Source organism: Streptomyces sp. Pv4-95 (assembly GCF_045782725.1).
Taxonomy (GTDB): Bacteria; Actinomycetota; Actinomycetes; order Streptomycetales; family Streptomycetaceae; genus Streptomyces.
Window position 1 is genome coordinate 5898703 of the sequence record NZ_CP127172.1, and the last position, 56037, is coordinate 5954739.

The 56037-nt window shown below is 73.2% G+C and carries 52 protein-coding genes and 1 other RNA gene (2 of these 53 cut by a window edge); 27 read left to right on the plus strand and 26 right to left on the minus strand.

All coding sequences use genetic code 11. The features are described 5' to 3' along the window. Positions 1–170: the beginning of a class I SAM-dependent methyltransferase gene (locus tag QOM21_RS25840; RefSeq protein WP_407553409.1), read on the minus strand. Its footprint begins 490 nt before the window's first position; the window shows 170 of its 660 coding nt (coding positions 1–170); the start codon lies at positions 168–170; its stop codon lies beyond the left edge, outside the window. A gap of 379 nt (positions 171–549) precedes the next feature. Here QOM21_RS25840 and QOM21_RS25845 point away from each other — a divergent pair, with 379 nt between their 5' ends. Then, positions 550–2733, plus strand: coding sequence for an acyl-CoA dehydrogenase (locus QOM21_RS25845; protein ID WP_407553410.1), 2184 nt, complete (start codon positions 550–552; stop codon positions 2731–2733). A gap of 20 nt (positions 2734–2753) precedes the next feature. Beyond that, positions 2754–3947: a lipid-transfer protein gene (locus tag QOM21_RS25850; RefSeq protein WP_407553411.1), complete on the plus strand. Its 1194-nt coding sequence runs from the start codon at positions 2754–2756 to the stop codon at positions 3945–3947. A gap of 34 nt (positions 3948–3981) precedes the next feature. On the opposite strand, the gene QOM21_RS25855 is transcribed toward QOM21_RS25850, so the two are convergent. Beyond that, positions 3982–4572, minus strand: coding sequence for a cysteine hydrolase family protein (locus tag QOM21_RS25855; protein ID WP_407553412.1), 591 nt, complete (start codon positions 4570–4572; stop codon positions 3982–3984). A gap of 134 nt (positions 4573–4706) precedes the next feature. On the opposite strand from QOM21_RS25855, the gene QOM21_RS25860 reads away from it, so the two are divergent. Next, positions 4707–5702 (plus strand): GlxA family transcriptional regulator, encoded by a 996-nt coding sequence (locus QOM21_RS25860; protein WP_407553413.1) that lies wholly within the window; start codon positions 4707–4709, stop codon positions 5700–5702. A gap of 100 nt (positions 5703–5802) precedes the next feature. Beyond that, positions 5803–7248 (plus strand): MFS transporter, encoded by a 1446-nt coding sequence (locus QOM21_RS25865; protein ID WP_407553414.1) that lies wholly within the window; start codon positions 5803–5805, stop codon positions 7246–7248. A gap of 82 nt (positions 7249–7330) precedes the next feature. Here QOM21_RS25865 and QOM21_RS25870 read toward each other — a convergent pair whose 3' ends face one another. Genes QOM21_RS25870 through QOM21_RS25885 form a run of 4 tightly spaced genes read right to left on the minus strand, consistent with a single transcriptional unit; the run spans position 7331 to position 11090 of the window. Continuing rightward, positions 7331–7936, minus strand: a complete 606-nt coding sequence (locus tag QOM21_RS25870) for a response regulator (protein ID WP_407553415.1) — start codon at positions 7934–7936, stop codon at positions 7331–7333. Further along, positions 7933–9306 carry a sensor histidine kinase gene (locus QOM21_RS25875; RefSeq protein WP_407553416.1) on the minus strand — a complete coding sequence of 458 codons (1374 nt, stop codon included), beginning with the start codon at positions 9304–9306 and terminating at the stop codon, positions 7933–7935. Before QOM21_RS25875 ends, QOM21_RS25870 begins: the two co-directional genes overlap by 4 nt. A 6-nt stretch (positions 9307–9312) precedes the next feature. Next, complete coding sequence (locus tag QOM21_RS25880; RefSeq protein ID WP_407553417.1) at positions 9313–10041, minus strand: ABC transporter permease; 729 nt, start codon at positions 10039–10041, stop codon at positions 9313–9315. After that, on the minus strand, positions 10041–11090 hold the full coding sequence (locus tag QOM21_RS25885) for an ABC transporter ATP-binding protein (protein ID WP_407553418.1): 1050 nt from the start codon (positions 11088–11090) through the stop codon (positions 10041–10043). Before QOM21_RS25885 ends, QOM21_RS25880 begins: the two co-directional genes overlap by 1 nt. A 349-nt stretch (positions 11091–11439) precedes the next feature. Between QOM21_RS25885 and QOM21_RS25890 the strand changes: the two genes are divergently transcribed. From QOM21_RS25890 to QOM21_RS25900, 3 genes are all read left to right on the plus strand, one after another. Next, on the plus strand, positions 11440–12324 hold the full coding sequence (locus QOM21_RS25890; RefSeq protein WP_407553419.1) for a MaoC/PaaZ C-terminal domain-containing protein: 885 nt from the start codon (positions 11440–11442) through the stop codon (positions 12322–12324). 86 nt (positions 12325–12410) lie between these two features. Next, positions 12411–13496 (plus strand): Zn-dependent alcohol dehydrogenase, encoded by a 1086-nt coding sequence (locus QOM21_RS25895; RefSeq protein ID WP_407553420.1) that lies wholly within the window; start codon positions 12411–12413, stop codon positions 13494–13496. Between the two features lie 98 nt (positions 13497–13594). Next, positions 13595–14554, plus strand: coding sequence for a 3-oxoacyl-ACP reductase (locus QOM21_RS25900; RefSeq protein WP_407553421.1), 960 nt, complete (start codon positions 13595–13597; stop codon positions 14552–14554). A 126-nt stretch (positions 14555–14680) separates the two neighbouring features. Here the strand turns inward: QOM21_RS25900 and QOM21_RS25905 are convergent, their stop codons facing one another. Together QOM21_RS25905 and QOM21_RS25910 are read right to left on the minus strand one after the other, a co-directional pair. Continuing rightward, complete coding sequence (locus QOM21_RS25905; RefSeq protein WP_393892104.1) at positions 14681–14848, minus strand: hypothetical protein; 168 nt, start codon at positions 14846–14848, stop codon at positions 14681–14683. A 169-nt stretch (positions 14849–15017) separates the two neighbouring features. After that, positions 15018–16301, minus strand: a complete 1284-nt coding sequence (locus tag QOM21_RS25910) for a hypothetical protein (protein ID WP_407553422.1) — start codon at positions 16299–16301, stop codon at positions 15018–15020. Positions 16302–16575: 274 nt separating this feature from the next. Between QOM21_RS25910 and QOM21_RS25915 the strand changes: the two genes are divergently transcribed. Genes QOM21_RS25915 through QOM21_RS25925 form a run of 3 tightly spaced genes read left to right on the plus strand, consistent with a single transcriptional unit; the run spans position 16576 to position 19385 of the window. Then, positions 16576–17451, plus strand: a complete 876-nt coding sequence (locus tag QOM21_RS25915) for a Nif3-like dinuclear metal center hexameric protein (RefSeq protein WP_407553423.1) — start codon at positions 16576–16578, stop codon at positions 17449–17451. Further along, positions 17448–18191: a zinc ribbon domain-containing protein gene (locus QOM21_RS25920; protein ID WP_407555817.1), complete on the plus strand. Its 744-nt coding sequence runs from the start codon at positions 17448–17450 to the stop codon at positions 18189–18191. Before QOM21_RS25915 ends, QOM21_RS25920 begins: the two co-directional genes overlap by 4 nt. Before the next feature lie 3 nt (positions 18192–18194). Next, on the plus strand, positions 18195–19385 hold the full coding sequence (locus tag QOM21_RS25925) for a bifunctional RNase H/acid phosphatase (protein WP_407553424.1): 1191 nt from the start codon (positions 18195–18197) through the stop codon (positions 19383–19385). A 93-nt stretch (positions 19386–19478) separates the two neighbouring features. On the opposite strand, the gene eda is transcribed toward QOM21_RS25925, so the two are convergent. Together eda and yaaA are read right to left on the minus strand one after the other, a co-directional pair. After that, complete coding sequence (gene eda, locus QOM21_RS25930; protein WP_407555819.1) at positions 19479–20144, minus strand: bifunctional 4-hydroxy-2-oxoglutarate aldolase/2-dehydro-3-deoxy-phosphogluconate aldolase; 666 nt, start codon at positions 20142–20144, stop codon at positions 19479–19481. Positions 20145–20230: 86 nt separating this feature from the next. Beyond that, positions 20231–21028 carry a peroxide stress protein YaaA gene (yaaA, locus tag QOM21_RS25935; protein WP_407553425.1) on the minus strand — a complete coding sequence of 266 codons (798 nt, stop codon included), beginning with the start codon at positions 21026–21028 and terminating at the stop codon, positions 20231–20233. 164 nt (positions 21029–21192) lie between these two features. On the opposite strand from yaaA, the gene QOM21_RS25940 reads away from it, so the two are divergent. Further along, positions 21193–22677, plus strand: a complete 1485-nt coding sequence (locus QOM21_RS25940; RefSeq protein ID WP_407553426.1) for an RNB domain-containing ribonuclease — start codon at positions 21193–21195, stop codon at positions 22675–22677. A 37-nt stretch (positions 22678–22714) separates the two neighbouring features. On the opposite strand, the gene QOM21_RS25945 is transcribed toward QOM21_RS25940, so the two are convergent. Together QOM21_RS25945 and QOM21_RS25950 are read right to left on the minus strand one after the other, a co-directional pair. Then, positions 22715–23416: a hypothetical protein gene (locus tag QOM21_RS25945; RefSeq protein ID WP_407553427.1), complete on the minus strand. Its 702-nt coding sequence runs from the start codon at positions 23414–23416 to the stop codon at positions 22715–22717. Then, the gene (locus tag QOM21_RS25950) at positions 23413–24300 is read right to left on the minus strand and encodes a MerR family transcriptional regulator (protein ID WP_407553428.1); all 888 of its coding nucleotides are present in this window, start codon (positions 24298–24300) and stop codon (positions 23413–23415) included. Before QOM21_RS25950 ends, QOM21_RS25945 begins: the two co-directional genes overlap by 4 nt. Before the next feature lie 144 nt (positions 24301–24444). On the opposite strand from QOM21_RS25950, the gene rnpB reads away from it, so the two are divergent. Then, positions 24445–24856, plus strand: an RNA gene (rnpB, locus tag QOM21_RS25955) — RNase P RNA component class A. A 137-nt stretch (positions 24857–24993) separates the two neighbouring features. Here rnpB and QOM21_RS25960 read toward each other — a convergent pair. The 3 genes from QOM21_RS25960 to QOM21_RS25970 form a co-directional block, all read right to left on the minus strand. After that, entirely contained in the window at positions 24994–26091 is a 1098-nt protein-coding gene (locus tag QOM21_RS25960) for a trypsin-like serine peptidase (protein WP_407553429.1), read from the minus strand. A gap of 535 nt (positions 26092–26626) precedes the next feature. Beyond that, positions 26627–27520: a PhzF family phenazine biosynthesis protein gene (locus QOM21_RS25965; RefSeq protein WP_407553430.1), complete on the minus strand. Its 894-nt coding sequence runs from the start codon at positions 27518–27520 to the stop codon at positions 26627–26629. Positions 27521–27638: 118 nt separating this feature from the next. Continuing rightward, positions 27639–28568: an SDR family oxidoreductase gene (locus QOM21_RS25970; RefSeq protein WP_407553431.1), complete on the minus strand. Its 930-nt coding sequence runs from the start codon at positions 28566–28568 to the stop codon at positions 27639–27641. Between the two features lie 276 nt (positions 28569–28844). On the opposite strand from QOM21_RS25970, the gene QOM21_RS25975 reads away from it, so the two are divergent. The 4 genes from QOM21_RS25975 to QOM21_RS25990 all read left to right on the plus strand — a co-directional run bounded on the left by QOM21_RS25975 (position 28845) and on the right by QOM21_RS25990 (position 34270). Further along, positions 28845–30476, plus strand: a complete 1632-nt coding sequence (locus QOM21_RS25975) for an alkaline phosphatase D family protein (protein WP_407553432.1) — start codon at positions 28845–28847, stop codon at positions 30474–30476. A 213-nt stretch (positions 30477–30689) separates the two neighbouring features. Continuing rightward, on the plus strand, positions 30690–32012 hold the full coding sequence (locus QOM21_RS25980; RefSeq protein WP_407553433.1) for a multidrug effflux MFS transporter: 1323 nt from the start codon (positions 30690–30692) through the stop codon (positions 32010–32012). 77 nt (positions 32013–32089) lie between these two features. Continuing rightward, the gene (locus QOM21_RS25985) at positions 32090–33145 is read left to right on the plus strand and encodes a serine hydrolase domain-containing protein (RefSeq protein WP_407553434.1); all 1056 of its coding nucleotides are present in this window, start codon (positions 32090–32092) and stop codon (positions 33143–33145) included. Between the two features lie 138 nt (positions 33146–33283). Beyond that, positions 33284–34270 carry a small ribosomal subunit Rsm22 family protein gene (locus tag QOM21_RS25990; protein WP_407553435.1) on the plus strand — a complete coding sequence of 329 codons (987 nt, stop codon included), beginning with the start codon at positions 33284–33286 and terminating at the stop codon, positions 34268–34270. A gap of 63 nt (positions 34271–34333) precedes the next feature. Here QOM21_RS25990 and QOM21_RS25995 read toward each other — a convergent pair whose 3' ends face one another. Next, positions 34334–34537 (minus strand): DUF6243 family protein, encoded by a 204-nt coding sequence (locus tag QOM21_RS25995; protein WP_407553436.1) that lies wholly within the window; start codon positions 34535–34537, stop codon positions 34334–34336. 117 nt (positions 34538–34654) lie between these two features. On the opposite strand from QOM21_RS25995, the gene QOM21_RS26000 reads away from it, so the two are divergent. Together QOM21_RS26000 and QOM21_RS26005 are read left to right on the plus strand one after the other, a co-directional pair. Next, on the plus strand, positions 34655–35251 hold the full coding sequence (locus QOM21_RS26000; protein WP_407553437.1) for a TetR/AcrR family transcriptional regulator: 597 nt from the start codon (positions 34655–34657) through the stop codon (positions 35249–35251). Positions 35252–35394: 143 nt separating this feature from the next. After that, on the plus strand, positions 35395–36138 hold the full coding sequence (locus QOM21_RS26005) for a bifunctional DNA primase/polymerase (RefSeq protein ID WP_407553438.1): 744 nt from the start codon (positions 35395–35397) through the stop codon (positions 36136–36138). Positions 36139–36296: 158 nt separating this feature from the next. On the opposite strand, the gene QOM21_RS26010 is transcribed toward QOM21_RS26005, so the two are convergent. The 4 genes from QOM21_RS26010 to efeO are packed head-to-tail and all read right to left on the minus strand — an operon-like array spanning position 36297 to position 40694. Beyond that, complete coding sequence (locus QOM21_RS26010; protein WP_407553439.1) at positions 36297–37157, minus strand: hypothetical protein; 861 nt, start codon at positions 37155–37157, stop codon at positions 36297–36299. Beyond that, on the minus strand, positions 37144–38136 hold the full coding sequence (efeU, locus tag QOM21_RS26015; RefSeq protein WP_407553440.1) for an iron uptake transporter permease EfeU: 993 nt from the start codon (positions 38134–38136) through the stop codon (positions 37144–37146). The genes QOM21_RS26010 and efeU overlap by 14 nt, the downstream gene beginning before the upstream one ends. A gap of 47 nt (positions 38137–38183) precedes the next feature. Next, positions 38184–39527 (minus strand): iron uptake transporter deferrochelatase/peroxidase subunit, encoded by a 1344-nt coding sequence (efeB, locus tag QOM21_RS26020; RefSeq protein ID WP_407553441.1) that lies wholly within the window; start codon positions 39525–39527, stop codon positions 38184–38186. Between the two features lie 24 nt (positions 39528–39551). Continuing rightward, positions 39552–40694, minus strand: coding sequence for an iron uptake system protein EfeO (gene efeO / locus QOM21_RS26025; RefSeq protein ID WP_407553442.1), 1143 nt, complete (start codon positions 40692–40694; stop codon positions 39552–39554). A gap of 395 nt (positions 40695–41089) precedes the next feature. On the opposite strand from efeO, the gene QOM21_RS26030 reads away from it, so the two are divergent. Next, on the plus strand, positions 41090–41776 hold the full coding sequence (locus QOM21_RS26030; RefSeq protein WP_407553443.1) for a PhzF family phenazine biosynthesis protein: 687 nt from the start codon (positions 41090–41092) through the stop codon (positions 41774–41776). 34 nt (positions 41777–41810) lie between these two features. Here QOM21_RS26030 and QOM21_RS26035 read toward each other — a convergent pair whose 3' ends face one another. Beyond that, the gene (locus QOM21_RS26035; protein ID WP_407553444.1) at positions 41811–42482 is read right to left on the minus strand and encodes a heme oxygenase (biliverdin-producing); all 672 of its coding nucleotides are present in this window, start codon (positions 42480–42482) and stop codon (positions 41811–41813) included. A gap of 133 nt (positions 42483–42615) precedes the next feature. Continuing rightward, the gene (gene map / locus QOM21_RS26040) at positions 42616–43473 is read right to left on the minus strand and encodes a type I methionyl aminopeptidase (RefSeq protein ID WP_407553445.1); all 858 of its coding nucleotides are present in this window, start codon (positions 43471–43473) and stop codon (positions 42616–42618) included. Positions 43474–43540: 67 nt separating this feature from the next. Here map and QOM21_RS26045 point away from each other — a divergent pair, with 67 nt between their 5' ends. Continuing rightward, positions 43541–43777: a hypothetical protein gene (locus QOM21_RS26045; protein ID WP_407553446.1), complete on the plus strand. Its 237-nt coding sequence runs from the start codon at positions 43541–43543 to the stop codon at positions 43775–43777. Positions 43778–43846: 69 nt separating this feature from the next. Here QOM21_RS26045 and QOM21_RS26050 read toward each other — a convergent pair whose 3' ends face one another. From QOM21_RS26050 to QOM21_RS26060, 3 genes are all read right to left on the minus strand, one after another. Beyond that, positions 43847–45106 carry an MFS transporter gene (locus QOM21_RS26050; RefSeq protein ID WP_407555821.1) on the minus strand — a complete coding sequence of 420 codons (1260 nt, stop codon included), beginning with the start codon at positions 45104–45106 and terminating at the stop codon, positions 43847–43849. A gap of 183 nt (positions 45107–45289) precedes the next feature. Continuing rightward, the gene (locus QOM21_RS26055; RefSeq protein ID WP_407553447.1) at positions 45290–45925 is read right to left on the minus strand and encodes a hypothetical protein; all 636 of its coding nucleotides are present in this window, start codon (positions 45923–45925) and stop codon (positions 45290–45292) included. Positions 45926–46049: 124 nt separating this feature from the next. Continuing rightward, entirely contained in the window at positions 46050–47009 is a 960-nt protein-coding gene (locus tag QOM21_RS26060; protein ID WP_407553448.1) for a dihydrodipicolinate synthase family protein, read from the minus strand. 322 nt (positions 47010–47331) lie between these two features. On the opposite strand from QOM21_RS26060, the gene QOM21_RS26065 reads away from it, so the two are divergent. The 6 genes from QOM21_RS26065 (at position 47332) to QOM21_RS26090 (ending at position 52709) form a co-directional block, all read left to right on the plus strand. Next, positions 47332–48423 carry an exo-alpha-sialidase gene (locus QOM21_RS26065; protein WP_407553449.1) on the plus strand — a complete coding sequence of 364 codons (1092 nt, stop codon included), beginning with the start codon at positions 47332–47334 and terminating at the stop codon, positions 48421–48423. Continuing rightward, the gene (locus QOM21_RS26070; RefSeq protein WP_407553450.1) at positions 48420–49754 is read left to right on the plus strand and encodes an ABC transporter substrate-binding protein; all 1335 of its coding nucleotides are present in this window, start codon (positions 48420–48422) and stop codon (positions 49752–49754) included. Before QOM21_RS26065 ends, QOM21_RS26070 begins: the two co-directional genes overlap by 4 nt. After that, positions 49751–50764: a carbohydrate ABC transporter permease gene (locus QOM21_RS26075; RefSeq protein ID WP_407553451.1), complete on the plus strand. Its 1014-nt coding sequence runs from the start codon at positions 49751–49753 to the stop codon at positions 50762–50764. Before QOM21_RS26070 ends, QOM21_RS26075 begins: the two co-directional genes overlap by 4 nt. Next, the gene (locus QOM21_RS26080; protein ID WP_407553452.1) at positions 50761–51606 is read left to right on the plus strand and encodes a carbohydrate ABC transporter permease; all 846 of its coding nucleotides are present in this window, start codon (positions 50761–50763) and stop codon (positions 51604–51606) included. The genes QOM21_RS26075 and QOM21_RS26080 overlap by 4 nt, the downstream gene beginning before the upstream one ends. Before the next feature lie 13 nt (positions 51607–51619). Beyond that, a complete protein-coding gene (gene npdG / locus QOM21_RS26085) occupies positions 51620–52360 on the plus strand; it encodes an NADPH-dependent F420 reductase (protein WP_407553453.1) in 741 nt (246 codons plus the stop codon). A gap of 121 nt (positions 52361–52481) precedes the next feature. Beyond that, positions 52482–52709, plus strand: coding sequence for a hypothetical protein (locus QOM21_RS26090; RefSeq protein ID WP_407553454.1), 228 nt, complete (start codon positions 52482–52484; stop codon positions 52707–52709). A 42-nt stretch (positions 52710–52751) separates the two neighbouring features. Here the strand turns inward: QOM21_RS26090 and QOM21_RS26095 are convergent, their stop codons facing one another. Further along, positions 52752–53558 (minus strand): site-2 protease family protein, encoded by an 807-nt coding sequence (locus QOM21_RS26095; RefSeq protein WP_407553455.1) that lies wholly within the window; start codon positions 53556–53558, stop codon positions 52752–52754. Positions 53559–53842: 284 nt separating this feature from the next. Between QOM21_RS26095 and QOM21_RS26100 the strand changes: the two genes are divergently transcribed. Next, positions 53843–56037, plus strand: the 5' portion of a protein-coding gene (locus QOM21_RS26100; protein WP_407553456.1) for an AfsR/SARP family transcriptional regulator. Its footprint extends 1339 nt past the window's final position; 2195 of the gene's 3534 nt are visible here — the first part of the coding sequence; its start codon is at positions 53843–53845; the stop codon falls past the right edge of the window.

A 56037-nucleotide genomic window follows, 5' to 3' on the forward strand; every position in this document is an offset into this window, starting at 1 on the left:
GACCGGCCGCAGTAGGTGCCGACCTCCACGAGCGGCAGCCCGAGCGCCCCCGCCTCCGCCGCCGCCGCGTACAGGGCGAGGCCCTCGTCCACGGGCATGAAGCCCTTCGCCGCCTCGAATGCGGCGAGAATCTCCGGCTGCGGAGCTGTGGGAGCCGTGGGAGCGGCCATGGGCTTCCTCCTGGGATGCGATCAGGGGGCTCATGCTGCCGTACGGCGCGCGCCGGGCGATGTGCGGGTACCGGCCGCCGGCGCATTCCGCCGTCAGAACAGCGGTTCGTATTTCCCGTGGGGTGTTTCCGGGATGCCCGATAGTGGTGAATTCGCGCGGGGCTCCTGTGGCGGGGCCGGAATGGCGGGCGTGCACCGGAATTCACCCGGCCGCTTCCGGTACGCCGCTGAGCCGTTCCCTGTCGAATGCGGACTGTTCGCGCCCGGAAAGCGGTGCGAGTCGGGCGGATTGCGGAATCAACACCGACAAAGAGGTCGATCGGCGTTCGACCGGCTCCTGACCTTCCGTCAGATTGGAACGTGTTCTAGTCTGCTCCGCATGGGCATCGGAATCACACAAGAGCACCGTGACCTGGCAGAGGCGACGCGCCGCTGGGCCGCCCGCACCGTGCCACCCGAAGAACTGCACACCCTGCTCGACGCCGCACCGCCCGGCGGGCCCGGCCGCCCCGCCCATGGGAAACAGCTCGTCGCACAGGGCCTGGTCGGACTGCACCTTCCCGAGGACGACGGCGGAGGCGGCGGCGAACTCCTCGACCTGGCGGTCGTGCTGGAGGAGCTGGGCGGCGCCGCGCTCCCCGGCCCGTACCTGCCCACCGCCCTGGCCGGGGAACTCCTCCACCGCGGCGGGCCCCGGCAGCTCGTACGGGCCCTGGCCACCGGTGAGCGCATCGGCGCCGTGGCACTCGGCGCCGGCTCCCTCACCGCCGTCGAAGGGGCCGGCGGCTACCTCCTCGACGGCACCGCACCCCCCGTCCTGTCCGGTGGCGAGGCGGATCTGCTGGTGCTGGCCGCCGAGACGTCCGCCGGCACCGTCTGGCTCGCGGCCGACGCCGACACCCTGACCGTGCGGCCCCAGGAGAGCGCCGACCCCACCCGGCCGACCGCCGAGGTGAGCGCGGACGGCGTGCTGATACCCGGCGACCGGCTGCTGACCGTCGACACCGCACTCGTCCGCGACCTGGCGGGGCTGCTGTTCGCCGCCGAATCCTGCGGCACCGCCGCCTGGTCCCTGCACACCGCCGCCGAACATGCCGCGATGCGCGAGCAGTTCGGCCGCCCCATCGGCCAGTTCCAAGCGGTCAAGCACCTTTGCGCCGACATGCTCGTCCGCTGCGAACAGGCCCGCGCCCTCGTCTGGGACGCGGCCCGCGCCGCGCACGAGCCGCCCGAGGTCCGTGGTCTGGTCGCCGCGCTGGCCACCGCGACCGCCCTGGACGCCGCCTTCGGCTGCGCCAAGGACTGCATCCAGATCCTCGGCGGCATCGGCTTCACCTGGGAGCACGACGCCCACCTCCACCTGAGGCGGGCGACCGTGGCCCGCCAGCTCCTCGGTGGCGGCGACACCCACCGGCTGCGCGCCGCCCGCCACGCCGCCGACGGCGCCCGCCGCGCACTGCGACTGGAACTCCCGGCCGAAGCGGACGGCCACCGCGCCGACGCCCGTGCGGCCATCGGCGCAGTGCGCGGCCTGGACCCGGCAGCCGTCCGCCGCGCACTGGCCCCCACCGGGTATGCCGCCCCGCACCTCCCCGAGCCCTACGGACTGGGCGCCGGCCCCGTCCAACAGCTCGCCGTCCAGCAGGAACTGGCGGCCGCCGGGGTCAAGGTCGCCGATCTGGGCATCGCCACCTGGGTGGTGCCCGCGCTCCTCGCCCACGGCACCGAGGAGCAGAAGGAGCGGTACCTGCTGCCGTCGCTGCGCGGTGACCTGCTGTGGTGCCAGCTCTTCTCCGAGCCGGAGGCCGGCTCGGACCTGGCGTCCCTGCGCACCCGCGCCGAACGGACCGACGAGGGCTGGCGGATCAACGGCCAGAAGGTGTGGACCTCGGCCGCCCAGTGGGCGGGCCACGGCATCCTGCTCGCCCGCACCGATCCCACCGCGCCCAAGCACCGCGGACTGACCTTCTTCGTCGTCGACATGCACAGCCCCGGCATCGACGTCCGCCCGCTGAAGGAGATCACCGGCGACGCGCTCTTCAACGAGGTCTACTTCGACGACGTGCTGCTGCCTGCCGACGCGGTCGTCGGCGAGGTCGACAACGGCTGGACGGTCGCCCGCACCACCCTGGACAACGAACGTGTCCACATGGCCGACCAACTGACCTTCGACACCGGTCTGCAGGCCCTCATCGACCGCTCCGCGGGCCTGGACGGCGCGCTGCGCGCACGTATCGGCGCGCTCGCCGCCGAGGCCCACGCGCTGGGCTGCATCGGTCTGCGCACCACGCTCCAGCAGGTCTCGGGCCTGGAGCCGGGCGCCGGCGCCAGTATCCGCAAGCTGGTGCAGACCGCGCACCAGCAGAAGGTCGCCGAGCTGGCGCTGGAGCTGCTCGGGCCGGACGGCGCGGTGCGCGAGGGCGCGGGCGAACGGGCGCTGCACGGCTTCTTGATGTCGCGCTGCCTGACCATCGCCGGCGGCACCACCCAGGTCCAGCTGAACGTCGTCGCCGAGCGGCTGCTCGGCCTGCCGCGCGACCCCGAGCCCCGCCCCCTCGTCTGACGCTCCCCAGGAGGACACGCATGGCCGGCAAGGCGTACATCATCGGTGTCGGAATGACGCCGTTCACCAAGCCCGAGACCCGCGACGAGCAGTACTGGGACCTGGCGAGGGAAGCGGGCGGCAACGCGCTCGCCGACGCCGGGATCGGCTACGAGGACGTCGAGCAGGTGCCGGTCGGCTACTGCTACCAGACCTCGACGGCCGGCCAGCGCGCCGTGTACGAACTGGGGCTGACCGGCGTACCGGTCTACAACGTCAACAACAACTGCGCGACCGGCTCCACCGCGTTGATGATGGCGCGCCAGTTCGTCGAGTCGGGAATCAACGACTGTGTGCTGGCACTCGGCTTCGAGAAGATGAAGCGCGGTGCGCTGGGCGGCGGCGCGGGCAGCGGCGATTTCGCCACCTCACCGGTCGCCCGGCACTACGGCGTGATGGCGGCCGGACACGGCTTCGAGATGACCCCGCCCACCGCGCAGATCTTCGGCAACGCCGCCCGCGAGCACATGGCGCGCTACGGCACCACCGAGGAGCAGCTCGCCGCGGTCGGCGTCAAGAACCACCGGCACTCGGCGCACAACCCCTACGCCCAGTTCCGGGACGTCCACACGATCGAGGAGGTCCTCGCCGCCAAGACCATCCACCGGCCGCTGACCCGGCTCCAGTGCTCGCCGACCTCGGACGGCTCGGCCGCGGCCGTCGTCGCCTCCGAGCGGTTCGTTCGGGACCACGGGCTGGCGGAGCGTGCGGTGGAGATCGCCGCCCAGGCCATGACGACGGACACCGAGGACAGCTTCGCCGCCGGCTCCTGCATCGACGTGGTCGGCAAGCCGATGTCGCGGGCCGCGGCCCGGCAGGTCTACGCCGCGAGCGGCCTCGGCATCGAGGACGTGGACGTCATCGAGCTGCACGACTGCTTCTCCGTCAACGAACTGCTCACGTACGAGGCGCTGGGCATGTGCGCGGACGGCGAGTCGGGCAAGCTCGTCGCCGACGGTGCCACCACCTACGGAGGGCGCTGGGTGGTCAACCCGTCCGGCGGCCTGATCTCCAAGGGCCACCCCCTGGGCGCGACCGGGCTGGCACAGGCCGCGGAGCTGGTGTGGCAGCTCCGCGGCACGGCGGGGGAGCGGCAGGTACCCGGCGCCCGGATCGGCCTTGCCCACAACATCGGCCTGGGCGGCGCGGCGGTGGTCACCCTGCTGCGCAAGTGATGTCCGCGCGAGCGGCAAGGGCGCCGGCCGCGATTCAGCCCAGGTCCGCCGCGGAGGGGACGACGACACCGTAGAGGTCCTCCACGGTCGCCAGCGCGCTGTGGTGGATCTGTTCGGCGCTCATCTCGACACCGGCGCCGCGCAGCGGGCGGGTGGCGCAGGCGTCGGCGACGACGGTGGGCCTGTTGCCGCGCAGGAACGCGCCCTGGGCGGTGAAGGCCACGCACATGTGGGTCATGAACCCGGCGATGACGATGTCCGTTTTGCCGGCTGCCTCGACGTGGTCGGCGAGGTCGGTGCCGTGGAACGCGTCGGGTGCCTGCTTGACGACGACGTTCTCGCCGTCGACGGGGGCCACGCACGGGTGGATCCGGCCGATCTCGGAGGTGATGTCGTAGGGCGTTCCCTCGCCGCCGTCATGGATGACGTGGACGACCGTCGCACCGGCTTCGCGGGCCCGGGCGAGCAGCAGGGCGGCGGCGTCGAGCGCGTTCCGCCAGCCCGCCAGCTCCATCACGCCCTGGGTGTAGGTGTTCTGGTAGTCGATCAGGATGACGGTCGCGTCGGAGAGCTTCGCGGGCGTCTCGTCGAAGCCGTTGAGGGTGCGCAGGGTCGTCGTGGCCACAAGTGTCCTGTCTTCAGGGGTGGTTGGGGTCGGTCCACCCTTCTGGGTGGGCCTGCTGAAACGCTACGGACCCGGCCGGGTGTCGGCAATGTCATCTAGGATGCAGATCCGGACATGACCGTCGAGGAGGGCCCGTGACCAGCCCGGAACGCTCCGTCGTCATCGTCGTCTTCGACGGTGTGGATCTGCTCGACGTCACCGGGCCGCCGGAGGTGTTCTCCCTCGTGCGGCGCGAGAGCGACGACGACGGCGGCGGCTACCGCGTCCGTTTGGCCGCCGAGAACCTGGCGCCGGTCACCACGTCGGCCGGCGTGCGCATCCTGCCCGACATCACCTTCGACGAGGCCGCGGCGACGAGCATCGACACGCTGCTGGTCCCCGGCTCGGTGGAGGTCGACGACGAGCGCCGGATCCACCCGGTCGCCGACCCGCACACCGTCGAGCGGGTGGCGGTCCTCGCCGGCCGCTCGCGCCGCGTCGCCTCCGTCTGCGTCGGCGCGCATCTCCTCGCGGCGGCCGGGCTCCTCGACGGCAAACGCGCCACCACGCACTGGTCGACCGCACCGCGGCTGGCCGCCGACCATCCCGCGGTCGAGGTCGACGCCGAACCGATCTTCATCCGCGACGGCAATGTGTGGACCGGGGCGGGCATCAGCTCCTGCCTGGACCTGTCCCTCGCCCTGGTCGCCGACGACTTCGGTGAGAACGTCGCGCTGCGCGTGGCCCGTCAGCTGGTGATGTACCTCAAGCGTGCCGGTGGGCAGAGCCAGTTCAGCGTCCCCCTGGAGCCGGTCTCCACGACGCGGCGTATCGAGGACCTGCGCCACCACATCATGGGCCACCTCGGCGAGCGGCTCACCGCGGCGGACCTCGCCGCCCACGCGCACATCGGCGAACGCCAGCTCGCCCGCATCTTCAAGGCGGAACTCGGCGTGACCCCCGCCGTCTACATCGAGTCGGCCCGCGTCGAGCGGGCGCGCCACCAGCTGGAAACCACGGACGTCACCCTCGAACGTCTGGCGTCCCTCTGCGGGTTCGGCACCACCGACACCCTCGTCCGGGCGTTCCGCCGCACCCTCAACACCACACCGACCGAGTACCGGCTCCGCTTCCGCGCCGCCCGCGCCTGACCCCCAGGGCCCACGGCGCCCGGGACCCGGGTCCTAGGTCCTCGGTCAGGTGGCGGGTGCACCGATATGCCGATGCGGCGGATACGCGACGGATGCGAGCATGGCCCGCATGCCCCCGATAGCCACCCCCACCACCCTGTCCGAGACCTCGCGCAGGGCGCCCGCACCGGCCTGGCTGGTGACACTGCTGGTATGCGCGGGGCAGTTCCTCGTCGTCCTCGACGTCTCCGTCGTCAACGTCGCCATGCCCGCCGTACGGTCCGGTCTGGGCCTGAGCGAACTCGGCCTGCAGTGGGTCGTCAACGCGTACGTCATCACCTTCGCGGGCTTCATGCTGCTCGGCGGCCGGATCGCCGACATCTTCGGACGCAAGCGGGTCTTCGTCCTCGGGCTGGCCCTCTTCACCCTCGCGAGCCTGGGCGGCGGGCTCGCCCGGGAGCCCTGGCAGCTGATCGCGGCCCGGACCGTGCAGGGCGTCGGCGCGGCCGTGCTCTCCCCGGCCACCCTCACGATCCTGACCACGTCCTTCCCGGCGGGCGCGGCCCGCACCCGGGCGATCGCGACCTGGACGGCGGTCGGCGCGGGCGGCGGCGCGGTGGGCGGTCTGGTCGGCGGGCTGCTCACCGAGTTCCTGTCCTGGCGGTGGGTGCTGCTCATCAATGTGCCGGTCGGCGCGCTCGTCCTGGCCGGCGCGGTCCGCTGGCTCGCCGAGAGCCGGCGTGACGCCGCCCGGCGGCTGGACATCCCCGGCGCGCTGCTGGTCACCGGCGGCCTGGGGCTGGTGGCGTACGGCATCGTGCACACCGAGACGGACGGCTGGGCATCGGCGTCCACGCTGCTGCCGCTGACGGCCGGGCTGGTCGTCGTGACGGCCTTCATCGCCGTCGAGGCACGCGCCAAGGCACCGCTGATGCCGCTGGGGCTCTTCCGGCTGCGTTCGGTCTCCTCGGCCAACGCGGCGATGGTGCTGACCGGCGCCGCGATGTTCTCGATGTGGTACTTCCTGTCGCTCTACATGCAGAACGTGCTCGCCTACACGCCGCTGCAGGCCGGCCTGTCGTTCATTCCGCACTCCCTGAGCATCGTGCTGGGCTCGAAGATCGCCCCGCGGCTGATGAGCCGCCTGGGCGCCAAGACGCTGGCCGTCGTCGGGGCGATGGTCTCCGCTTCCGGCATGTTCTGGCAGGGCACGATGGGCGCCGACGGAACCTACCTCGGCACCATCCTGGGCCCCGGCATCCTGATGGCGTTCGGTGCCGGCCTGACCGCGACGCCGGTCGCCTCCATCGCCACGTCCGGCGCCGACCCGGACGACCAGGGCCTGGTCTCCGGCCTGATCAACACCTCGCGCCAGATGGGCGGCGCACTGGGCCTTTCGATCCTGTCCACGGTCGCCGCCTCCCGCATGGAGGGCGGCCACGGCCGGTCGGCGCCGGTCAGCGGCTACGGCCTGGCGTTCCACGTCGGGGGACTCCTGCTCGTCGCCGCCATCCTGCTGATGATCGTCGCCCTGCCCCGGCGGCGGGCGGACGTCGCACACCACTGAGCGGGCGGGGAGCGGGACGAGGCCCGAGTGCGGCTCCCCGCAAGCGAGTCGGGCCCGGCGGCCGCGCGGACGCGTGCCCCGCCTACAACCAGCCGTTCCGGCGGGCCGCCCGCACGGCCTCCATACGGTTGCGGGTGCCGGTCTTGCCGATGGCTGCCGAGAGGTAGTTGCGGACGGTGGCCTGGGACAGATGCAGCTTGCCGGCGATGTCCGCGACGGTCGCGCCGTCCACGGCCTTGGTCAGGACATCGCGCTCGCGCTGGGTGAGCGGGTTGGGTCCGGCGCTCAACGCCGCGGCGGCCAGCCCCGGGTCGATCACCCGCTCCCCGGCGAGCACCCGCCGGATCGCCGCCGCCAGCTCCTCGACCGGGCCGTCCTTCACCAGGAAGCCGGACGCGCCGGCCTCCATCGCGCGGCGCAGATAGCCGGGCCGGCCGAAGGTCGTCACGATCAGCACCTTGCAGGACGGCAGTTGCTCGTGCAGCTCGGCGGCGGCGTCCAGGCCGCTGCGGCCGGGGAGTTCGATGTCCAGCAGAGCGATGTCGGGACGGGCGTCGAGGGCCGCGGGAAGCACCGCGTCACCCGCCGCGACCTGCGCGACGACCTCCATGTCCTCCTCCAGGTCGAGCAGCAGCGCCAGCGCGCCCCGCATCATTCCCTGGTCCTCGGCCAGCAGGACCTTGATCACCTGGTCAACTCCTCCGCGTCCGCCAACTCATCTGCTCCCAGCGGCAGTTCGGCCGTGACCCGGAAGCCCCGGCGGCCGTCGGCCCCGCTGTGCAGCGTGCCGCCCGCCACGGACAGCCGCTCCGCCAGCCCCTTCAGTCCCGTGCCGCCCACCGAACCCGAGCCGCCCACCTGGCCCGTGCCGGCCGCGGCGTCCTCGGTGCCCTGCCCGGAGCCGTGGCGGGTGCCGTGCCGTGCGCCGGTCCCGTGGCCGCGAAGCCGGGCCGGACCCGGCGGCTCGGCAGCACCGGAGCTTACGGGACCGCGCCCGTCATCCGTGATCGTCAGCCGCACGCGGTCCGGGTCGGCGGACACCTCGATCTCGCAGTGGGTGGCCCCGCTGTGCCGGACGGTGTTGGTGACGCCCTCGCGGATCACCCAGCCGAGGAGCGCCCCGGTCTGCGGCGGCAGCGGCGGCCCGGAGCGACGTACGACGGACTCGATGCCGGCCGCCTCCAGCACCGAACGGGCCTTGTCCAGCTCCGTGCTCAGGCTCCCCTCGCGATAGCCGGTGACCGCCTCACGGATCTCGGTCAGCGCCTGCCGGCCGACCGCCTCGATGTCGGCGGCCTGGCCGAGCGCCGCGTCCAGATCGCGCGGCGCCAGCCGGCGCACCGCCTCGGCCTTGACCACCACCACGGAAAGGGTGTGCCCCAGCAGATCGTGCAGATCGCGGGAGAACCGCAGCCGTTCCTTCTCCACGGCGCTGCGGGCCAGCTCCTGACGTGTGGTCCGCAGCTCCTGGATGGTGTCGAACAGGCTCAGGACCGTGGCGGTCACCATGCCGGAGATGAAGGTGCCGTACCCGATGCCGAAGGAGCCCCAGGGGCCGCCGTCGTGCCACCCCGCCAGGAACCCGGCCGAGCCGCTGAGCGTGATCAGCCAGAGGGCGAGCTTCTTGCCGCGCAACGCCCGCACCGTGCCGGAGGCCAGCGAGAGCAGCGGGAAGAACAGGAACCAGTTGCCACCGAAGCCGAGCGCGATCGCGTACGTCAGCGCGGTCAGCGCCGCCAGGGCGTAGAGGGGGTAGCGGGAGTCGCGCCGCCTGGGGTCGAAGGAGGCGAAGACGACGCCGATGTAGAGGGAGTTGAAGGCGAGGAGCCCGGCGCCGGCGAGCCAGGGGTCCCCCGTCTTGCCCTGGATGATGTTGGAGAACGCTCCCAGGCCCAACAGCAGCCAGGGCAGGAAGGCATACCGCCCCGGCCCCCGGTCCGCGTCCTCGCCGGATTTCTCCCGCTTGCACGACCGGGCGCGCTTCTCGCCACCCGGTTCGGCACCGCGGTCCCGCTGCTCGCTCCGCTGCACTGTGACTTCCTCGGTCGTCATGGCCATCGCCGATCACACCGTGCGCGCGGCCCGACGGTACGCGTACACCGCATATCCGCCGAAGACTGCCAGCCACGCCGCCAGCACCGCCACTGTGGTGACACCCGGCGCGCTGCCGTGCGTGATGCTCACGCCCAGGTCGGCGAAGCGCCGGGCGGGGGTCCAGGCGGAGAGCGAGCGCAGCCATTCGGGGAACGCCTCGACCGGGAACCACAGTCCGCCGATGATCGAGAGCAGCAGCAGGCACCCGGTGTTGATCAGTCCTGTGGCCTGCGAGGAGAGGCGGTAGCCGTTGCCGAGGCCGAGCAGGGTGAAGGGGGCGGTGCCCGCCCAGAGGACGAGGATCAGCGCCGCCCACTGCAAGACGGGCATCCGGACGCCGTTGACCAGCGCGCCCACCAGCAGCACCACGGCGATGGCCGGCAGCACCGTCACCGAACCCGTCAGCCCGCGGCCCACCACCACCCGCGCCGGGCTGAGGGGGGTGATCCGCAGTTGCCGCAACCAGCCCAGGCTCTTGTCCTCGGCGACGCCGGTGCCGGTGCCGATCGCCGCGCCGAGCGCGCCGTAGGCGGCCATCCCGACCATCGCGGAGATCTTCCACTCCATCGAGGCGCCGCCGGGGCCCGTGCCGATGTTGGTGAACAGCAGATACATGAGCACCGGCATGCCGATACCGAAGATCACAAAGCCCTTGTCGCGCAGTGTGCGCCGGACTTCGAGCCGGATGTAGTCGAGCATCACGCAAGCTCCTTGGCGGACGACGCGGACGACGCGGACGACGCCGACTGGGCGGAGGGGTCGGACGGTGGGGAGGGCGCGGACGCGGCGACGTCGGAAGCGGCCGTGCCGGCAGCCGGCGCCCCGGCCGTGGAGGTCAGTGACAAGAACGCGTCCTCCAGGCTCGCGGGAGCCACCTCCAGACCGCGGACGAGGCCCAGCCCGGCCAGCGCCAGCACCGTCGCGTCCGCATCGGAGGTACGCAGCATCGCGCGGTCGCCGCGCACTTCGAGCGCGGTCACCCCGGGCAGGCCGGGGAGCGGGCCGGTAGGGGCCCCGGCGAGGTCGAAGGCGACCAGCGACCCGCCGGCCCGCCGCTTGATCGCCTCGCTGCTGCCGTCGGCGACGACCCGCCCGCGGTCGATCACCACGATCCGGTCGGCGTGGTCGTCGGCCTCCTCCAGGTAGTGGGTGGAGAACAGGATGGTGTTGCCGCGCCGCGCGTACGCCCGCATGGAGCGCCAGAACGCCCGGCGCGCCTCGACGTCCAGCGCCGCGGTCGGCTCGTCCAGCACCAGCAGTTCGGGGTTGCCGGCCAGCGCCACCGCGAAGCGGACCCGCTGGGCCTGCCCGCCGGACAGCTTGTCCACCCGGCGCCCGCCGAACTCACCGAGCCCGGCCAGTTCCAGGGTCTCGGTGACGTCCATCGGCCGCGGGTAGGTGGCCGCCACGAAGGTGATCAGTTCGCGGACCGAGACCCGGGGAATCGGCTTGCCGTCCTGCAGCATCGCGCCGACCTTGCCCGCCCGCACCGTCCGCTCCGGCTCCTCGCCGAACAGCCGCACCGCTCCCGAGTCGGGCGGCAGCAGCCCCAGCAGCATGCTGATGGTGGTGGACTTGCCGGCGCCGTTACGGCCCAGCAGCGCCACCGTCTCGCCGGCCGCGATCTCCAGATCCAGTCCGTCCACGGCCCGCACGGCGCCGTAACTCCGGGTGACTCCGGAGAACCGCACCGCCGCGCCGGACCTGCCGCGTCCGTCCGCCCCGCTCGCCCCGTCTGTGTTCGTCATGTCTACGAAGCTACGGAGCGTATTCGGCCCGCGGCAGATGCGAATGTGTGCGATCCCCCCTGACAAATGTCATGGGCCGGCCTCCGGGACGCGCCCGACGCCGTATCTGACAATGTGTCAGGGGCTTTCGGGTGCCGGGCGGATCGGCTATACATGAGACCCATCGGCTAGAACGCGTTCTAGAAGTGCGCCGACCGTGTCGACCCGCCCCGGCTGCGCCGGCCGCGCCCGACCGGACCGACCGCGCAGACGGGGCGCCACCCGGCCGACCGGATACGACCCCGGCTCGGCCGACGGTGCGGACGGCCGGGCCGGGGTCTTCACACCGTGGTGAAGGAGCAACATCCCGATGCCCATCGACGCCGCCAAGGCCACCTCCGCCGAGCCGCGGACCACCGAACTCGCCTGGGACCACAAGGACGTCCAGCTCTACCACCTCGGTATCGGAGCCGGCGCGCCCACGCCGGAGCGGCCGCACCCGGCCACCGACCCCGACGAGCTGCGCTACACCCTGGAGAGCGCACTGCATGTGCTGCCCAGCTTCGCGACCGTCGCGGGCGGCGGCATGGCACTGGCCGGCGGCCTCTCCGCCCCCGGTATCGACGTCGACCTCGCCGCCGTGCTGCACGGCGGCCAGACCGTCACCGTGCACCGTGCCCTGCCGGTGCGCGGCAGCGCCACCCAGACCTCCACCGTCCCGGCCGTCCACGACAAGACCAGGGCCGCCGTCATCGTGCTGCGCTCCGAAGTCGCCGACGCGGACGGGCCGCTGTGGACCTGCGACACCCAGATCTTCGTGCGCGGCGAGGGCGGGTTCGGCGGCGACCGCGGACCCTCCGCCCGCCTCGAACTCCCCGACCGCGCCCCCGACCTCACCACCGAGCGGCTCATCCGCGAGGACCAGGCGCTGCTCTACCGCCTCTCCGGGGACTGGAACCCGCTGCACGCCGACCCGGAGTTCGCGAAACTCGCCGGGTTCGACCGGCCGATCCTGCACGGCCTGTGCTCCTACGGCGTCACCCTCAAGGCCGTCGTCGACACGGCGCTGGGCGGCGACGTCTCCCGCGTCGGCTCGTACGGCACCCGCTTCGCCGGTGTCGTCTTCCCGGGCGAGACCCTGCGGATCCGCATGTGGCGCGACGCTCCCGGGCCGGGCCGCATCCAGGTGTCGGTCACCGCCGCCGACCGCGACGACGCCCCCGTCCTCGCCGACACCGTCATCACCCACAGCTGACCCCGCGGCCGGCCGCCGGCCGCCCGGCACGTCGGCCGACCGTCCGCATCGCCCGCACCGTCCGTACGTACGAGAGGAGCCGCGCCGTGCGCGCAGCCGTACAGCATGAGACAGGACAGGACAAACTCGAAGTTCTCGATGACGTCGAGGCGGTGGGGTTCGGCCCCGGCAAGGTCAAGATACGGATACGGGCGACCGGCCTGTGCCATTCGGACCTCTCCGCGATGAGCGGCGTCCTGCCGCAGCCCGCGCCCTTCGTCCCCGGACACGAGGGCGCCGGCGAGATCCTCGACGTCGGCGACGGCGTCACCGGTCTCCGGCAGGGCGACCGCGTGCTGATGTGCTGGCTGCCGGCCTGTGGCGGCTGTCCGTCCTGCAAGCGGGGCCAGACCCACCTGTGCCTGGCCGGTTTCATGAACGCGGGAACCCCCAACTTCCGTCGCACGGACGGCAGTTCCTCCGACGTCTTCGGCTTCGCAGGGACCGGGACCTTCGCGGAGGAGGTCGTCGTCGGGGCGAACTGCGCGGTCCCCATCCCCGACGACGTGCCCTACGAGATCGCCGCCCTGATCGGCTGCGGCGTCACCACCGGGCTCGGGGCGGCCCTCAACACCGCCGAGGTGAAGGCCGGCTCCTCGGTCGCCGTCATCGGCTGCGGCGGCGTCGGCATCTCCACCATCCAGGGCGCCCGCGCCTGCGGTGCCGCCCAGATCGTCGCCGTCGACCCGGTGGCCGCCCGCCGCGATGCGGCCCTGCGGTTCGGTGCCACCGAGGCCGTCGCCCCGGAGGAACTCGCCGACGCCAAGGCCCGGATCACCGCGGGGGAGGGCTTCGACTACGTCTTCGAGGTCGTCGGCAAGTCCGCCACCGCGCGCACCGCCTACGAGACGACGCGCCGCGGCGGCACCCTGTGCGTGGTGGGCGCGGGAGCCATGGACGACACCTTCCAGGTCAACATGTTCGAGCTGTTCTTCGACGAGAAGCGGATCCTGCCCTCGCTCTACGGCGGCGGGGACGTGCTGCGCTCCTACGAGCGCGCCATCACCCTGTGGCGGGCCGGCCGGATCGACCTGGAGGGGCTGATCACCCATCGCGTCCGGCTCGCCGAGATCAACGACGCCCTCGACCAGATGCGCACCGGCACCTCGCTGCGCACCTGCATCGAGATCTGACCCGTACGACATCCGACCGTACGAGCCGCAGGGCAGGTGCGTGTGCCGCGAGCCGATCCGCACGCGCACCTGCCGAATCGAGAGCCGAGGGGACAGCAATGGCACAGCCACTTGACGGTCTGACCGCGATCGTCACCGGTGCCGGGCGGGGCCTGGGCCGCGCCGAGGCGAGGGAACTCGCCCGCCTGGGCGCCAACGTCGTCGTCAACGACTTCGGGCAGCCGGGCCGGGACGGCTCGGGCGAGGCGTCCGCGGCCCCGGCGGAGGAGACCGCCGCGGAGATCCGTGCGGCGGGCGGCCGGGCCGTCGCCCACCTCGGCGACGTCGCCGACTTCGAGCAGGCCGAGGCGCTGGTGCGACGGGCCGTCGACACCTACGGGCAGCTCGACATCCTGGTGAACAACGCGGGCATCCTGCGGGACCGGATGATCTTCTCCATGAGCGAGGACGAGTGGGACTCGGTGATCCGCGTCCACCTCAAGGGCCACTTCAACACCACCCACTTCGCCGCGACGCACTGGCGGACACGCTCGAAGGCGGCCGGCGGCCCCGTCTACGGCCGGATCGTCAACACCTCCTCCGAGGCGTTCCTCGCGGGCTCGGCCGGCCAGCCCAACTACGCCGCGGCCAAGGGCGGCATCGTCGGTCTCACCACCTCCACGGCCCTTGCGCTGGCCAAGTACGGCGTCACCGCCAACGTCATCTGCCCGCGCGCCCGCACCCGGATGACCGAGGACGTCTTCGCCGGCATCCCCGCACACGGGACGGACGGGACCGCCGCGCAGGGCAGGCCGGACCCCCTCGCGCCGGAGCATGTCTCGCCGCTCGTCGGCTACTTGGCCTCGCCTGCCGCGGCCGGGGTCAACGGGCAGCTGCTGGTGGTGCACGGCGGGATGGTCGCGATCGCCGAACGCCCCCGGATCGCCGCGAAGTTCGACACCGCGAAGGACACCTTCAGCCACCAGGAACTCGACGACCTGCTCACGCCCTACTTCGCCGAACGCCCACCGGGCGAAACCTTCGCGGCGGCAGAGGTGCTGGGGCTCAAGCACGGCTGAGGCCCGCGCCCGGCGAGCGGGCCGGGTGCCGCCACGCAAACGGCCGTGGCCGCCGCACCGCGGGCGAGCGGTGCGGCGGCCACGGCCGTGCGCGTCGGGCGGCGGCGGAACCCCGCGGGACCGGCCTTACGCGTTCTGGGTCTCCTTGACCCTGCGGTGCCGTCCGTTGGCGGCGTCCCTGGCCTCTTCCGTGGCGGCCGGGCCACGGTGCCTGCCGGAGCTTGCCGCCGCGGCGGCCTGGGCGGACGCCTCCTGCGGGCGCGCCTCGGTCGTGTCGGTTCGGGCTTCGGACATGAAAAGACTCCGTCGGATCGCTTACAGCTGTACGCGTCGGGACCTCCCCCGGCTGATGCCGGGCCGGGAGGAAAGACGGGCTCTTCCCTCCCGAGCAGCACTGTCGGTGGCCGGGTCAACCGGCTGCGTAAGCCCCCGTCAAAATTCTAACGGGGTGGGTGACGGTGCTTCACGGTGCCTCCCGGGTCGCCAGTGGTGCCTGTTGCAAGGGCACTGGCCTGCACATATGGGGATGCGCGGGGTCGTCGTACGGTTCCCTTCCCGCGTCGTGGGGATGTGCGGATGATGTGGAGCCGTTGTCAGGATCCGCTGCATCCGGGACAATCCCCGCGCTCATCCCCGGCTCGCACCCGACCGGTGAGCCGACGGGTGAGTCGACCGGCGACGAGATCAGCGCGATGTCCGCCCGCGCGCTCCGCTGCGGGACCGGCTCCGGAGCGTGCTCCAGCGGTATGGCCATCCGCGCCACTCCGCAGGGCACCGCGTCCGTCGCGTACGGCAGCAGCAGTTCGCCGCCGGCCGTCCACAGGCCGGCCCCCGCCAGCCACCCCTCCGGCGCGGGGAGCTGCCGCAACTGCCGGCCGGCGGGTGCCCAGACGCCCAGCCGGGTGCCGCTCGCACCGTCGAGGCGGAACGCCACCGCGCAGCACTCCGGCGTCAGCTGCTGCCCCGGCTGGACAGCGAACGGCCGCACCGCCGTGTCGGCGGGCCGCAGGCACTCCGGGAAGCGCACCGGCAGGCTGCTGCCCAGCACGCCCCAGCCCAGCCGGTCGTGGCCCGGGGCGTCCGACCGCACGATCAGCAGCCCGCTGTCCGGATCGGCCAGCAGCAGCCGGTCGTTGCTGTCCTCGGTGATCTGCAGCAGCAGGCCGGCCTCGCCGCCCCCGACCGGATCGACCACGACGGTCTTCGTCCGGCCGCCCCACTCCCGGTCCAGGGCCAGCAGCCGGCCGCCGCGGTCCAGCCAGACGCCGCCCGTGCAGCGGCCCGGGAGTTCGGTGATCGGCTCCGGGCCGCGGCCGCCGCCGTGCACCAGCCACAGCGTGGTGCTGTGCGTGCCGGGCGCCACGGCATAGGCGAGCACGCCGCCCGGGGCGGGCGGCAGCAAGGTCAACTCCGGCGCCTCGACGGTGCCGAGCGGGAGTTCACCGGTCCCCGGCCCCGTCGGGTAGAGCAGCGAGAGGGCGAAGTACGAGGCGACCCGGCGCAGGATCAGCACCCGGCCGTCCGCGAGCGGCAGCAGTTCGGTGTCCGGCTCCTCCGGCTGGCGACCCGGCAGCGGAACGGCGTACGGCTCGGGGCCGTTGATCGTCCAGCGCTCCGGAAACCAGCTCCCGGCGGCGTCGTCGTGACGGGCGAGCCGCGCGCCGTACGAGCCGTCGGCGGCGATCGTCAGCGCCGCGCGATACGGGCTTTCGAGCGTCCACGCACCCTCAGTTGCACAGATCGTCATCGAGTGGTCACCTCCAGTCAGCAACCGAAGCTAGTTTTTGCACTTCCGGCCGATCAACGCGAGTTGCCGTACTTCACGCATAAGGGTGGCGATTGTCCCGTTCTCCGGTGCGGGGCGGGGCGGTTGTGCTTCGCCTTTCAACCGAGTGGGCGGTGCGGCGGTGCGACGCCGTGTCCCGCACCGCCGTCACGGCCGGGGGCGGTCGGGGCCGGCGGGGGGACCGGTGGCGACCGCGGCTCGTCGTCGGGGTGCGGGTGAGAGGTAACCTTCCCCCGTGCCCGCACTGTCTGAAGTCCTCACCGCGCTCGATGCCCTCTGGCCCCCGGAGCGGGCCGAGGAGTGGGACGCCGTCGGCACGGTCTGCGGAGACCCCGACTCCGAGGTCCGCCGGGTGCTCTTCGCCGTCGACCCCGTCCAGGAGATCGCCGACGAGGCCGTGCAGCTCGGCGCCGACCTCCTCGTCACCCACCACCCGCTCTACCTGCGCGGCACGACCACGGTCGCCGCGTCGACCTTCAAGGGCAAGGTCGTCCACACCCTGATCAAGCACGACATCGCGCTGCACGTCGCGCACACCAACGCCGACACCGCCGACCCCGGTGTCTCCGACGCGCTGGCCGGCGCCCTGGACCTGCGTGTCCTGGGCCCGCTGGTGCCGGACCCGAGCGACCCGGCGGGCCACCGCGGTCTGGGCCGGGTCTGCGAACCGGCGCAGCCGATGTCCCTCGCCGACTTCACGGCGCACGCCGCCGCGCGGCTGCCGGCCACCGCCCAGGGCATCCGGGCGGCCGGCGACCCGGACCGCGAGATCCGTACCGTCGCCGTCTCCGGCGGCTCGGGCGACAGCCTCTTCGGTGCCGTACGGGAGGCGGGCGTGGACGCGTTCCTCACCGCCGACCTGCGCCACCACCCGGCCTCCGAGGCCACCCAGACCACCGGGAGCACCCCGCCGGCGCTGCTCGACGCCGCCCACTGGGCCACCGAATGGCCGTGGTGCGAGCAGGCCGCGGCCCAGCTCGACGCGGTCTCCGACCGGCACGGCTGGGGCCTGCGCACGCATGTCTCCCGTACGGTCACCGACCCCTGGACCGCCCACGCGGCGTCCGCCCCCTTCACCGCCCCGACGAACACATCAGGAGCCCCACGCTGAACGCCGCGCCCGCCGACCAGATCCGCCTCCTCGAGGTACAGGCCCTGGACGTCCGTCTGTCCCAGCTCGCGCACAAGCGCAAGAACCTGCCCGAGCTCGCCGAGCTGCAGGCCCTGGAGGCCGACCTCGTCCAGCAGCGCGACCTGCTCGTCGCCGCCCAGACCGAGGAGAGCGACACCGCCCGCGAGCAGACCAAGGCGGAGCAGGACGTGGACCAGGTGCGCCAGCGCGCCGCCCGCGACCAGAAGCGCCTGGACTCCGGCGCCGTCACCTCCCCCAAGGACCTGGAGAACCTCCAGCGCGAGCTGGTCTCGCTCGCCAAGCGCCAGGGTGACCTGGAGGACGTCGTCCTGGAGGTCATGGAGCGCCGCGAGGCCGCCCAGGAGCGGGCCGCCGAGCTCACCGGCCGGGTGGAGTCCATCCAGGCCAAGGCCGACGACGCCGGCGCGCGCCGGGACGCCGCGTACACCGAGATCGACGCCGAGCGCGGCACGGTCACCAAGGAGCGCGAGCTGACCGTCGCCGACATCCCGGCCGACCTGCTGAAGCTGTATGACAAGATCCGCGCGAAGGAGGGCGGCGTCGGTGCGGCCCGCCTCTTCCAGCGCCGCTGCGAGGGCTGCCGCCTGGAGCTGAACATCACCGAGGTCAACGACGTGCGGGCGGCCCCCGCCGACGAGGTCCTGCGGTGCGAGAACTGCCACCGCATCCTGGTCCGCACGCCGGACTCGGGCCTGTAGGCCATGCCGCGCAGCTTCATCGTCGAAGCCGACGGCGGGTCCCGGGGCAACCCGGGGCCCGCGGGCTACGGCGCGGTCGTCATCGACCCGGCGACGGGCGAGACGCTGGCCGAGGCCGCCGAGTTCATCGGCACCGCGACCAACAACGTCGCCGAGTACAAGGGCCTGGTGGCCGGCCTGCGGGCCGCCCACGCCCTCGACCCGCAGGCACAGGTGCGGGTGCGAATGGACTCCAAGCTCGTCGTCGAGCAGATGTCGGGCCGCTGGAAGATCAAGCACCCGGACATGAGGCCGCTCGCCGCCGAGGCACAGCGGGTGCTGCCGCCCGCCCAGGTGACCTACGAGTGGATCCCGCGGGAGCGCAACAAGCACGCCGACCGGCTCGCCAACGAGGCGATGGACGCCGGCAAGCTCGGCAAGCAGTGGCAGCCGGGCGACTCCCGGGCGGCACTCGACGCCGGGCCCGCCCGCAGCGACGCCGCGCGCGCCGCGGATGCGGCCGCCGAGGCCGGTGAGGCTGCCGAGGCGGCCACCGCGAGCGCCCCGCCGGTCGGCTGGGCACCCGCCGACCTCGGGCCACCCGCGACGTTCGTCCTGCTGCGGCACGGCGAGACCGCCCTGACGCCGGAGAAGCGGTTCTCCGGCAGCGGCGGCACCGACCCGGAGCTGTCGGCCGCCGGCCGCCGGCAGGCCGAGGCGGCCGCCGCGGCGCTGGCCGCCCGCGGCACGGTCCAGGCGATCGTGAGTTCACCGCTGCGCCGCTGCCGGGAGACGGCCGGGGCGATCGCGGCCCGGCTGGGCCTGGAGGTCCGGATCGACGAGGGGCTGCGCGAGACCGACTTCGGTGCCTGGGAGGGGCTGACCTTCGCCGAGGTGCGCGAGCGGTTCCCCGACGAGCTCGACGCCTGGCTGGCCTCCGCCAAGGCGGCGCCCCCCGGCGGCGAGTCCTTCGCCTCGGTCGCCCGCCGGGTCGCGGTCGCCCGCGACAAGCTCATCGCCCGGTACGCCGGCAGGACCGTCCTGGTCGTCACCCATGTGACGCCGATCAAGACGCTGGTGCGGCTCGCGCTGGGCGCGCCGCCGGAGTCGCTGTTCCGCATGGAGCTGTCCGCGGCGTCCCTGTCGGCGGTCGCCTACTACGCCGACGGCAACGCCTCGCTGCGGCTGCTGAACGACACGTCGCATCTGCGATAGCGGGCGAGCCCCGCAGCGGAAGGGCCCGGCACACCGAGGTGTGCCGGGCCCTTCCATGTCCAGCTCCGGGGGAAAGCTGGACGGCTTCGGGGGTCAGTCGGCCCGGACGGCCAACGCCGCTGCCTCGCGGGCGAGTTCACGTACCCGGTCCCAGTCCTTCGCGGCCAGCGCGTCGGCGGGGAGCATCCATGTGCCGCCGACGCAGCCCACGTTGGGCAGCGCCAGGTACGACGGCGCCGACGCCAGGGAGATGCCGCCGGTCGGGCAGAACCGGGCCTGGGGCAGCGGCGCGGACAGCGACTTGAGGTAGGCGGTGCCGCCCGCCGCCTCGGCCGGGAAGAACTTCATCTCGGTGACGCCCTCGTCGAGCAGCGTCACCACCTCCGAGGCGGTCGAGACGCCCGGCAGGAACGGCACACCGCTGTCCCGCATCGCGCCCAGCAGCCGCGGCGACCAGCCGGGGCTGACCAGGAATCGGGACCCGGCCGCGCGGGCCGCGTCGACATCCGCCGGGGTGAGCAGGGTGCCGGCGCCGATCACCGCGTCCGGGACCTCCTGGGCGACGGCCCGGATCGCGTCCAGCGCGGCGGGCGTGCGCAGCGTCACCTCGATCGCCGGCAGTCCGCCCGCGACGAGCGCCCGGGCGAGCGGAACGGCGTCGGCGGCGTCGTGCAGGACGACGACCGGGACGACGGGAGCCAACCCGAGGACGGAGGGGGCGGCGGGCACGGAGGAGGCGGCGCTAGTCACGCCGCCTATAGTGCGTCACCGACCCACTCTCCGCAACGCGCGTTGCATATGTTGCAACGCGCGGCTGTTCCGGTGTCCTCAGGAGTGGCGACGGCTCACAGCTCGGTCACGATCACGTCCACCGACCACGCCTTGCCCGCCTTCGCCGGGGCCTGTGCCTCCACCGCATGGCCCAGCCCGCGCAAGTCCTCCACCAGCTCCGCGGGACCGGCCGGATCGAGCCCCGCGGACAGCAGATCCCGCACCAGCCGGCCCTTGGTGGCCTTGTTGAAGTGGCTGACCACCGACCGCTTCTCGACCCCGTTCACGACCTTCGACTGCAGTACCCGCACCGTCGCCGTCCGCCCCGCGACCTCCCCCTTGGGCTTCCACGCCGTCGCATACGCCGCCGACCGCAGATCGAGCACCAGCCCGTCCCCGGCCGCATCCGGCATCACCTCCGCCATCGGCGCCCGCCAGAACGCGCCCAGCGCGCCCAGCCCCGGCAGCTTCACGCCCATAGAGCAGCGGTAGGACGGGATCCGGTCACCGATCCGCACGGCGCCCCACAGCCCGGAGAACACCAGCAGCGACCGCTCCGCGCGCTCCCGGGCCGCCGCGTCCAGGGTCGCGAGCCCCAGCGCGTCGTAGAGCACCCCGGTGTAGATCTCCCCGGCCGGCCGGGTGCCCGCGGTGCGCAGCCCCGCGTTCTTGGCGACCTCGCCCTTGAGGCCCTCGCTGAGCCCGAGCACCTCCTGCGCCTTGGTCTCGTCCGCCGCGCACAGCTCGACGAGTTCCTCCAGCACGGCCGTCCGCGCGGCGGTCAGCCCGGGCAGGGACAGCGCGGCCGGCTCCAGCGGTGCCCCGGCGCCTCCGGCGGCCTTCCCTTCGGACGGCGGCAACAGCACGAGCACGGTGTTCTCCTTCACGGCGGTACGGGCGGGGGTGCGGCCCCGGGAAAGCGTATGGCCTGCGGCGGGGGAGCCGGGAACCCGCTCACCGGACCGCCCCGCGACGCGCGCCGCCCACCGGCCCGCATGCCGCGCCGGGAGGCCCCGCCCGCCATACGCTCGGTTTCATGCCCCGTCGCCATATGCACGTGACCGAGGCCGCCGAGGCCCCGCTGCGCCATGCGCTGCGTGAGCTGCGCGCGGAGATGGAGATCCCGGACCATTTCACGGCCACCGCGCAGGCCGAGGCGGACAGCGCCGCCCTCGCCCCGCGCATCCCCACCGCCTGCGGCAACGTGGCGACCGAGCACACCCTCGCCGACGCCACCGATCTCCCCCTCTTCACCATCGACCCGCCCGGCTCCCTCGACCTCGACCAGGCCATGTTCCTGTCCCGGCGGGACGGCGGCGGCTTCCGCGTGCACTACGCCATCGCCGACGCCGCCTCCTTCGTGACGCCGGGCGGCGCCCTGGACGCCGAGGCGCACCACCGCGTGACGACGCTGTACTTCCCCGACGAACGGGTCCCGCTGCATCCGCCCGTGCTGAGCGAGGGGGCCGCCAGCCTGCTGCCCGACAAGGACCGCCCCGCCGTCCTGTGGCAGCTCGACCTCGACCCGCAGGGCGCGCTGACCGCGGCCTCGGTGCGGCGCGCCCTGGTGCGCTCCCGCGCCAAGCTCGACTACGTGGGCGTCCAGCGGATCATCGACGACGGCACGGCCGAGGAGCCGCTCGCCCTGCTCCGCGAGATCGGCCTCCTCAGGGAGGAACAGGAGGTCCGGCGGGGCGCGATCTCCCTGCACGTCCCCGAGCAGCAGATCGTCGAGCAGAACGGCCGCTACCGCCTCGCCTACCGCGCGCCGCTGCCCGCCGAAGGCTGGAACGCCCAGATCTCCCTGCTCACCGGGATGGCCGCCGCCGAGCTGATGCTCACCTCCGGCGTCGGGATCCTGCGCACACTGCCGACCGCCCCCGACGGCTCGGTCGCCCGGCTGCGGCGCACCGCCCGCGCCCTCGGCGTCGACTGGCCCCACCACACGTCCTACGCCGCGCTCGTACGCACCCTCGACCCGCGCAGCCCCCACCACGCGGCGTTCCTCCAGGAGTGCACCACCCTCCTGCGCGGCGCCGGCTACACCGCCTTCGACGGCACCGCGCCGGACCCCGCGCACGCCCAGCACGCCGCCGTCGCCGCCCCCTACGCCCATGCCACGGCGCCGCTGCGGCGGCTCGTCGACCGGTACACCTCCGAGCTGTGCCTGGCGGCCTCCGCCGGTGTCGCACCGCCCGACTGGGTCCGCCGCGAACTGGACGCCCTGCCCCGCACGATGGAGGCCGGCACCCGGCGTGCCAACGAGGTCGAGCGGGCCTGCGTCGACCTCGTGGAGGCGGCCCTGCTGCGGGGCCGCGTCGGCGAGACCTTCGACGCGGTCGTCGTCGACATCGAGGAGCAGAACCCCACCCAGGGCACCGTCCACCTCGTCGCACCGGCCGTCGTCGGCCGCGTCGAGACCACCGAGGACACCGCTTCCCTGCCCTTGGGCGAACCCCTCCGCGTCCGCCTCACCGAGGCCGAACCGGGCACGGCGCCGGTGCGCTTCGAGCCGGCGTGAGCAGCGGGGGAGGGCGCTGCGGAGCCGGGCAGGAGCCTCAGGCGACCGCGGGCCCCTTCACCGGCGGCGGGTCACCGGCTCCCACCGCCGCCCCACGAGACCCCGACGCGGCTTCCGCCGCCACTGCCGCCACCGCCGCCCGCACGGCCGCCACCGTGCCCCGCGCGTCGTCGGCATGGAAGCGCACCGTACGCACCTCCGTCCGTCGCCCCAACAGCCGCTCCGCCGTGACCGGTTCCCGCAACGCGACCGTCACCGAGGTCTGCCCGGCCACCGCCAGCTCCAGCAGATCGTCCCGCCCCTCGCCCTTCCGCTGCTTCTCCGCCTTGGTGAACCGCAGGTCGTAGCGGACCGATTCGATCCGCTCCAGCGGGATGTCCACCTCCATCCGCGGACCGTCGCGCAGCCGCAGCGCCTGCGCTCCCAGGACGTGCGGCCGGGTGACGGCCGCGGCCTGGAGCCCCAGCATCGTCAGCACCGTGTAGACATCGATGACCAGCATCACCAGGTGCGCCACCGGATGGTCGACGAGCAGCACGGCGAGCGCGGTGGTCTCCACCGCGCAGACGAACGTCAGCCCGTAGACGATCGCGGCCTGCGCCGCCCCGTACCCGAACGGCCGGTCGCCGGCCCCCACCCCGATCCGCCGCCGCGCCACCCAACACCCCAGGCTGACCAGCCACCGCCCCTCGTGCCCGGCCACCCGCCGCACCCGCTCCCACATGGTCACGCCGCTCACCGCTCGCCCTCCCGCCCTGCGTCCTGTTCCCGCTCCGCGCCGCGCTCCCGCTCCACGACGAGCTGGATCGCCCGCCGCACCGCTTCCGCCTGGGCGGGGGCGAGATCGGCGAACATCGCCTCGGCGAAGCCCGCGCCGTCACCGGCGCCGCCCGCTTTGCCCCCGTCGCTCCCGGCGCCCGCCCCGGACCCGACCGGCCACCCGGAATCGAGGACGCTTCTGGCCACCACCCGCTGCGGCAGACAGTCCGCCAGCGCCCTGGCCACGTCCGCCACCTCCGGATCGCCGGGCTCCGCCTCGGCCAGCCCGTCGAACAGCCCGTAGACCTCGTACGCCCGCTCCATCCCACCCGGCGCGGTGAACGTCTCCCGCAACGCCGACATCAGCTCCTGCTGATCGTCCGAGCCGACGGCGGTCTCCAGCAGGGCCAGCATCTCCCGGTCCTTGGCGGCCATCACCGGCTCGGGCCCGGGCATCGCGGCGGAGGCACGCGCCATCTCCGCGAACAGCTCGGCGAGTTGCTCCGACACCGGCCCCTCGTCCGGCAGCCCACCGTGCTCCTCCGCCCGCCGCAGCAGCGCCGCGAGCCGGGTACGGCGGGTCCGGATCGCCTCCTCCTGCCGCGCCAGGTCCGCGTCCAGCTCGATCAGCACGTCCCGCAGCTCCCGCCCGGCGTCGTCGGCCAGCACATCCCTGACCTCCTCAAGCCCCAGCCCCAGCTCCGTCAGCCGCCGCACCCGCGCCAGCGCCACCGCGTCGCGCAGCCCGTAGTCGCGGTAGCCGTTCGCCCGCCTGACCGGCTCCGGCAACAGGCCCACCTGGTGGTAGTGGCGCACCGCACGGGTGCTGACGCCGGCCAGCGCGGCGAGTTCTCCGATCCTCATGCGCTCATCCTCATGCGCTCAGTAGAAACGTTGACGTCGCGACAAGGTCAAGCATCGGCCCGGCCCGGCGCGGGGCAGCCACGGGAGGAGAGCCGCCGGTCCGTGCCGTTCCCTCCCTGCGGGTAGCATGGTCGGCACGGCGGACGAGCCGGCCGGGCGGCCGCGTGGGGATCGAGAGATCCTCCCGAGGAACGTCCGGGCTCCACACGGCAGGGTGGTGGGTAACGCCCACCCGGGGTGACCCGCGGGACAGTGCCACAGAAAGCAAACCGCCGGGGCCGCGAGGTCTCGGTAAGGGTGAAACGGTGGTGTAAGAGACCACCAGCCTCCGAGGTGACTCGGAGGGCTAGGTAAACCCCACCCGGAGCAAGGTCAAGAGGGGCTGCCATCCCGGCTGGGATGACGGCCCTGCGCGGACGATCGAGGGCTGCCCGCCCGAGTCCGCGGGTAGACCGCACGAGGCTGTCGGCAACGGCAGCCCTAGATGGATGGCCGCCTCCCCTCGGCCCGCAAGGACCGGGGGAGACAGAACCCGGCGTACAGGCCGACTCGTCCGCCGCCTCTCCGGGCCTTGCCCCGGATGCCCCGCCGGCCACCAGTGGCGTTCTCCGGCGTGGGCCGTTTCGTCGCACGGCGAGGGCCGCACGGATGGTGTCCGTGCGGCCCTCGTTGCGTGGGGTGGGAGACGGTGGGTCAGGAGGTCTGGGCCTCGTTGTAGAGGTTCTTGGCGTCGTCGCCGAAGTACGGGCCGAACATGGTGTCCGGCAGGAACTGGTAGCCGAAGCTGTTCACCGAGGACTGCAGGCCGGTGCCGGTGGACTCGTCGAACGAGGTGAACCACGGGCCGCCGCTGGAGCCGCCCGTCATGTTGCACGACAGGCCGTGGTCGTTGGAGAGCAGCGGGTCCTTGAAGGAGTTGCCGCTGCAGTAGATGAGCTTGCTGCCGTCGTACGGGGCGGCGGCGGGGTAGCCGAAGGCGTACATCTGTTTGTTGTAGCCGGGGTTGAAGGCCAGGCCCTGGCCGCCGACGACGTCGGTGAGCTTCTTGCCGTCGAGCGGCGCGACGACCGCCGCGCCCACGTCGTAGTTGATGTCCTCGCTCGCCGTCCACTGGGGGGTGGAGAGGGTCTTGGAGGCTGCCCACTTGCCGTACGGGGCCTCGCCGTCGTGGTAGCCGGGCACGAAGACCCAGTTGGTGTGCCAGGCGCCCTCCAGCTTCACGCAGTGCCCGGCGGTGATCACCGTGCTCTTGTTGGTGCTGGTCACGGCGTCGCCGGAGCAGGAGGCCGAGCGTCCCTGGTAGGTGAAGAACACCCGGCCGGTGGTCTTCACGACCGCGCCGCCGCCGGTCCACGGCCCGCCCGCCTGCGGGAGGACACCGGGCAGCAGCGAGGCGGCGGAGGGCACCTTCGGGATCTGGGGGAGCCGGGGGAGCGTGGGCAGGACCTTCTGGGGCGTGCCGCGGGGCACCCGCGTGTCCGAACGGAGCTTCTCCGTACGGGACTTGGGTGCGGACGAGGTGAGATCGAGGGGCGTGGCGGAGCGCATCCGGTCCGCGGTCCAGAAGGCGGAGAGGGAGGACTGCGCGGTGGGGGAGCGGTCAGCGGTCCCGGCCGGGGTGGCGGCGCCGGCCGGTCCGGCGGGGAGCGTGACGGCGAGCAACGCCCCGGCTGCCGCCAGGACTCCGAGGGCGGCGCGCGACCGGCGCGGCCGAGAGGTGTGAGGGTCCTGGGTGCGGGCGTCGGCATCGGTGCTGCTGACAGCTATGTGGCCACGAACGGTTCGTCTCACGCGTAACTCCTTCTGCGGGGGCCGCGCGGCGGGCGTGCGGCCGACGGGACGGGGCCGCGTGGGGCGGCCCGGCAGATGAGCGAGCGGTGCGGTGGAAGGGTGCGGCGCGGGTGGGGGCTTCGTGGTGGCGCGGGTCGGTGGCGCACGGAAGAGGTGTGCGAGGAGAAGAGTGCCACCGGAAGCGAGGAGTGGGCAGGGGGCGGGGTGTGACTTTGCCGTGCAGGATCGGAGTGCGGCCGCCCGGCGAACGGCCCGCCGTACCGGGGTGGGTGGACACCTCCGCCCTGTGAGCAGCGCCGAGGTGACGCCCGTGCCCGGGATGCGAATGGGGTCGGCCGTTGTGAGATCGGCTCAAATGTGTCGGTGGGCGGAGGAAGCCCGGGGGCCGGGTTGCGGTCGGGAACTCGGCCCCCGACCGCCGGTTCTCCTCGTGCCGGCCCGGCCCCGGCCCCCGACGGTCCCGGTCCGAGTGCCGGCCCCCTGACGGCCCCGGCCCGGCCGCCGGTTCAGCCTCGCTGCCGGTGCTGTCCGCGCCTTAGGCGATGGCCGTGGCGGTGCCGCCGACGTGGGAGCGGGGGTCGCCGTCGCGCAGTTCGACGGTCAGCAGTCCGGGGCGGCCGAGGTCGTGGCCCTGGTGCAGGGTGAGGGTGACGGGGGCGGTGACCAGGCCCAGGGTGCGGGCGTAGGCACCGAAGGCGGCTGCCGCGGCGCCGGTGGCCGGGTCCTCGACGACGCCGCCGACCGGGAAGGGGTCGCGGACGTGGAAGACGGTGGGGCTCTCCCGCCAGACCAGTTGAAGGGTCGTCAGATCCAGTCGGCGCATCAGGGCGGCAAGCCGCTCGAAGTCGTAGTCCAGCTTCGCCAGCCGCTCGCGGGTGGCGGCGGCCAGCACCAGGTGCTGGTTGCCCGCGTAGGCGATACGGGGCGGCAGTGCCGGGTCGAGGTCGGCCGCGCCCCAGCCGAGGGCGGCCAGCGCCTCGGCCAGGTCGGCCGGCGTGATGGCGGTGATGCGCGGCTCGACGCTGGTCAAGGTGGCGTGCAGGGCGCCGTCCCGCCGGGTGACGGTGACCGGGACCGGGCCCGCCTGCGTGGCGAGGACCAGGTCGCCGGGGCCGGTCCGCTCGGCGAGCGCGATCGCGGTGGCGACCGTCGCGTGCCCGCAGAAGGCGACCTCGGCCAGCGGGCTGAAGAAGCGGATGGTGAACGCCCGGCCCGGTTCGCCCAGGCCCGCGGGCGGCGGGGTGAGGAACGCCGTCTCGGAGTAGCCCAGTTCGGCCGCGACGGCCAGCTGCTCGGCGTCCGTCAGGCCCGCCGCGTCCAGGACGACTCCGGCCGGGTTGCCACCCTGCGGGTCGTCCGAGAAGGCGGTGTAGCGCAGCACCTCGGGGGTGGCGCGGGAGGCTGCCGGCGCGGGCTCGTCGTGTGTCATGGCGGGGGAACCGGGCCACGGTGCCGGGTTATTCCCGGGCGGCCCGGCGCAACGCCCGGCAGGGTGCCCGGTTCTTCCCGGCCGGCCGGCCGGCGCCCGCGAACCGGCCGGCGGGGTCTCACCCCCGCCCGACGTACGGCATGTTGGTCGCCATCACCGTCGCGAACTGCACGTTCGCCTCCAGCGGCAGCGCGGCCATGTGGACGACCGTGCGGGCGACGTCGGCCGCGTCCATCACCGGTTCGGCCGCCGTGCTGCCGTCGGCCTGCAGGATGCCGGTCTGCATCCGGCCGGTCATCTCGGTCGCCGCGTTGCCGATGTCGATCTGGCCGCAGGCGATCCGGTACGGCCGGCCGTCGAGGGAGAGGGACTTGGTCAGGCCGGTCATCGCGTGCTTCGTGGCGGTGTAGGCGACGGAGTGCGGACGCGGCACATGCGCGGAGATCGAACCGTTGTTGATGATCCGGCCGCCCTGGGGTTCCTGCTCCTTCATCGCGCGGAACGCGGCCTGCGCGCAGAGGAAGGAGCCGGTGAGGTTGACCTCGACGACCGACCGCCAGTCGTCGTAGGTCAGTTCGTCCAGGGGCGCGGCCCGGCCGAAGGTGCCCGCGTTGTTGAAGAGCAGGTCCAGCCGGCCGAAGCGGTCGCGGACGGCGGCGAAGAGGGCGTCGACCTCGTCCGGGCGTGTGACGTCGGTCGGCACCGGCACGGCCGCGGGGCCGTCGGCGCCGCCGCGGCCCAGCTGCCGGGCCGTCTCCTCCAGGGCCGTCGCACGCCGGCCGGCCAGCACCACCGTCCAGTCGGCGGCGGCCAGCGCCGCGGCGACCGCCCGGCCGATACCGGAGCCGGCGCCGGTGACCACGGCCACCTTGCGCGGCCCCGCCGATCCGTCCTGCCGGGTGTCCCGCGCCGCGGGCGCGGTGTCCGCTTCCTGCCCGCTCGGTGCGCCCGGTGCCGAAGGGGCGGGCCGGGCCGCCGGTGCCGTTCCCGCTACCTGACCTGCGCGTGCCGTCGGCGTCGCCCGTGCCACCAGAGTGTTTCGTGCCATGGCGGCAGCGTAAGGGGCGTGGCCACGGCGGCTGCGTAAGGGGCGTACGCGCGAGCGGCGGGCCGGGCCTACTGCGGTGGCGGCGCGCCGCCCGGCCGCGAAGACGCCGCGACCGGTGGGGTCACCGGTGCCCCGAACGTGCCGCGATTGTCCGGCAGCGCCCGTTGCGGGGCCACTCCTCATCCAGCGGCCATGCATGCGTCGTACACGGGACAGCGCCGCGCCGTCCTCCGCCCGTCCAATCACCGGTGACAACCACCGTCAGGGGAGGGGCAGATGACCCAGCACGCAGCGCACGATCAGGAGATCCGGGCCGCCGCCGCGCACGTCGGCCGCCGTCGCTTTCTCACCGTCACCGGCGCCGCCGCCGCACTCGCTTTCGCCACCAATCTGCCGGGCGGCGGTGCGGCGTACGCGGCCGAGGCCGACGCGCGGAAGATCAGCGACAACCCGTTCACCCTCGGCGTCGCCTCCGGTGACCCGCTGCCCGGCTCCGTGGTGCTGTGGACCCGGCTCGCCCCGCGCCCCTACGAGCCGGGCAACGGCATGCCGGACGCCAGGGTCACCGTCCGCTGGGAAGTCGCCTACGACGAGCACTTCAAGAGGCTCGCGGGCCAGGGCCGTGCCGACGCCCACCCGGAGTTCAACCACTCCGTGCACATCGAGCCCACCGGCCTGGCACCCGACCGCGTCTACTACTACCGCTTCCGCGCCGGGGACTGGATAAGCCCCGTCGGCCGCACCCGCACCGCGCCCTCGCGCAGCGCACGGATCAACGACCTCAAGCTCGGCGCGGTCTCCTGCCAGGCGTACCACGACGGCTACTTCACGGCCTACCGCCATCTCGCGCAGGAAGACCTCGACGTCGTCTTCCACCTCGGTGACTACCTGTACGAGTACCCGGTGACGGCGGCGGGCGGCGCCCGCGCCTACACCGACCGGACCCTGCCCTCGCTCTTCAACCGCGAGACGGTCACGCTGGAGGACTACCGGCTGCGCTACGCCCTGTACAAGTCCGACCCGGACCTCCAGGCCGCGCACGCCGCGCACCCCTTCATCGTGACGTGGGACGACCACGAGGTGGAGAACAACTACGCCGCGGACATCAGCGAGGGCGACCTCCCGCCCGCCGAGTTCCTCGTCCGCCGGGCCGCCGCCTACCGCGCGTACTGGGAGAACCAGCCGCTGCGGAGCCCGCAGCGGCCGCAGGGCTCCGACGCCCGCCTCTACCGCCGGGTCCAGTACGGCCGGCTCGCGCAGTTCGACATCCTCGACACCCGCCAGTACCGCTCGGACCAGGCGTACGGCGACGGCTGGCACGCGCCGGGCCCCGAGTCCGCGGACCCCCGCCGCACCCTGACCGGCGCCGCCCAGGAGCGCTGGCTGATCGACGGCTGGCGCGAGTCCACGGCGCGGTGGAACGTGCTGCCGCAGCAGGTCACCTTCGCCGAGCGGCGCGACGCCACGGGCGACGCCTACCGGGTGAGCATGGACGCCTGGGACGGCTACCCGGCCTCCCGCGAGCGGGTCCTGGCCGGCGCGGAGTCGGCGGGCGTGGACAACCTCGTCGTGCTCACCGGCGATGTGCACGTCCACTACGCCCTCGACGTCAAGCGGGACGTCAAGGACCCGGGGTCGCGCACCGCGGGCGTGGAGTTCGTGACGACCTCGATCGCCAGCGGCAAGGACGGCGCGGACAAGCCGGCCAACTGGGCCACCTACATGGCGGCCAATCCGCACATGAAGTTCTACAACGGCCGGCGCGGCTATGTGACCGTCACCCTGGACCAGGACACCGCCCGCGGCGACTACCGGACGGTGTCCGCCGTCACCACCCAGGGGGCGCCGGTCACCACCGCGGCGTCCTTCGTCTCGGAGGCCGGCGACCCGGGGCTGAAGCCGGCCTGACCCCGGGCGGGCCGCGCGGTGCGCGGGCCCGCTTCACCCGGTCGGCGGAGTACGCGGCGGCCCGCATCCCGCCGGTTCCCGGGACTCGGGAACCGGGCGCCGGGGGCACGGCCCACGCCCCGACCTAGGTCCAACGGCCCAGCCGCAACCGGCCCGGCGGCAGGTCCGTGCATGACACCATGGTGCGGCCATCAATAAACCATGGAGACGCTCATGACGGACCCCGGCCCCAGCACGGCCGAGACCAAGGACCTTCCCCCGATAGCCGAGCGGGGCGCGGCAGCAGCACCGGCCGCGTCCCGCCGCACCAGCCTCCTCGTGACCTTCGTCCTCGGCGGCCTCACGGCGGTCCCGCCGCTCTCCATGGACATGTACCTCCCGGCTCTGCCGCAGGTCACCGCCGCACTGCACAGCCCGGCCGCCACCGTCCAGCTGACCCTCACGACCTGTCTGGCGGGCATGGCCCTCGGCCAGATGATCGTCGGCCCGATGAGCGACAAGTGGGGGCGCCGCCGCCCGCTGCTCGCCGGCATGGTGATCTACATCCTCGCCACCGCCCTGTGCGCGGTCGCCACCAACGCCGAACTCCTCATCGCCTTCCGCCTGTTGCAGGGCCTGGCCGGGGCGGCCGGCATCGTCATCGCGCGGGCGGTGGTGCGTGACCTGTACGACGGTGTGGCGATGGCCCGGTTCTTCTCCACCCTGATGCTCATCTCCGGGGTCGCGCCGGTCGTCGCGCCGCTCATCGGCGGCCAGATTTTGCAGGTCACCGACTGGCGCGGCGTCTTCGTCGTGCTGACCGTCGTCGGGATCCTGCTGACCCTGCTGGTCTGGCGCAAGCTCGACGAGACCCTGCCGCCCGCACGCCGGCACTCCGGCGGCCTCGGGCAGACCCTGCGCACCATGCGCGACCTGCTCGCCGACCGGGCCTTCTCCGGCTACCTCCTGGTCGGCGCCTTCGCCTTCGCCGCACTCTTCGCCTACATCTCCGCCTCGCCGTTCGTGGTCCAGGAGATCTACGGCGCCTCCCCGCAGACCTTCAGCCTGCTCTTCGGCGTCAACTCCGTCGGCCTGGTGCTGGTCGGCCAGATCAACGGCAAGGTGCTGGTCGGCCGGGTCAGCCTGGACAAGGTGCTCGGCACCGGCCTGGTGCTGATCGCGGTCGCCGCGACCGGCCTGCTGCTGATGTCCTCCGGGGTGTTCGGCGCGGTCGGCCTGGTGCCGATGGCGGCCGGTCTCTTCGTCCTGATGGCGTCCATGGGCCTGGTGATGCCCAGCACCAACACCCAGGCGCTGCTGCGCACCCCGCACGCGGCCGGCTCCGCCTCCGCGCTGCTGGGCACCTCGACCTTCCTCCTCGGCTCGGTGGCGTCCCCGCTGGTGGGCATCGCGGGGGAGCGGACCGCCGTGCCGATGGCCGTCGTACAGCTTTCCTGTGCCGTATTGGCGCTCGTGAGCTTCCTGGGGATGTGCCGCCCGTGGCAGCGTAGGGGGGAGACCACCGGGAGCACCGCCGGCGAGGGGAACAGGCTCTGAACGCACCGAGACTCCGATACGGCACCCCGGCCCGGGCCGGCCTCGACCCGACGTGGACGGAACGACTGGTCCAGGGCGTGCGGGCGCTGCCCGGCGGGCGCCCCGCCTGGTGCGCCGGAGCCGTCGTCCTGGCCGGCCGCGGCCCGGTGGTCGCCGTCGAGGACGCCGCCGGCTGGGCGGTGCGCTACCGCGCCTACGACCCCGATCGCCAGCGGGGCGTGGACCTGCCGCGGGACCTCTGGGAGCCGATGCGGGTCGGCACCGTCTTCGACCTCGCCTCGCTCACCAAGCTCTTCACCGCCGTCGCCGCGCTCCAGCAGGTCGAGCGCGGCTTCCTGGCCCTCGACGACGAGGTCCGCGGCCACCTGCCCGCCTTCGCCCGCGGCATCACCGTGCGGCAGCTGCTCGACCACACGTCGGGCCTGCGCCCGGAGCTGCCGTTCCACGACCATCCGGGGAGAGCCGCCCAGCTCGCGCTGCTGTGGCGGGAGGTGGCGGCCCCGACCGGCGGGCCGGCCGGCGCGCACCTCTACTCCGATCTCAACCTCATCGCCCTCCAGCTGGTCCTGGAGCAGCTCACCGGGCGGCGCCTGGACGCCCTCGTCCGGGACGGCATCACCGGGCCGCTGGGCATGCTCAGCACGTCCTACGGGCCGCTGGCGCCCCAAGGCGTGGCGGCGACGGAGGACCAGCGGCGCCCGTGGGCGAAGGCGGACCGCGGGATGGTGCGCGGTGAGGTCCACGACGAGAACGCCTGGGCGCTGGGCGGGGTGGCCGGGCACGCCGGTCTGTTCTCCACCGCCCAGGATCTGGCGGTGCTGTGCCGGACGCTGCTCAACGGCGGCGCCTACGGCACCGCGCGCGTCCTGGGCCCGGACGCCGTCGCCGCCCTGCTCGACCCGCCGGGCCTCGGCTTCGGCGTCGACCAGCCGTACTTCATGGGCGAGTTGGCGGGGCGCGGCGCGGCCGGCCACACCGGTTTCACCGGTACCAGCCTGGTCCTGGACCGGGTCACGGACACCTTTCTGGTGCTCCTCGCCAACACCGTCCACCCGTGCCGCCGCAGCGGTGGCAGCGCCCCCCGTGCGGCCGCCGCCGACTGCCTGGCCCGGGCGGTCGCCCGCGCCGGCTGACCACCGGACACCGTCGGCGTCATCCCGCGCAGCCACCCCGCCCCCTGGCCGCTCGCCCTGCCCGTCCTTCCCCACCGCCCCTCCAGCCCCTCCCGCCGCGCGGAAGGAGCGCCTTCAAGGCCCCGTAGACTTTTCCGAATGCACGAGGAACTGCGGGCCGCACTGGCCGTCCTGCTCGACGGCCTGCCGCCCAAGCAGGCCGTGCAGGCCGTCGAGCGGCTGATCGCCAACTACCGGGGCCGTACGCCCACCGACGCCCCGGTGCTCAGGGACCGCGCCGATGTCGCCGCGTACGCCGCCTACCGGATGCCGGCGACCTTCGAGGCGGTACGGGCCGCGCTGGGCGCCTTCGCCGAGCGGCTGCCGCAGTGGTCGCCGGCCACCCATGTGGACATCGGGGGCGGCACCGGCGCCGCCACCTGGGCCGCCGCGGCCACCTGGAAGGGGCACCGCAGCACCGTCCTCGACTGGGCGCAGCCCGCGCTCGACCTCGGCCGCGAGCTGGCGGACGGGGTGCTGCCGGACGTCCGGTGGCAGCGCCAGGTCATCGACGAATCGCTGGCGGTCCCGGCGGACACGGACCTGGTGACCGTGTCCTACGTCCTGGGCGAGCTGCGGCCGGAGGCCCGCCGGGCCGTGGTGGCCGCCGCGGCGACCGCACATGCCGTGGTGCTGATCGAACCGGGCACCCCCGAGGGCTATCGCCGCATCATCGCGGCCCGCGAGCAGCTCGTCGAGGCCGGTCTGCGGATCGTCGCGCCCTGCCCGCACAGCGACACCTGCCCGATCATCTCCGGCGCGGGGAACCCCCCGCCGGCGGGTGCCGCAGGGGACTGGTGCCACTTCGCCGCCCGGGTCAGCCGCTCCTCCCTCCACCGCCAGGTCAAGGGCGGCTCCCTCCCGTACGAGGACGAGAAGTACAGCTACGTCGCCGCCACCAGGACGGCCGCCTCCCCGGCCGCCTCCCGTATCGTCCGCAAGCCCCAACTCCGCAAGGGTCAGGTGCTGTTGGACCTGTGCACCGCGGAGGAGGGGCTGCAGCGCGCCACGGTCACCAAGCGCCACGGCGACCTCTACCGCGCGGCCCGGGACGCCGCCTGGGGCGACGACTGGCCGCGTTCCTGACTCGACGCCCCGCATCCGCCGCGGCCGGGGCGGCCGCTGGGGCCGCCCCGGCCGCGGCGGTATTCACGCGTCGCCGTCCGTCGATGGCTCGGACCGTTCCGTCCGTGCCTCCTGGAGTTTGCGCAGCAGTTCGCGGCGCTGTGCCTGCGGATCGGGCCGGCCGCCGCCGTGCGGGCCGCCGCCCGCACCGCCGCGCAGCGCGCCGCGGGAGAGCTTGCTGCGGGTGCCGCCGACGCCGAGCATGCCGCCCGCTTTTCCCTTGCCCATGAGGTGATCCCTTCGCCGTCCGACGAGACGCACCGTCTCGCTTCCGGTTCAGCATGAGGCGAGACGCTGCGTCTTGTCAAGACGATACGTCTCGCCTCACGTGGATAGACTTCACCCATGGCCAACAAGACACCCCCGGACGCCTCGCGCCGCAGCGAGCGCTCCCGTCGCGCGATCTTCGACGCCGCCCTCGCGCTCGTCGGCGAGGTCGGCTACGACAAGCTCACGATCGAGGGCATCGCCTCCCGGGCCGGGGTCGGAAAGCAGACGATCTACCGCTGGTGGCCCTCGAAGGCCGCCGTCCTGCTGGACGCCTTCACCGTCGACGTGGACGGCTACGGGGAGGCCATGCCGGACACCGGCGACCTGGCGGCCGACCTGAAGTCCGTACTGCGGGCCACGGCGGACGAGTTCAACGACCCGGCGTTCCAGGCCCCCTATCGCGCCCTCGCGGTGGCCGGCGCGAACGACGAGGAGCTGTCCCGCACCTTCGTCTCCCGGCTGCTGGAGCCCGGTATCAGCGCCTATACCGACCGGGTGCGGGCGGCCCAGGAGGCGGGCGAGCTGGCCCCCGACGTCGATCCCCGGATCGTCGCGGAGATGGTCCTGAGTCCCTTCTCACAGCGATGGCTGATGCGCACCGGTGAGCTGACCCACCAGTTCGTCGACACCCTGGTGGACCTGGTGCTGCGCGGCCTGTGGGCGCGCCCCTGAAAGTTCACGCCGGCCTGGTGATGATGTGGGGAAATGCCCCCATTCGTCGGTTCTTCGTTCACCCCGGATCCGCACACCGGTCACCCGGGGCGCAGGATGGTGGCAGCATTGATCCCAGACCACCGCTCGAAGTGAGGGGATAGATGGAACGCAAGAGCAGGTTCTCCCAGTGGCTGCGCCGGCCGAAGAGCGGATCGGACGGCGGCGATACGGACACGGGATCGACGGCCGCGCGCGGCCGTGAGGACCTGCTGCTGGCGGCGGCCGACGCGGGTTTCCCCATCGCCCCGGCAGCGCACCCCTCCGGCTACGGCTGTTCCTGTGAACGCATCGGGTGTCCCACCCCCGGCCGGCATCCGATCTCCTTCGGCTGGCAGACCGTCGCCACCACCGACCGCGACAAGGTCGCCACCTGGCTGCGCACCCTCCCGCACGCCAACTTCATCACCGCCACCGGCATCATCCACGACGTGCTCGACGTCCCCGTCGAAGCGGGCCGCAGCGCACTGGGCCGGCTGGACGCGGCAGGCATCGACGTCGGACCGATCACCCTCAGCGGCAGCGGTACCCGCGACGGCCGGATGCTGTTCTTCACCGCCACCCGCGGCACCCCGGACGACGAGGACGAGTGGTGGCCCTGCGAGCTGGACTGCCACCCCGAGACCCTGGACGAACACCCCGGGCTGCGCTGGCACTGCCGCGGCAGCTATGTGCTGCTGCCGCCCTCCCGGCTGCCCGGTGACCAGCCGGCCGTGAGCTGGCTGCGCGGCCCCGAACTGCCGCTGCCCGACCCGCTGACGCTGCTGGAGTCGCTCACCGACGCCTGCGCCGAGTTCCTCGACCGCGAACCCCACCACGAGTCGGCGGCCTGGCCGATCGGCCGCTGACGCCCCCGGAAGCCTGCGGGCCGTACGAACGGTCCGGTCCCGCACGCATCCGTACGCACCGCGTCACGGGCGCCACGGAAGACGCCGAAGGGGCCGCCGGACCACCGGCGACCCCATGAATCGGCGGCGCGCCTTCCGGCGGCCGTCGGCCACACCCGTTACAGCGCCTTCGCCGACGTCTTCGCCTCGATGCGGTTCAGCACGACGACCTTGTCTCCGGAGTCCTTGGCCGGCACCTCGACGGTCTGGCCCGACACGGTGGTGAAGGTCATCTTGTTGGTCTTCTTCGTGGGGCCCTGCACGATGCCCTGGAGGCTCGGCGGCACCTTGATCGTCAAGCCTTCGGAGACCGTCTTCTGCTGGTGGTAGTAGGTCGAGAAGAACACCAGTGCCCCGCCGTCCTGCAGCCGCAGCGCCACCGGCGGGAAGGCCGCGGGCCGGTCCTCCCACTGGATCCGGGCGCCCAGCTGGTTGGCGTCCCTGGCACGGGTCGCGCGCCAGCCGTCGGTGTTCCTGCCCGGCGCGAACAGCTCGCCCTTACCGGTGTTGAGGTAGTCGGCGTACCGCGCGCTCAGCTTGCCGGGGGCCACCGTCAGACCGGCCGCGTCATCGGCAGGCACCGCCTCGGCGTAGCCGTCCTTGTCCGTCTTGAACTGCGGCGCCGCGTTGCCGGCGAACGTCGCCAGATACACCGCACGCCACTTGGCGTCGATGCCGTCCCGGCTGAACACCAGATACCAGCGGCTGTTCTTGCGGTTGCTGACGGCGTCCGCGACGAAGTACTTCGGCCAGCCCGCCTGCTTGGGCACCGTGAAGTGCGCGTCCTTGAACGTCAGCGGGGTGAAGCTCGGGTTGCCCTGCGGCCGGACGGCGTGCGCGGCCTTGATGCCCGCCTGGTCGATGGCCAGCAGCGCCCCCGACTCGTACGAGGGGTTCACCGAGGGATCGAGCCGGCTGTTGGCCTTGTTGAAGCCGTCGGCGAAGTGCTGGAGCGCCTTGGCGCCCTCAGACTTCGTCACCGCCGGCAGCTTCACCCTTTCGCCGTGCACCGTCATGCACCCGCTCAGTATCACCAGCGCCGCCGCTGCCGACGTCAGTGTTGCGGGCACCCGGAACGGCGACCTGCGTGTCATGGGGCTCGGGCTCCTTCGGGGCGACCGGGGCGGACGGGGAGGCCGCCGGGGTGGCACGATTCGGCGCAACCCTACCGGGGGCGAGGAAGAGGGCGAGCGTGGGGATCAGATACAGAGCCCACACCGTGACCTGAAGGACGGTCGGATCCGGCTGGAAGTTGAAGATGCCCTTCAGCAGCGTGCCGTACCAGCTGTCGGCCGGGAACTGCTCGCTGATGTCGAACGCCCGCTGGTGCAGACCCGGCAGGAACTCCGCCTCCTGCAGATCGTGGAAGCCGTACGCCAGCACGCCCGCCGCCACGACCACCAGCATGCCGCCGGTCCAGGTGAAGAACTTCGCCAGGTTGATCCGCACCGCACCGCGGTAGAACAGCCAGCCCAGCACGACGGCCGTCAGCAGGCCGAGCAGCGCGCCGATCAGCGGGCGTACGCCGTCCTGCGCGGACTGCGCGGCGGTCCACACGAACAGGGCCGTCTCCAGCCCCTCGCGGCCCACCGAGAGGAACGCGGTGACCACCAGCGCCGTGGTGCCCAGGGACAGCGCCGCGTCCAGCTTGCCGTGCAGCTCCTGCTTCAGATGCCGCGCGGTGCGCCGCATCCAGAAGACCATCCACGTCACCAGGCACACGGCGATGATCGACAGGGAGCCGCCGAGGGCCTCCTGCGCCGTGAACGTCAGTGTCTGCGAGCCGAATTGGAGCGCGGCGCCGAAGGCGAACGACAGCACCACGGCCAAGGTGATGCCGATCCAGACCGGCCGCAGCGCTCCCCGCCGGCCGGTCTTGACCAGGTAGGCGATGAGGATGCACACGACGAGACTGGCTTCCAGTCCCTCGCGCAGTCCGATCAGGTAGTTGCCGAACACGTCGGTCCCTTTCCTTCCTTCATGGCGTCGTCCACGGTGTCGACAACTCAGGCGAACAGTGCCCGGCCCCACCAGTCGTCCGCGTTCCGGACGCCCGGCGGCACCGCGAAGACCGCTGAACCCACGTGCTGGATGTATTCGTTGAGCGCGTCGTTGCGCGCCAGATTCCGCTGCAGCGGTACGAAGCCGTCGCGGACGTCGCGCTGGTAGGCGAGGAAGAACAGTCCGGCGTCCAGCCGTCCCAGGCCGTCCGTGCCGTCGGTGAAGGAGTAGCCGCGCCGCAGGATGCGCGCCCCGCCGTTGGAGTCCGGGTGCGCGAGCCGCACGTGCGCGGTCGGCAGCATCGACTTCAGATGCGGCTCGTCCCGCTCGTGCTTCCTGCCGACCGCCGCGCCCTCGCCCTTGTCCCGGCCGAAGATCTCCTCCTGCTCCTTGAGCGGAGTGCGGTCCCAGGTCTCGATGCGCATCCGGATCCGGCGGGCGACCAGGTACGAACCACCGGCCATCCAGCCCGCGTCGGGCTTCTCGCCCACCCACACGTGCTCGGCGAGGGCCGCGTCGTCGGTGCCCGCGATGTTGCGGGTGCCGTCCTTGAAGCCGAACATGTTGCGCGGTGTGTGCGCGTCCGGTGTGGTCGAGGAGGTCTTGCCGAAGCCGAGCTGCGACCAGCGGACCGCGACCTTGCCGAAGCCGATCCGGGCCAGGTTGCGGATCGCGTGCACCGCGACCTGCGGGTCGTCCGCGCACGCCTGCACACACAGATCACCGCCGCTGCGGGTCCGGTCGAGGTTGTCGCCGGGGAACTTCGGGAGCTCGATCAGCGCTTCGGGCCGCCGGGCGGCGAGCCCGAACCGCTCCTTGCCGTCCTTCTCGAAGAGGGAGGGGCCGATGCCGAACGTCAGGGTGAGCCGGGACGGCGGCAGACCGAGCGCCTCACCGGTGTCGTCCGGCGGCGCCTCGGCGAGCCCGCCGACCGCCCCGCCACCGACCGCGTCCCCCGCCGTCATCCGCGCCGCCGCCCTCGTCCACTCCTTGAGCAGCGCGATCAGCTCCGCGCGGTCGTCGGTGGTGACATCGAACGCGGCGAAGTGCAGCCGGTCCTGGACGGCGGTGGCGATCCCGGCCTGGTGCGCACCGTGGAAGGGCACCGCGGCGCCCGCGGTCGCGTCCGCCCCGGCCGGCTGGGCGTCGCTGCCGGTGCGCAGCGCCGCGGCCGTGCCGCCGGCCGTGACCGCTCCGAGCGCCAGCCCCGCGCCGCCCCAGCCCAGCAGCGTGCGCCGGGACGGCGTGCGGCCGCCCGGGGCGGCCGCCTGGTCGTCCTTGGCGCCGTCGCCTGCGGTGCCCGTCGCCGGGGCGTCCGCCGTCTCCTGTCGCTGACCGTCCGTCGTCATCGTGACTCCCTGCTTCGCGATGGACTACTTGTCGGTCGCCACGGCGGCGGCCAGCTTCGACAGCGGCTCGGCCAGCGCGCTGACGCCGTCGGACAGCTCCTTCTTCTCACCCTTGTCGACGGTGTCGTACGAGACGAAGCCGTCGCCCTCGCGGTAGTCGTCCAGCTGCTTGTCGATCGCCGCGAACTGCTTGTCGAGTTCCTTGGCCAGCGCCGCGTCGTTCTTCGCCGCGACCGGCTCGAGCAGCTCGTACGCCTTGCGGGCGCCGTCCACGTTGGCCTGGAAGTCGACCAGGTCGGTGTGGCTGTAGCGCTCCTCCTCACCGGTGACCTTGCCGCTGTAGACCTCGTCGAGCAGCTCCTTGGCGCCGTTGGCCATGCTGGTCGGGGTGATCTCGGCCTTGCCGACCCGCTTCTGCCAGTCCTTGAGGTCGCTGATCAGCCGGTCGGCGAGGTCGGAGTCGGCATCGGAGAGCTTCTTGGTCTCCCACAGCGACTTCTCCAGCTTGTGCCAGCCGGTCCACTTCTGGCCGTCCTCCAGGCCGTCCTCGCGGACGTCGACCTTGGGGTCGATGTCGCCGAAGGACTCGGCGACCGGTTCGGTGCGCTCCCAGCCGATGCGGGAGACGGCGTACGCCTTCTTCGCGGCCTCGATGTCGCCCGCCTTCACGGCGTCGGCGAACTTCTCGGCCTTGGGCAGCGTCTCGTCGGCCTGCTCCTGGACGTAGCGGCGGTACGCGGCGACCGCGGCGTCCAGCCGGGGGTCGCGCTTCGCGGTCGCGCCCTTGCCGCTCGCCGTGACCTTCTGCCGGATGCCGTCGCCCTTCATCCCGGGCTTGCAGGCGATCTGGTAGGAGCCGGCCTTGATCTCGGCGGTGATCTCGGCCCGGGTGCCGGGGCCGATGTTCTCCCGCTCGGTGACGATCCGGTCGCCGGGGGCGTAGACGTAGACCTCGGTGACCTTGGAGCCCTTGTTCTGCACCGCGAACCGGACATGACCGGCGGGGAACTCCTTCGCGGAGACCTCGCAGCCGGTGTCGGTGGCCGTCACCTCGATCACGCCCTTGCCTCCGCCCTTGGCGTCGCTCTTCTCGGCGCAGCCGGCGACGGCGGTGAGGGTCGTGGCCACGGCTATCGCGGCAACGACGGAGGGGCGGAGGGCTCGCATGCGGGGCTCCAGGCGGTTCTGTGGGTGCGGGAACAAGGACTGCGCCACTAAGGCGGCCCTAACTTATCCGAGGCTTACCTGAATGCTTCCCCTCGTGTCCAGTGATTCGGCTCTCATGAGCTACGACTCGGTCACGGTCCGACAGGGGCCCCGCCAAGGGACCTTCAAGGACTGGTCAAGGAGAGGAGGGGGGAGAGGGAGAGGGCGGTGCGGCCGCTACTCCCGCCGTCCGTACGAGGCGAGCAGCTGCTACGAGGCGAAGGTGTCCGTCCGGCGGCCGGGCCCGTCCCGCGGCCCGTCCCGCGGGTCGGCGCCGCCTGTGGCGCCGGTGAGCGTGTCCACCGGGCGCCGCCGCATCCGGATTCCCTTACGGGGCCGTGCTGTTGAATGGACGGATGATCGAATGCAATGGCCGGGAGCTCGAACTGGACGTGCTGCGCGTGTTCTGCGGGCCCGGCGGGACGGGCGGCAACCCACTGGGTGTGGTGCGCGACGGCCCGGCCGTCCCCGACCGGGCGGCACGTGCCGCGCTGGCCGCCGAACTCGGCTTCAGTGAAACCGTCTTCCTGGACGACGAGACGCGCGGCACGGTCGACATCCACACGCCGAGCGTCCGCCTCCCCTTCGCCGGCCATCCGCTCGTGGGGCTGGCCTGGCTGCTGCGCAGCCTCGGCCGGCCGCCCCGGATGCTCCGTCCCCCGGCCGGCGATGTCCCGGTGACCGTCGAGGAGGAGCTCACCTGGGTGCGCGGCCGCGCGGAGTGGGTGCCCGACCGCAGGACCGAGCAGTACGCGTCGGTGGCCGAGGTCGACGCGCTGCCGGCGCCGCCGCCGGGGGAGGGCTGGCTCTACGCCTGGGCCTGGCAGGACGAGGCGGCGGGAGTGGTCCGTGCGCGGGCCTTCCCACGCCGTGGCGACGGCATCGTCGAGGACGAGGCCACCGGCGCGGCCGCGCTGCTGCTGACGCATGAGCTGGGGCGCGCGCTGGATGTCCGCCAGGGCGTCGGGTCGCAGATCCTCACCCGCCCGTACCCGGACGGCACGATCGAGGTCGGTGGGCGGGTGCGCGTCGACACGCCGTAGCGCTGGGCGCGGGCACCCGCCCGTGCGCCGTACCTCAGGCGGTCAGCGGGAACTCCTCGCCCAGCTCGCGGAAGACCTCGCCGTTCAGCGTGAAGGCCCGCTTGCACTCGTCGACCACGCGCTGCTTCTCCAGGTCGTCGACCGGCAGCGCGTCCAGCAGCTCGCGGTAGTGGCGCTTGAAGGCGGCCGGGTTGGCGATGTCCTCGAAGACGTAGAACCGCACGCCGTCGCCCTTGCGCGCGAAGCCCCAGGTCTTCTCGGCGGTGCCGCGGATGATCTGGCCGCCGGAGAGGTCGCCGAGGTAGCGGGTGTAGTGGTGGGCGACATAGCCGGCAGGCCAGTCCCTGGCGCAGTGCGAGACCCGCTCGGCGTACGCGGCGGTGGCCGGCAGCGGCTCCAGGCCCGCGCGCCAGGACGACCCGCCCAGGTGGGCGAGGTCGCGCTCCAGCTGAGCGGTGCGGGCCAGCTCCGGGCGGATGAAGGGGCCCGCGACGGGGTCGTCGGTGAGCGCGTCGGAGGCGTCCTCCAGCGCGCGGTAGACGAACCACAGCTGCTCGGTGTAGCGGCGGTAGGCGCGGACGCCGAGTTTGCCGCCGAGGAGGTCGCTCATGAAGGAGGAGTTCTCGGCCTCGGTGTGCTGCTCGTGCGAGGCGGTGCGGATGACCGTCGAGAACGGAGCGGACGGGGTCGGGCTGGGGGCTTCCAAGGCGGACCTCCGGGAACCGAGGGGGGCGGACGGGAACGGATCGTCGCCGCTGGGACCCAGCAAACTACTTAGGCTTACCTAAGTCAACCCTGTTCCCGACGCCCTGTCGGTAAAACCCTACCCCCGCCGGGGATCAGGGAAGCGTGAGAATCTCCGCCCCGGTCTCCGTCACCACCAGGGTGTGCTCGAACTGCGCGGTGCGCCTGCGGTCCTTGGTCACGACCGTCCAGCCGTCGTCCCACATGTCGTAGTCGTAGGACCCCAGCGTCAGCATCGGCTCGATCGTGAAGGTCATGCCGGGCTGGATGTCGGTGGTGTGGTGCGGGCTGTCGTAGTGCGGAACGATCAGACCGGAGTGGAACGACGAGTTGATGCCGTGGCCGGTGAAGTCCCGGACCACGCCGTAGCCGAACCGCTTGGCGTAGGACTCGATGACCCGGCCGATGATGTTGATCTGCCGACCCGGCTTGACCGCCTTGATCGCGCGGTGGAGCGCCTCGCGGGTGCGCTCGACCAGCAGCTTGGACTCCTCGTCCACGTTGCCGCACAGGTAGGTGGCGTTGTTGTCGCCGTGCACACCGTTGATGTAGGCGGTGACGTCGAGGTTCACGATGTCGCCGTCCTGCACGACGGTCGAGTCCGGGATGCCGTGGCAGATGACCTCGTTGAGCGAGGAGCACAGGGACTTGGGGAAGCCGCGGTAGCCGAGCGTCGAGGGGTAGGCGCCGTGGTCGCACATGAACTCATGGGCCACCCGGTCCAGTTCATCGGTGGTCACGCCCGGCTCGATGAGCTTGGCGGCCTCCTCCATCGCCTGCGCGGCGATCCGGCCGGCGATCCGCATCCGCTCGATCGTGTCGGCGTCCTGCACCTCGGGCCCCTTGTAGGGGGTCGGCGCGGCCTTCCCGACGTACTCGGGGCGGGGAATCGAGGAGGGTACGGGACGGGTGGGGGAGATGGTCCCCGGGACAAGAAGCGACTGGCCAGACATGACAACGAGTGTATCCGCGGGGCTTCGGGCAGGATGGCGGCACGGGAGTTACCCAGAGGAGGCGGTAATGGCGCTGTTCAAGAGGCGTACGGTCGGCAAAACCGGCGAGTGGTACTACTGCCTCAAGCACGGAACGGTCGAGGAGGGCCCCGAATGCCGGGCCGCCGACCGCTTCGGCCCCTACGGCAGCCGCGAGGAGGCCGCGCACGCCATGGAGACGGCCCGGGAGCGGAATCTGGAGTGGGAGAACGACCCCAAGTGGCATGACAAGACCAAGGGGGACGAGGGGGACGCGACCCCCTAGTTCTCTCGGCGGGTCCAGGGGCGGCGGGGCCCGCCGGGCGTCCGCCCCGCGGCCCCGGGCCGCCCGGCGTCAGGACGGCGCCGGGTCCGGATCGGGCTCCTGTGCTCCGGACCGCGCGGGAGCGCCGTCCTCGGCCGTCCGGCGCTCCCGCATCCGTCGCGCGTGCTCGTCGGTCCTGGCGTCGTACGCCATCAGCTTCGGCAGGGCGAGCACCAGCAGCCCGACGGCCACGAAGCACAGCACACCGCCCGCCCAGACCGACGTCCTCACGGTCGTCAGGGCCGCCATCCCGCCGACCCGGACCTGGCCCAGCTGCGGGCCCACGGAGTACGACAGCAGCTCGATGCCGGCCAGCCTGCCCCGCAGCTCGTCGGGGATCGTCTGGTTCCACATCGCCGAGCGGAAGATGCCGCTGATCATGTCGCAGGAGCCGGCCAGCGTCAGGAACAGCAGCACCAGCCGGACGTCGTGCATCTGTCCGGCGGCGGTGATCGCCAGCCCCCACCCCGCGGCCGCCAGCGCGACCGCCCGGCCCTGCCGCTGGACGCGCGACGTCCAGCCGCTGGTCAGGCTCACCAGGAAGGACCCCGCGGGCAGTGCCGCGTACATCAGCCCGAGCGCCCAGGGGGCGTCCAGATCGTCCGCGAGGAACGGGAAGATCGCCAGCGGAAAGGCGAACACCATCGCCGTGAGGTCGACGGCGTAGGTACCCAGCAGCTCCTTGCGGCCCCAGGCGTAGCGCGCGCCCTCGGCGATACCGCGCAGCGACGGCTTCCTGGCGTCGTGCGAGGCGGGCGACGGGCGCAGCTTCAGCCCGAGCAGCACGGATGCCGCGTACGTCACGACATCGATCCCGTATGCCCAGCGCACCCCTGCGTAGGCGACGAGCCCGCCGGCCAGCGCCGGTCCCGCGATGGCGCCGACCTGCCAGCGCAGTGCGTTCAGGGCGGCGGCCGCGGCCAGCTGCTCGCGCGCGACGATGCGGGGCACGATCGCGTCCAGCGCGGGGCGCTGCAGACCGGTCAGCGCGCTGGACGCCGCGGTGATCACGTAGAGCGGCCAGACCATCGGGTCCGGCAGCAGGCTGTTGAGCAGCAGCAGGACCGCCAGTACGCCGAGCGCGGCCTCGGTCCTGACGATGAGCCGGCGCCGGTCCACGGCGTCGGCGAGCGCGCCGCCGTAGAGGCCGCAGACGATGAGCGGCACGATCTCGACGGCGCCCAGCGACCCGACCGCAAGAGTGGAGTCGGTCAGCTCCTTGAGCTGCAACGGCACCGCGACGAAGGTCAGGAAGCTGCCGAAGACGGTGATCGCGCCCGCCCACCACATGAGCCGGAAGTCGCGCGAGGAGCGCCAGGGCGACAGGTCCGGCAGCAGAGCGGCCGCGCGACGGCGGGATGGCGGGGGAGGGGCGGAGGTCACGACGCACCATCGTCCGCGCGGGTGCCGGGCGGCGCAAAGGGTTTTGCGGCGGCCGGGCCGGGTGCGGCAGGGGGCGGCCGGCCGGGGCCGTCACCAGCGTGGCGGCGGGGGCGAGGTCAGCTCCTCGGCGAGCCGGGTGAGCCGGTCGCGGAAGCGGCGGTGCCGGCGCGGCGCGGGCACGCCGTTCTCCCCGGCGGCGGCGCTCACCAGGTGCTGGAGGGTGTCGAGGTCGAGTTCCGGTGTCAGCTCGGCGCCGGTGCCGTCACCGGGCGCGGCCGGAGGCGCGGCGAGGGCGTCGTGGGCGAGGGCGCGCAGATCGCGGTCGCCGGCGTCCAGGGCGAGCACCGTGGCGCCGTTGCGCCGGGCGTCGTGCACCCGCTCCAGCAGCTCCGCCCCCGGCTGCTCCGGGGTGACCACCAGCAGGGTCTCGCCGCGTCCCGCCGCCTCCAGCCGGCCGAGCCCGACCGACAGGTGGGCCGGCCGGCCGCCGGGGACGCGGTGCCGCACGAGTGTCGGTGACAGCTCCGGCAGGCCCGACCAGGCGGCCTCGTCGTCCAGATGGGCGGCCAGGTGCCAGGGCTCGTACGCGGCGCTGCCGACCAGCAGCAGCCCCCCGCCGTGCGGTGCGACGGAGGCGCGCAGCGACCCGGCGAAGTGGCGGGTGGCCTGGACCCACTCCGTTCCGGCGAGGACCTCGCGCAGCAGGGCGACCCGTACGGCATCCATGGCCCGGCATCCTGCCGCAGCGCGCCGCCTCGCGGGGGAGGTTCCGCCGCTGTCACTCGTACGGGACCCGGCCCCGTCGGCAGTTGAGCGGTGAGCGGGGGCACCCGGGGGCCGCCCGCCCGGGTCACCGGACCGGTGGCAGTCCGGCGGCGGTGAGCCGGCGCGCGACCTCGGCGACGGATCCCTCGCTCAGCGGGAGCTGCGGGAAGGCGGTGTCCCCCCGCTCGATCACGCCGAGCAGCCGAAGCGCCGCCTTGAAGGCGCCCAGCGCCGAGGAGCTGCGGCCCATCTCCGACTCCGGACCGGCCTCGACCATGGCGAACAGGGCGACCAGCCGCTCCTGTTCCGCGGCGGCGCGCTCCCAGTCGCCGGCCCGCGCGGCGTCGTAGAGGCGTACGTAGCCCGCCGGGTCGACATTGCCGATCCCCGGGACGACGCCGTCGGCGCCCGCCAACAGGGCCGCGTCCACGGTCAGTTCGGAACCCGTGAGGACGGCGAAGCCCGGCGCCGGGCCGGTGCGGCGGCCGGTGCGGCCGCCGAGCGCGACGATCAGGCGGCGCAGTGCGCCCTCGTCGCCGCTGCTGTCCTTGACCCCGGCGAGCGTGCCGTCCGCGGCCAGTTCGTGCACCAGCTCGGTGGACAGCTTGCTGTGCACCGCGACCGGAATGTCGTAGGCGAACAGCGGCAGGTCCACCGTCGCGCGGATGTGGCGGAAGTGCGCGGCGATCTCCCGCGGGTGGGTGCGGGTGTAGAAGGGCGCGGTGACCACCAGGGCGTCGGCGCCCAGGGCGGCGGCGGTGCCGGCCTGGGCGACGGCCCGCGAGGTGGTGGTGTCGATGGCGCCGGCGAGCACCGGCACCCGGCCGCCGGCGGCCTTCACCACCGTCTCCAGCGCGAGGGCGCGCCGGGCGTCGGTGAGGTAGGCGACCTCGCTGGTGGAGCCGAGTGCGAACAGCCCGTGCACCCCGCCGTCCAGGAGATGGTGCACCAGACGCGTCAGGGAGGCGGTGTCCACCTCGCCGCGCGCGTCGAGCGGGGTGCAGACCGGCGGGATGACGCCGTGCAGCGGTGCGGGCAGTGGCATGGGCGCTCCAGCGGCCGTGCGGCGGCCGGGCGGGAAGCCACCGCGAGACGTGGGACATGGGATGTCCGGTGTCGACGCCACATTAGACGCGGGCGAGGTCCGCCGGTCAACGGTGCACCGGTACGGCGGACGTACGTCACCGGTCCGGGCGCACCTGGCCGCTCCGCATGTCCCGCCGGAACCGGGGCTTCATCGCGATGCCGGCCGCCGTTCACCGGTCGGAAAAGGGGCCATGTCGGGTGTCTTGACGGTCAGTTGGGCGCTCTCTAAGGTCACGAAACAGGACAAGGGACGTCCTACGTCCGGCCGTTGGGGGTGACCCGTGGCGTACGAGAGTTCAGTCCCGTACCGGGCCGGGACCGAGGGATATGCGAGCTTTCGCATCCCGGCCGTCGTCCGGGTCCGCTCCGGGTCCGTACTCGCCTTCGCGGAGGGGCGGGTCTCCTCGGCGGCCGACTCCGGCGATATCGACATCGTCCTCAAACGCTCCGCCGACGGCGGTCGCACCTGGGGCCCGCTCCAGGTCGTCGCGCGCAACGGCAGCGGCACCGCGGGCAATCCGGCGCCGCTGGTCCTGGCCGGAGGGCGGGTGCTGCTGCTCCAGGTCCACAACGCCGCGGACGCCACCGAGGACCGCATCCGCCGCGGGCAGGTCTCCGCTGCCGACGGCCGCAGGGTGTGGCTCCAGCACAGCGACGACGACGGCGCGACCTGGAGCGCGCCGCGTGACGTCACCGGCATGGCCAAGCGGCCGGACTGGCGGTGGTACGCCACCGGGCCCGGCCACGCGGTGCGGCTGCGCCGGGGCCCGTACGCCGGCCGGCTGGTCGTTCCCGCCAACCACTCCACCCCGCCCGAGGACCCCGCCCACACCGGCGTCGAGCCCCGCTACAACGGCGGCCACGCGCTGCTCAGCGACGACGAAGGCGTCACCTGGCGGATCGGCTACACCGACAGCGACAGCCATCCTTCGGTCGCCCCCAACGAGACCACCGCGGCCGAACTCCCCGACGGGTGCCTGTACCTGAACACCCGCAACCAGTCCGGCGCGGCCTGGCGCCGCGCCGACGCCGTGTCCACCGACGGCGGCGAACATCTGCGTACGCCGTTCCGGCCGCAGGCGGGTCTCACCGGGCCGGTCGTCCACGGCAGCGTGCTGTATCTCGCCGAGCGGGACGAACTGCTCTTCTGCGGGCCCGCCGAGCCGGACGCCCGCGCCCTGATGACCGTCCGCGCCAGCCGGGACCGCGGTCTGACGTGGCGGACCCGGCACACCGTCTCCGGCCTCCCGGCCGCCTACTGCGACCTCGTCACCCTCGACCCCGCGACCGTCGGGCTGCTCTACGAGACCGGCGACTTCAGCGCCTACTCGACGATCACCTTCCGCCGCATCCCCGTGGAGGAGCCCGCATGACCAGCAACGACATGCACCGCAGAACCGTCCTGGGCGGGGCTGCCGCTGCCGCCGCCGGCTTCGCGCTCGCCGGCTGCGGCGACAGCGGCGGCGGCGAGGGCGACGCGCCCCGGGAGCGCAGGAAGGGCGAGAAGATCACCCTGACCTTCTGGTCCTGGGTGCCGGGCATCGACAAGCCCGTGGACCTGTGGAACCGCGAGAACCCCGAGGTGCAGGTCGCGGTCGAGAAGGTCTCCGCCGTCAACGGCCAGCAGTACGCGAAGATGCACGCCGCCATCAAGGCGGGCAACCCGCCGGACCTGGGGCAGATCGAATACCCCGTCGTCCCCGGCTTCCTGCTCGACGACGGCCTGCTGGACCTCGGCCCGCTCGGCGTCGCGCGCCACAAGGGCCGGTTCTCCGGCTGGCAGTGGCAGCAGTCCGTCTTCGGCAAGGGCGTCTACGCCATTCCCCAGGCATCCGGACCGATGGGCCTGTTCGTCCGGCAGGACCTCTTCGACAAGTGGGGCGTGCCGGTCCCGAAGACCTGGGACGACTACGAGACGGCCGCCAGGGCGATCCGCGAGAAGGGCGCCTGGATCGAGACCTTCGCCCCCACCAACGGCAACCGCTTCGCCGGCCTGGCCTGGCAGGCGGGCGCCAAGTGGTACGCCACCGACGGCGACACCTGGATCGTGCACCTCGACGACGAACCCACCCGGAAGGTCGCCGACTACTGGGAGGCGCTGGTCCGGCGCAAGCTCGTCAAGACCATCCCGGACCGTCAGAACGCCTGGTACAAGGACGTGCAGACGGGAGATATCCCGGCGTGGATCGGGGCGAGTTGGGGTGACGCGCTGCTGGCCGGCAACGCTCCGGGCACCAAGGGCGCCTGGCGGGCGGCGCCGATGCCGCAGTGGCGGGCCGGCGCCGACGCGCAGGCCAACTGGGGCGGCTCCACGACGGCCGTCTTCAAGAAGTCGCGGTACCCCGAGGACGCCCTCGACTTCGCCGTCTGGCTCAACACCGACCCCGAGTCGATCGCGCTGCTGATCGACGGCGGCTACGGCTTCCCCAGCGCCAACAAGGGCTACACCACCGCCGATCTCGACGTCCACAAGGAGTTCTTCGGCGGCCAGACCTACAGCAAGGTCTTCGCGGACGCGGGCACGCACGTCGACACCAGCTGGCGGTGGGGGCCCGGCGTGGACACCCTCTACCAACGGCTCGGCGACGCCTTCACCGACGCGCTCGCCGACGGCGGCTCCTTCCGCGCCGTACTGAAGAAGGTCCAGGGCCAGACCGTCTCCGACCTCAAGGGCAAGGGCCTGAAGGTGGAGAGCGGCGGATGAGCGGGTCCGACCGGGACACCCTGAGCCGGGCGGACACCGGCCCGCCGGCCCCGCGCGGGGCCGGAGCCCGGCCGCCCCGCGGACCCGCCCGCCGGCGCCCGCCCCGCCGCGGCCGCACCGAAGCCCGCAACGCCCGCGTGGCCGCCGGGTTCGTGCTGCCCTTCCTGGCCCTCTTCGCCCTCTGCTTCGTCGCGCCCATCGTCTACGCCGTCCACCAGAGCCTGTACCGCACCGAGCGGACCGGACCGCTCGGCCTGGGCCGCGAACGCGAGGTGTTCACCGGCCTCGACCACTACGCCCACGCCCTCGCCGACGACCGCTTCCTCGCCGGCTTCGGCCGGGTGCTGCTCTTCGGCGCCGTGCAGATCCCGCTGATGATCGTCCTCGCCACCGCGCTCGCGCTGCTCCTGGAGAGCGCCGGCGCCCGCGGCGTCACCTTCTTCCGCAGCGCGTTCTTCCTGCCGTACGGCGTGCCCGGCGTGATCGCCTCGATCCTGTGGGGCTTCCTGTACGTCCCCGGCATCAGCCCCCTGGTCGAGATCGCCCGGTCCGCCGGCTGGGACGTCGACTTCCTCTCCTCCGGCACCGTCCTGTGGTCCATCGCCAACATCGTCACCTGGCAGTTCACCGGCTACAACATGCTGGTCCTGATCGCCCAGCTCAAGTCCGTGCCCACGGAGCTGTACGAGGCCGCGCGGATCGACGGCGCCAACGCCTGGCAGGTCGCCCGGCACATCAAGATCCCGCTGATCCGGCCCGCCCTCGTCCTGACCGGTGTCTTCAGCATCATCGGCACCCTCCAGCTGTTCGCCGAACCGATGGTGCTGCGGCCCCTCGCGTCGGCCATCGACTCCGGGTTCACGCCCAACCTGCACGCCTACAGCGAGGCGTTCGTCGGCAACAACCAGCATGTGGCGGCGGCCGAGGCGGTGCTGCTCGCGCTCGTGGCGTGCGCGCTCTCCTTCGGTTTCCTGCGGCTGGCCGGCGGGCGCGCGAAGGGGCGGCGATGACGCGCGCCCCGCTCCGCTACCGCATCCTCACCACCTCGCTGCTGACCGTCGCCGCGCTCTACTTCCTGATGCCGGTGTACTGGCTGACCGTCTCCGCCACCAAGAACAGCGCCGACCTCTTCGGCACCTTCGGCTTCTGGTTCGCCGACCCGCACCCCGTCGACCACCTCCTCGACGTCCTGACCTACGACGACGGCATCTACACCCGCTGGTTCACCAACTCCCTGCTGTACGCCGGGATCGGCGCGGTCTGTGCGACCCTGCTGTCCGCCGCGGCCGGCTACGCGCTGGCCAAGTTCCCCTTCCGCGGCCGGGAGGCGATCTTCAACGCGGTGCTGGCCGGCGTCCTCATCCCCGGCACCGCGCTCGCCCTGCCGCTCTACTTCCTGTTCAGCGCCATGGGCCTGTCCAACACCTACTGGGCGGTGCTGATCCCGAGCGTGGTCAGCCCGTTCGGCGTCTACCTGTGCCGGATCTACGCCACCGCGGCGGTGCCCGACGCGCTCCTGGAAGCGGCCCGGCTCGACGGCGCGGGCGAGGCACGGATCTTCGCCGGTCTGGGGCTGCGGCTGATGACGCCGGCGCTGGTCACCGTCTTCCTGTTCCAGTTCGTACACATCTGGAACAACTTCTTCCTGCCGCTGGTGATGCTCTCCGACTCCCGCCTCTACCCGATCCAGCTGGGCCTGACGTCCTGGACCGGCTACGCCGACCGCCAACCGGTGCTCTACCAGTACACGGTGGGCGGCGCGTTCCTGTCCGTCGTGCCGCTGATGGTGCTGATGACCGTGCTCCAGCGCTACTGGCGTACGGGGCTCACCGACGGTGGTGTGAAGGCGTGACAGGATCGCTGTCATGACTACTCCAGACGATGCGCAGTCCCCGAACGCCGCCACCCGCGCGAAGGCCGCCCTCAAGCGCGATCCGTGGGACCTCCCGGACGTCTCCGGCCTCGTGGTCGGCGTCCTCGGCGGCACCGGCGACCAGGGCCGCGGCCTGGCCTACCGGTTCGCCAAGGCCGGCCAGAAGGTGATCATCGGCTCCCGGGCCGCCGAGCGCGCGCAGGCCGCGGCGGCGGACCCCCAGCTGAGCAGCCTGGGCGTCGAGGGCGCGGACAACGCCGAATGCGCCCGGCGCAGCGATGTCGTGATCGTCGCCGTGCCCTGGGACGGCCACGCCAAGACCCTGGAATCCCTGCGCGAGGAGCTGACCGGCAAGCTCGTCGTCGACTGCGTCAACCCGCTCGGCTTCGACAGGAAGGGCGCCTTCGCGATCAAGCCGGAGGAGGGCAGCGCCGCCGAGCAGGCCGCGGCCCTGCTCCCCGAGTCGCGGGTGACCGCCGCCTTCCACCACCTGTCCGCGGTGCTGCTGCAGGACCCGGAGATCGCGGAGATCGACACCGACGTGATGGTGCTGGGCGAGGCCCGCGCGGACACCGACCTGGTGCAGGCGCTGGCCGCCCGCATCCCCGGGATGCGCGGCGTCTTCGCCGGCCGGCTGCGCAACGCCCACCAGGTCGAGTCGCTGGTCGCCAACCTGATCTCGGTCAACCGCCGCTACAAGGCGCACGCGGGCCTGCGCGTCACGGACGTCTGAGCCCCGCGCCCAGCGGGCGGCCCCACGCGGCAGCCGTCGCCGTACGTGCCCCGCGCGGGGCACGTACGGGCATGGGGGACACTGGGGAGGACCGCACCACTCCCGACAGGAGCCGACCCCCATGCCCTCCGCGCCCTCGACCCGCCCGGTCCCGCGACTCGCCCTCTGGGCCGTCGTGCTGTGCGTCCTCGCCGTCGCCGCGGCCGTTGTCTCCTTCGTCCAGGGCAGCTGGCTCGGCGTCGTCTGGATCCTGATGGCCGGTATCTCCAGCAACATGGCGTGGTTCTACTTCCGCAAGGCCCGGCTGGAGCGCGCGGCCCGCGCGCAAGAGCCCGCGCCCTCCGCCTGAGGCGAGGGCCCTGGCCGCGTGCCGGGCTGCTCGGCCCCCCGCTCAGCCGATGCCGCTGACCGGCGGGATCTGCGGCTCGCCCTGCCAGAAGCGGAAGAACTCCAGGCCCCAGTAGCTGTCCCAGTCGGTCACGCCCAGGACGCGCAGGACGGCGTGGACCAGGTCGAAGAAGACGTTGTTGATCTCCGGTACCCACAGCAGCCCGAAGACCGCGAGGAGCCCGAACGGCGCGAACGGCTCCACCTGGCGCCGCAGGTTCGGGGAGAGCCAGGGCTCGATCACGCCGTAGCCGTCCAGGCCCGGGACCGGTACGAAGTTCAAGATCGCCGCGGTCACCTGGAGCAGGGCGAGGAAGGCGAGTGCGTAGCGGAACGGGTCCGGGACGCCGTCGAGCTGATCCAGCCAGAACGGGGCGGAGACCGCGGCCGCGAAAAGGATGTTCGTCAGCGGGCCGGCCGCCGAGATCAGGCTGTGCCGCCAGCGCCCCCGGATCCGGCCGTGCTCGATGAACACCGCGCCGCCCGGCAGGCCGATCCCGCCCATGATCACGAAGATCACCGGCAGCACGATGCTGAGCAGCGCATGGGTGTACTTCAAGGGGTTCAGCGTCAGATAGCCCTTGGCGCCGACCGAGATGTCGCCGCTGTGCAGCGCGGTCCGGGCGTGGGCGTATTCGTGCAGGCAGAGGGACACCACCCAGCCCGACACCACGAAGAGGAAGACGGCGAAGCCGGTGCTGCCCGCGAGCTGCTCGCTCCAGACGGCCCACCCCGACACCGCCATCACGGCGACGAGCGCCAGAAAGACCGGGCTGACGCGGCGGTCGGCGCGCGCGATTGCTGTGGTCATGGTGCGAAAGCTCCTGGAGGTCTCGGGGTGGACAGCCATGACCGTATCCGCGCGGTGGCGACCGGCGCACGGTTCCTGTTCGGCCGACTCCTGCGGAAAACGAAGCGCGGGGCCCGCCCGGTTCCGGGCAAGGTGGACCCCAGGCCGGTTTCCGGGGGCGGTCGCCGCCCTCCGGAGGAGTGGGTCCGCAGGCGGCCCTTCCCGGCGCTCGCGGCGTCAAAAGCACTCCGCCCACGGCATTCCCAGGGACGTGAGGGGGTGAGCGCAGCGTGAGCGGCGCGGCGGTGAACGACAATGGCACGGTGCGCTACGGAATTCTCGGCACCACCCAGGCCGGCCGGGCCGACGGAACCCCCGTCGCCCTCGGCGGCGCACGCCTGCGCGCCCTGCTCGCCGCCCTCGCGCTGCGGCCGGGGCGGGCGCTGACCACGAGCGTGCTGATCGCCGAGGTCTGGGGCATGGACCCGCCCGCGGACGCGGCCGGCGCGCTGCAGGCCCTGGTGGGCAGGCTCCGCCGGGCCCTCGGTCACACCGCGGTCGCCTCGGTCGACGGCGGCTACCGCCTGTGCGCCGAGCCCGAGGCCGTGGACCTGCACCGTTTCGAACGGCTCGCCGCGGAGGGCGGCCGGGCCCTGGCCGCCGACCCGGCCCGTGCCGCCGCCCTTCTCGACGAGGCGCTGGCACTCTGGCGCGGCCCGGCCCTGGCCGACCTCCCCGACGCGAGCGTCGAGGCGACACGCGCCGAGAGCCGCCGGCTGGACGCCCGGCGCAGCCGGCTCGCCGCCGACCTGGCCCTCGGCCGGGCCGGCCACGCCCTGCCCGCCCTCGCCGCCCTGTGCCAGGACCACCCGCTGGACGAGCCGCTCCAGGCCCTGCGGCTGCGCGCGCTGCGCGACGCCGGCCGCACGGCGGAGGCGCTCGCCGCCTACGAGGACATACGCACCGACCTCGCCGGGCGCCTGGGCGCCGACCCGGGCCCGGAGCTTCGCGCCCTGCACGCCGAGCTGCTGGGGCCGCCGCCGGCCCGACGGCGATCTCCGGGGCGGACCGCGGCCGGCGGCCCGGGGAACGGCGCCGGGGCGGACGCCGAAGCGCCTGGAGCGGGCACTGCCGCCCACCGGTCCCCGTACGGTCCCTCTGCCTTCGACCCGGCCGCGTACGAGTCCGCGCACGGCCCCACCGCCTACGACCCGGTCGCGGACCCGGCAGGCCCGGACCCGGCCGACCACGGCGCGTCCCGCCCGGCTCCCGCCCTCGACCCCCGTGCCCCGTTCCGCCCCGGCAACCTCCGGGCCCGGCAGACCTCCTTCGTCGGCCGCGAAGCGGACCTCGCCGCGATCCGCGCCGACCTCGCCGCACACCGGCTGGTGACCCTGCTGGGGCCCGGCGGCGCGGGGAAGACCCGGCTGTCGCAGGAGGGCGCGGAAGCCGCCGCGGCCGTCGCCCCCGACGCCTGGCCGCACGGCGTCTGGCTCGCCGAACTCGCGCCGGTGGACGACCCGCAGACCGTGGCGGAGGCGGTGCTCACCGCACTCGGTGCCAGGGAGACCGTCGTCCGCGGCACCACCGCGGAGGGACTGCGGGCCGCCACCGACCCGACCGCCCTGGACCCGCTCGCCCGGCTCGCCGAGCACTGCGCAGGCCGTCGGATGCTGCTGGTGCTCGACAACTGCGAGCATGTGATCGGGGCCGCCGCGGCCCTCGCCGAGCGGCTGCTCGCCGAATGCCCCGGAGTGACGGTGCTGGCCACGAGCCGCGAGCCGCTCGCCGTACCGGGCGAGGTGCTGCGGCCTGTCGGACCACTGCCCGACCCGGTCGCACTGCGCCTGCTCGCCGACCGCGGGGCCGCCGCACGCCCCGGCTTCCGCGTCGACGACGACCCGGCGGCCTGCGCCGAGATCTGCCGGCGCCTGGACGGCCTGCCGCTCGCCGTCGAACTCGCCGCGGCCCGCCTGCGGATGCTCTCCCCGCGGCAGCTCGCCGACCGGCTCGACGACCGCTTCCGGCTGCTGACCAGCGGCAGCCGCACCCTGCTGCCCCGGCAGCAGACCCTGCGCGCGGTGGTCGACTGGTCCTGGGACCTGACCGACGAGTCCGAGCGCGCCGTGCTGCGCCGGCTGTCCGTCTTCGCCGGTGGCTGCGATCTGACCGCCGCGGAAGAGGTCTGCGCGGGCGGCGGCGTCGACGCCCGCGACGTGGCGTCGCTGCTCGGTTCACTGATCGACAAGTCGCTGGTGGTGGCGGCGCCCGCGGCCGGGGGGCAGATGCGCTACCGGCTGCTGGAGACCGTCGGGGAGTACGCGGGCGAGCGGCTCGACGAGGCGGCGGAGCGGGCCGGCGCCGAACGGCGCCACCTCGTCTCCTACCGCGAACTGGCCCGGACCACGGACCCGTTGCTGCGCGGACCGCGCCAGGGCCCCTGCATGGAGCGGTTGGAGCTGGAGCACGACAATCTGCGGACGGCGCTGCGCCGTGCCGT

Bases quoted from the DNA above. Each gene is read 5' to 3' on its own strand.
- QOM21_RS25905 (WP_393892104.1), bottom strand. From the start codon at position 14,848: ATGTCCGAAGCCCGAACCGACACGACCGAGGCGCGCCCGCAGGAGGCG.
- QOM21_RS25890 (WP_407553419.1), top strand. From the start codon at position 11,440: ATGCCCATCGACGCCGCCAAGGCCACCTCCGCCGAGCCGCGGACCACC.
- QOM21_RS26095 (WP_407553455.1), bottom strand. From the start codon at position 53,558: ATGACCACAGCAATCGCGCGCGCCGACCGCCGCGTCAGCCCGGTCTTT.
- QOM21_RS25875 (WP_407553416.1), bottom strand. From the start codon at position 9,306: ATGGCCATGACGACCGAGGAAGTCACAGTGCAGCGGAGCGAGCAGCGG.
- efeB (WP_407553441.1), bottom strand. From the start codon at position 39,527: ATGACGACGGACGGTCAGCGACAGGAGACGGCGGACGCCCCGGCGACG.
- QOM21_RS26005 (WP_407553438.1), top strand. From the start codon at position 35,395: ATGGAACGCAAGAGCAGGTTCTCCCAGTGGCTGCGCCGGCCGAAGAGC.
- QOM21_RS25880 (WP_407553417.1), bottom strand. From the start codon at position 10,041: ATGCTCGACTACATCCGGCTCGAAGTCCGGCGCACACTGCGCGACAAG.
- QOM21_RS25980 (WP_407553433.1), top strand. From the start codon at position 30,690: ATGACGGACCCCGGCCCCAGCACGGCCGAGACCAAGGACCTTCCCCCG.
- QOM21_RS26045 (WP_407553446.1), top strand. From the start codon at position 43,541: ATGGCGCTGTTCAAGAGGCGTACGGTCGGCAAAACCGGCGAGTGGTAC.
- QOM21_RS25910 (WP_407553422.1), bottom strand. From the start codon at position 16,301: ATGACGATCTGTGCAACTGAGGGTGCGTGGACGCTCGAAAGCCCGTAT.
- QOM21_RS25850 (WP_407553411.1), top strand. From the start codon at position 2,754: ATGGCCGGCAAGGCGTACATCATCGGTGTCGGAATGACGCCGTTCACC.
- QOM21_RS26030 (WP_407553443.1), top strand. From the start codon at position 41,090: ATGATCGAATGCAATGGCCGGGAGCTCGAACTGGACGTGCTGCGCGTG.
- QOM21_RS25970 (WP_407553431.1), bottom strand. From the start codon at position 28,568: ATGGCACGAAACACTCTGGTGGCACGGGCGACGCCGACGGCACGCGCA.
- QOM21_RS25885 (WP_407553418.1), bottom strand. From the start codon at position 11,090: ATGACGAACACAGACGGGGCGAGCGGGGCGGACGGACGCGGCAGGTCC.
- efeO (WP_407553442.1), bottom strand. From the start codon at position 40,694: ATGCGAGCCCTCCGCCCCTCCGTCGTTGCCGCGATAGCCGTGGCCACG.
- QOM21_RS25950 (WP_407553428.1), bottom strand. From the start codon at position 24,300: ATGAGGATCGGAGAACTCGCCGCGCTGGCCGGCGTCAGCACCCGTGCG.
- QOM21_RS26000 (WP_407553437.1), top strand. From the start codon at position 34,655: ATGGCCAACAAGACACCCCCGGACGCCTCGCGCCGCAGCGAGCGCTCC.
- QOM21_RS25995 (WP_407553436.1), bottom strand. From the start codon at position 34,537: ATGGGCAAGGGAAAAGCGGGCGGCATGCTCGGCGTCGGCGGCACCCGC.
- QOM21_RS25990 (WP_407553435.1), top strand. From the start codon at position 33,284: ATGCACGAGGAACTGCGGGCCGCACTGGCCGTCCTGCTCGACGGCCTG.
- QOM21_RS26075 (WP_407553451.1), top strand. From the start codon at position 49,751: ATGAGCGGGTCCGACCGGGACACCCTGAGCCGGGCGGACACCGGCCCG.
- QOM21_RS26090 (WP_407553454.1), top strand. From the start codon at position 52,482: ATGCCCTCCGCGCCCTCGACCCGCCCGGTCCCGCGACTCGCCCTCTGG.
- QOM21_RS26050 (WP_407555821.1), bottom strand. From the start codon at position 45,106: ATGTGGTGGGCGGGCGCGATCACCGTCTTCGGCAGCTTCCTGACCTTC.
- npdG (WP_407553453.1), top strand. From the start codon at position 51,620: ATGACTACTCCAGACGATGCGCAGTCCCCGAACGCCGCCACCCGCGCG.
- QOM21_RS25975 (WP_407553432.1), top strand. From the start codon at position 28,845: ATGACCCAGCACGCAGCGCACGATCAGGAGATCCGGGCCGCCGCCGCG.
- QOM21_RS26060 (WP_407553448.1), bottom strand. From the start codon at position 47,009: ATGCCACTGCCCGCACCGCTGCACGGCGTCATCCCGCCGGTCTGCACC.
- QOM21_RS25925 (WP_407553424.1), top strand. From the start codon at position 18,195: ATGCCGCGCAGCTTCATCGTCGAAGCCGACGGCGGGTCCCGGGGCAAC.
- QOM21_RS25965 (WP_407553430.1), bottom strand. From the start codon at position 27,520: ATGACACACGACGAGCCCGCGCCGGCAGCCTCCCGCGCCACCCCCGAG.
- QOM21_RS26080 (WP_407553452.1), top strand. From the start codon at position 50,761: ATGACGCGCGCCCCGCTCCGCTACCGCATCCTCACCACCTCGCTGCTG.
- QOM21_RS25940 (WP_407553426.1), top strand. From the start codon at position 21,193: ATGCCCCGTCGCCATATGCACGTGACCGAGGCCGCCGAGGCCCCGCTG.
- QOM21_RS26055 (WP_407553447.1), bottom strand. From the start codon at position 45,925: ATGGATGCCGTACGGGTCGCCCTGCTGCGCGAGGTCCTCGCCGGAACG.
- QOM21_RS25845 (WP_407553410.1), top strand. From the start codon at position 550: ATGGGCATCGGAATCACACAAGAGCACCGTGACCTGGCAGAGGCGACG.
- QOM21_RS26070 (WP_407553450.1), top strand. From the start codon at position 48,420: ATGACCAGCAACGACATGCACCGCAGAACCGTCCTGGGCGGGGCTGCC.
- map (WP_407553445.1), bottom strand. From the start codon at position 43,473: ATGTCTGGCCAGTCGCTTCTTGTCCCGGGGACCATCTCCCCCACCCGT.
- QOM21_RS25900 (WP_407553421.1), top strand. From the start codon at position 13,595: ATGGCACAGCCACTTGACGGTCTGACCGCGATCGTCACCGGTGCCGGG.
- QOM21_RS25865 (WP_407553414.1), top strand. From the start codon at position 5,803: ATGGCCCGCATGCCCCCGATAGCCACCCCCACCACCCTGTCCGAGACC.